The 56,068-nt window shown below is 59.7% G+C and carries 53 protein-coding genes and 1 tRNA gene (1 of these 54 cut by a window edge); 24 read left to right on the forward strand and 30 right to left on the reverse strand.

The annotated features are described in order from the left end of the window. Positions 1 to 57: 57 nt before the first annotated feature. From V0U79_RS08905 to V0U79_RS08925, 5 genes are read right to left on the reverse strand one after another with little or no spacing between them, the layout of a single operon-like run. A complete protein-coding gene (locus tag V0U79_RS08905) occupies positions 58 to 357 on the reverse strand; it encodes a gamma-butyrobetaine hydroxylase family protein (protein WP_330199148.1) in 300 nt (99 codons plus the stop codon). Further along, entirely contained in the window at positions 354 to 566 is a 213-nt protein-coding gene (locus V0U79_RS08910; protein ID WP_330199149.1) for a Trm112 family protein, read from the reverse strand. The genes V0U79_RS08905 and V0U79_RS08910 overlap by 4 nt, the downstream gene beginning before the upstream one ends. A gap of 32 nt (positions 567 to 598) precedes the next feature. Beyond that, the gene (locus V0U79_RS08915) at positions 599 to 1,228 is read right to left on the reverse strand and encodes an LON peptidase substrate-binding domain-containing protein (RefSeq protein ID WP_330199150.1); all 630 of its coding nucleotides are present in this window, start codon (positions 1,226 to 1,228) and stop codon (positions 599 to 601) included. Between the two features lie 44 nt (positions 1,229 to 1,272). Then, positions 1,273 to 2,205 (reverse strand): thioredoxin, encoded by a 933-nt coding sequence (gene trxA / locus V0U79_RS08920; protein WP_330199151.1) that lies wholly within the window; start codon positions 2,203 to 2,205, stop codon positions 1,273 to 1,275. Positions 2,206 to 2,262: 57 nt separating this feature from the next. Continuing rightward, positions 2,263 to 2,772, reverse strand: a complete 510-nt coding sequence (locus tag V0U79_RS08925) for a prolyl-tRNA synthetase associated domain-containing protein (protein WP_330199152.1) — start codon at positions 2,770 to 2,772, stop codon at positions 2,263 to 2,265. A gap of 79 nt (positions 2,773 to 2,851) precedes the next feature. Between V0U79_RS08925 and V0U79_RS08930 the strand changes: the two genes are divergently transcribed. Beyond that, positions 2,852 to 3,418, forward strand: coding sequence for a 2-hydroxychromene-2-carboxylate isomerase (locus V0U79_RS08930; protein ID WP_330199153.1), 567 nt, complete (start codon positions 2,852 to 2,854; stop codon positions 3,416 to 3,418). Between the two features lie 80 nt (positions 3,419 to 3,498). Next, positions 3,499 to 3,573 (forward strand) — tRNA-Gly (locus tag V0U79_RS08935). A gap of 395 nt (positions 3,574 to 3,968) precedes the next feature. Here the strand turns inward: V0U79_RS08935 and V0U79_RS08940 are convergent. The 7 genes from V0U79_RS08940 to V0U79_RS08970 all read right to left on the reverse strand — a co-directional run bounded on the left by V0U79_RS08940 (position 3,969) and on the right by V0U79_RS08970 (position 12,930). Beyond that, positions 3,969 to 4,880 (reverse strand): hypothetical protein, encoded by a 912-nt coding sequence (locus V0U79_RS08940; RefSeq protein ID WP_330199154.1) that lies wholly within the window; start codon positions 4,878 to 4,880, stop codon positions 3,969 to 3,971. Between the two features lie 219 nt (positions 4,881 to 5,099). Next, positions 5,100 to 5,852 (reverse strand): DUF6339 family protein, encoded by a 753-nt coding sequence (locus tag V0U79_RS08945; protein ID WP_330199155.1) that lies wholly within the window; start codon positions 5,850 to 5,852, stop codon positions 5,100 to 5,102. A gap of 11 nt (positions 5,853 to 5,863) precedes the next feature. After that, on the reverse strand, positions 5,864 to 6,751 hold the full coding sequence (locus V0U79_RS08950; RefSeq protein WP_330199156.1) for a hypothetical protein: 888 nt from the start codon (positions 6,749 to 6,751) through the stop codon (positions 5,864 to 5,866). Further along, complete coding sequence (locus V0U79_RS08955) at positions 6,748 to 8,607, reverse strand: hypothetical protein (protein ID WP_330199157.1); 1,860 nt, start codon at positions 8,605 to 8,607, stop codon at positions 6,748 to 6,750. The genes V0U79_RS08950 and V0U79_RS08955 overlap by 4 nt, the downstream gene beginning before the upstream one ends. Beyond that, positions 8,597 to 9,610, reverse strand: a complete 1,014-nt coding sequence (locus tag V0U79_RS08960) for a PD-(D/E)XK motif protein (RefSeq protein ID WP_330199158.1) — start codon at positions 9,608 to 9,610, stop codon at positions 8,597 to 8,599. Before V0U79_RS08960 ends, V0U79_RS08955 begins: the two co-directional genes overlap by 11 nt. After that, entirely contained in the window at positions 9,603 to 12,347 is a 2,745-nt protein-coding gene (locus tag V0U79_RS08965; RefSeq protein WP_330199159.1) for a Z1 domain-containing protein, read from the reverse strand. The genes V0U79_RS08960 and V0U79_RS08965 overlap by 8 nt, the downstream gene beginning before the upstream one ends. A 157-nt stretch (positions 12,348 to 12,504) precedes the next feature. Next, complete coding sequence (locus V0U79_RS08970) at positions 12,505 to 12,930, reverse strand: very short patch repair endonuclease (protein WP_330199160.1); 426 nt, start codon at positions 12,928 to 12,930, stop codon at positions 12,505 to 12,507. 72 nt (positions 12,931 to 13,002) lie between these two features. Between V0U79_RS08970 and V0U79_RS08975 the strand changes: the two genes are divergently transcribed. Beyond that, entirely contained in the window at positions 13,003 to 14,577 is a 1,575-nt protein-coding gene (locus tag V0U79_RS08975) for a DNA cytosine methyltransferase (protein WP_330199161.1), read from the forward strand. Between the two features lie 80 nt (positions 14,578 to 14,657). Here V0U79_RS08975 and V0U79_RS08980 read toward each other — a convergent pair whose 3' ends face one another. The 3 genes from V0U79_RS08980 to V0U79_RS08985 all read right to left on the reverse strand — a co-directional run bounded on the left by V0U79_RS08980 (position 14,658) and on the right by V0U79_RS08985 (position 17,227). Continuing rightward, positions 14,658 to 15,734, reverse strand: coding sequence for a DUF3631 domain-containing protein (locus V0U79_RS08980; RefSeq protein WP_330199162.1), 1,077 nt, complete (start codon positions 15,732 to 15,734; stop codon positions 14,658 to 14,660). Between the two features lie 2 nt (positions 15,735 to 15,736). Beyond that, complete coding sequence (locus V0U79_RS13690; protein ID WP_373696460.1) at positions 15,737 to 15,946, reverse strand: excisionase family DNA-binding protein; 210 nt, start codon at positions 15,944 to 15,946, stop codon at positions 15,737 to 15,739. Positions 15,947 to 16,018: 72 nt separating this feature from the next. Continuing rightward, a complete protein-coding gene (locus V0U79_RS08985; protein WP_330199163.1) occupies positions 16,019 to 17,227 on the reverse strand; it encodes a tyrosine-type recombinase/integrase in 1,209 nt (402 codons plus the stop codon). A gap of 473 nt (positions 17,228 to 17,700) precedes the next feature. Between V0U79_RS08985 and V0U79_RS08990 the strand changes: the two genes are divergently transcribed. Further along, the gene (locus tag V0U79_RS08990; RefSeq protein WP_330199164.1) at positions 17,701 to 19,521 is read left to right on the forward strand and encodes a multicopper oxidase family protein; all 1,821 of its coding nucleotides are present in this window, start codon (positions 17,701 to 17,703) and stop codon (positions 19,519 to 19,521) included. A gap of 277 nt (positions 19,522 to 19,798) precedes the next feature. Continuing rightward, positions 19,799 to 20,542 (forward strand): DUF4386 domain-containing protein, encoded by a 744-nt coding sequence (locus V0U79_RS08995; RefSeq protein ID WP_330199165.1) that lies wholly within the window; start codon positions 19,799 to 19,801, stop codon positions 20,540 to 20,542. 62 nt (positions 20,543 to 20,604) lie between these two features. Here V0U79_RS08995 and V0U79_RS09000 read toward each other — a convergent pair whose 3' ends face one another. Next, entirely contained in the window at positions 20,605 to 21,339 is a 735-nt protein-coding gene (locus V0U79_RS09000) for a hypothetical protein (protein ID WP_330199166.1), read from the reverse strand. Continuing rightward, complete coding sequence (locus tag V0U79_RS09005) at positions 21,336 to 22,355, reverse strand: LysR family transcriptional regulator (RefSeq protein ID WP_330199167.1); 1,020 nt, start codon at positions 22,353 to 22,355, stop codon at positions 21,336 to 21,338. The genes V0U79_RS09000 and V0U79_RS09005 overlap by 4 nt, the downstream gene beginning before the upstream one ends. Here V0U79_RS09005 and V0U79_RS09010 point away from each other — a divergent pair. The 4 genes from V0U79_RS09010 to V0U79_RS09025 all read left to right on the forward strand — a co-directional run bounded on the left by V0U79_RS09010 (position 22,354) and on the right by V0U79_RS09025 (position 27,716). Then, the gene (locus V0U79_RS09010; protein ID WP_330199168.1) at positions 22,354 to 22,722 is read left to right on the forward strand and encodes a group I truncated hemoglobin; all 369 of its coding nucleotides are present in this window, start codon (positions 22,354 to 22,356) and stop codon (positions 22,720 to 22,722) included. The genes V0U79_RS09005 and V0U79_RS09010 overlap by 2 nt on opposite strands. A 22-nt stretch (positions 22,723 to 22,744) precedes the next feature. Next, complete coding sequence (locus V0U79_RS09015; RefSeq protein ID WP_330199169.1) at positions 22,745 to 23,251, forward strand: GFA family protein; 507 nt, start codon at positions 22,745 to 22,747, stop codon at positions 23,249 to 23,251. A 33-nt stretch (positions 23,252 to 23,284) separates the two neighbouring features. Next, positions 23,285 to 24,283, forward strand: a complete 999-nt coding sequence (locus V0U79_RS09020) for a fibronectin type III domain-containing protein (RefSeq protein WP_330199170.1) — start codon at positions 23,285 to 23,287, stop codon at positions 24,281 to 24,283. A gap of 106 nt (positions 24,284 to 24,389) precedes the next feature. Further along, positions 24,390 to 27,716, forward strand: a complete 3,327-nt coding sequence (locus V0U79_RS09025) for a S8 family serine peptidase (RefSeq protein WP_330199171.1) — start codon at positions 24,390 to 24,392, stop codon at positions 27,714 to 27,716. Positions 27,717 to 27,749: 33 nt separating this feature from the next. Here the strand turns inward: V0U79_RS09025 and V0U79_RS09030 are convergent, their stop codons facing one another. Then, on the reverse strand, positions 27,750 to 28,838 hold the full coding sequence (locus V0U79_RS09030; protein WP_330199172.1) for a DUF5694 domain-containing protein: 1,089 nt from the start codon (positions 28,836 to 28,838) through the stop codon (positions 27,750 to 27,752). A 153-nt stretch (positions 28,839 to 28,991) separates the two neighbouring features. Here V0U79_RS09030 and V0U79_RS09035 point away from each other — a divergent pair, with 153 nt between their 5' ends. Continuing rightward, a complete protein-coding gene (locus V0U79_RS09035) occupies positions 28,992 to 31,445 on the forward strand; it encodes a CehA/McbA family metallohydrolase (protein WP_330199173.1) in 2,454 nt (817 codons plus the stop codon). Here V0U79_RS09035 and V0U79_RS09040 read toward each other — a convergent pair. Further along, entirely contained in the window at positions 31,432 to 32,295 is an 864-nt protein-coding gene (locus V0U79_RS09040) for a DUF1295 domain-containing protein (protein ID WP_330199174.1), read from the reverse strand. The two genes, V0U79_RS09035 and V0U79_RS09040, sit on opposite strands and share 14 nt — an antisense overlap. Positions 32,296 to 32,462: 167 nt before the next feature. Here V0U79_RS09040 and V0U79_RS09045 point away from each other — a divergent pair, with 167 nt between their 5' ends. After that, positions 32,463 to 32,909: a helix-turn-helix domain-containing protein gene (locus tag V0U79_RS09045; protein ID WP_330199175.1), complete on the forward strand. Its 447-nt coding sequence runs from the start codon at positions 32,463 to 32,465 to the stop codon at positions 32,907 to 32,909. 86 nt (positions 32,910 to 32,995) lie between these two features. Then, positions 32,996 to 33,616 (forward strand): hypothetical protein, encoded by a 621-nt coding sequence (locus V0U79_RS09050; RefSeq protein WP_330199176.1) that lies wholly within the window; start codon positions 32,996 to 32,998, stop codon positions 33,614 to 33,616. Positions 33,617 to 33,620: 4 nt separating this feature from the next. Here the strand turns inward: V0U79_RS09050 and V0U79_RS09055 are convergent, their stop codons facing one another. Continuing rightward, positions 33,621 to 34,097, reverse strand: a complete 477-nt coding sequence (locus tag V0U79_RS09055; protein WP_330199177.1) for a nuclear transport factor 2 family protein — start codon at positions 34,095 to 34,097, stop codon at positions 33,621 to 33,623. A gap of 148 nt (positions 34,098 to 34,245) precedes the next feature. On the opposite strand from V0U79_RS09055, the gene V0U79_RS09060 reads away from it, so the two are divergent. Both V0U79_RS09060 and V0U79_RS09065 read left to right on the forward strand, forming a co-directional pair. Then, positions 34,246 to 35,031 carry a DUF3108 domain-containing protein gene (locus V0U79_RS09060; protein ID WP_330199178.1) on the forward strand — a complete coding sequence of 262 codons (786 nt, stop codon included), beginning with the start codon at positions 34,246 to 34,248 and terminating at the stop codon, positions 35,029 to 35,031. A 55-nt stretch (positions 35,032 to 35,086) separates the two neighbouring features. Further along, a complete protein-coding gene (locus V0U79_RS09065) occupies positions 35,087 to 36,310 on the forward strand; it encodes a saccharopine dehydrogenase family protein (protein WP_330199179.1) in 1,224 nt (407 codons plus the stop codon). Here the strand turns inward: V0U79_RS09065 and V0U79_RS09070 are convergent. The 4 genes from V0U79_RS09070 to V0U79_RS09085 form a co-directional block, all read right to left on the reverse strand. After that, a complete protein-coding gene (locus V0U79_RS09070) occupies positions 36,307 to 37,365 on the reverse strand; it encodes a helix-turn-helix domain-containing protein (RefSeq protein ID WP_330199180.1) in 1,059 nt (352 codons plus the stop codon). The genes V0U79_RS09065 and V0U79_RS09070 overlap by 4 nt on opposite strands. Positions 37,366 to 37,447: 82 nt before the next feature. Then, the gene (locus tag V0U79_RS09075) at positions 37,448 to 37,774 is read right to left on the reverse strand and encodes a UrcA family protein (protein WP_330199181.1); all 327 of its coding nucleotides are present in this window, start codon (positions 37,772 to 37,774) and stop codon (positions 37,448 to 37,450) included. A gap of 144 nt (positions 37,775 to 37,918) precedes the next feature. Then, on the reverse strand, positions 37,919 to 40,585 hold the full coding sequence (locus V0U79_RS09080; protein ID WP_330199182.1) for a M14 family zinc carboxypeptidase: 2,667 nt from the start codon (positions 40,583 to 40,585) through the stop codon (positions 37,919 to 37,921). Between the two features lie 75 nt (positions 40,586 to 40,660). Next, positions 40,661 to 42,898, reverse strand: a complete 2,238-nt coding sequence (locus V0U79_RS09085) for a M3 family metallopeptidase (protein WP_330199183.1) — start codon at positions 42,896 to 42,898, stop codon at positions 40,661 to 40,663. 227 nt (positions 42,899 to 43,125) lie between these two features. Here V0U79_RS09085 and ccoN point away from each other — a divergent pair, with 227 nt between their 5' ends. From ccoN to ccoS, 8 genes are read left to right on the forward strand one after another with little or no spacing between them, the layout of a single operon-like run. Further along, complete coding sequence (ccoN, locus tag V0U79_RS09090) at positions 43,126 to 44,781, forward strand: cytochrome-c oxidase, cbb3-type subunit I (RefSeq protein WP_373696461.1); 1,656 nt, start codon at positions 43,126 to 43,128, stop codon at positions 44,779 to 44,781. An 11-nt stretch (positions 44,782 to 44,792) separates the two neighbouring features. Further along, complete coding sequence (gene ccoO / locus V0U79_RS09095) at positions 44,793 to 45,548, forward strand: cytochrome-c oxidase, cbb3-type subunit II (RefSeq protein WP_330199184.1); 756 nt, start codon at positions 44,793 to 44,795, stop codon at positions 45,546 to 45,548. Between the two features lie 11 nt (positions 45,549 to 45,559). Further along, on the forward strand, positions 45,560 to 45,736 hold the full coding sequence (locus V0U79_RS09100; protein WP_330199185.1) for a cbb3-type cytochrome c oxidase subunit 3: 177 nt from the start codon (positions 45,560 to 45,562) through the stop codon (positions 45,734 to 45,736). A 4-nt stretch (positions 45,737 to 45,740) separates the two neighbouring features. Beyond that, positions 45,741 to 46,649 (forward strand): cytochrome-c oxidase, cbb3-type subunit III, encoded by a 909-nt coding sequence (gene ccoP / locus V0U79_RS09105; protein ID WP_330199186.1) that lies wholly within the window; start codon positions 45,741 to 45,743, stop codon positions 46,647 to 46,649. A gap of 40 nt (positions 46,650 to 46,689) precedes the next feature. Next, the gene (gene ccoG, locus V0U79_RS09110; protein WP_330199187.1) at positions 46,690 to 48,174 is read left to right on the forward strand and encodes a cytochrome c oxidase accessory protein CcoG; all 1,485 of its coding nucleotides are present in this window, start codon (positions 46,690 to 46,692) and stop codon (positions 48,172 to 48,174) included. Next, positions 48,171 to 48,629, forward strand: coding sequence for a FixH family protein (locus tag V0U79_RS09115; RefSeq protein WP_330199188.1), 459 nt, complete (start codon positions 48,171 to 48,173; stop codon positions 48,627 to 48,629). Before ccoG ends, V0U79_RS09115 begins: the two co-directional genes overlap by 4 nt. Next, positions 48,617 to 50,776, forward strand: coding sequence for a heavy metal translocating P-type ATPase (locus V0U79_RS09120; protein WP_330199189.1), 2,160 nt, complete (start codon positions 48,617 to 48,619; stop codon positions 50,774 to 50,776). The genes V0U79_RS09115 and V0U79_RS09120 overlap by 13 nt, the downstream gene beginning before the upstream one ends. Further along, a complete protein-coding gene (gene ccoS / locus V0U79_RS09125) occupies positions 50,776 to 50,973 on the forward strand; it encodes a cbb3-type cytochrome oxidase assembly protein CcoS (RefSeq protein ID WP_330199190.1) in 198 nt (65 codons plus the stop codon). The genes V0U79_RS09120 and ccoS overlap by 1 nt, the downstream gene beginning before the upstream one ends. Here ccoS and V0U79_RS09130 read toward each other — a convergent pair. Next, positions 50,931 to 51,701 (reverse strand): DUF2189 domain-containing protein, encoded by a 771-nt coding sequence (locus tag V0U79_RS09130; protein WP_330199191.1) that lies wholly within the window; start codon positions 51,699 to 51,701, stop codon positions 50,931 to 50,933. The genes ccoS and V0U79_RS09130 overlap by 43 nt on opposite strands. 108 nt (positions 51,702 to 51,809) lie before the next feature. Here V0U79_RS09130 and V0U79_RS09135 point away from each other — a divergent pair, with 108 nt between their 5' ends. Beyond that, the gene (locus tag V0U79_RS09135; protein WP_330199192.1) at positions 51,810 to 52,511 is read left to right on the forward strand and encodes a sulfite exporter TauE/SafE family protein; all 702 of its coding nucleotides are present in this window, start codon (positions 51,810 to 51,812) and stop codon (positions 52,509 to 52,511) included. Here V0U79_RS09135 and V0U79_RS09140 read toward each other — a convergent pair. Beyond that, positions 52,508 to 53,032: a CC0125/CC1285 family lipoprotein gene (locus tag V0U79_RS09140; protein ID WP_330199193.1), complete on the reverse strand. Its 525-nt coding sequence runs from the start codon at positions 53,030 to 53,032 to the stop codon at positions 52,508 to 52,510. The genes V0U79_RS09135 and V0U79_RS09140 overlap by 4 nt on opposite strands. Positions 53,033 to 53,168: 136 nt before the next feature. Between V0U79_RS09140 and V0U79_RS09145 the strand changes: the two genes are divergently transcribed. Continuing rightward, positions 53,169 to 53,507 carry a hypothetical protein gene (locus tag V0U79_RS09145; protein WP_330199194.1) on the forward strand — a complete coding sequence of 113 codons (339 nt, stop codon included), beginning with the start codon at positions 53,169 to 53,171 and terminating at the stop codon, positions 53,505 to 53,507. Positions 53,508 to 53,513: 6 nt separating this feature from the next. Here the strand turns inward: V0U79_RS09145 and V0U79_RS09150 are convergent, their stop codons facing one another. The 4 genes from V0U79_RS09150 to V0U79_RS09165 form a co-directional block, all read right to left on the reverse strand. Next, positions 53,514 to 53,786 carry an usg protein gene (locus V0U79_RS09150; RefSeq protein ID WP_330199195.1) on the reverse strand — a complete coding sequence of 91 codons (273 nt, stop codon included), beginning with the start codon at positions 53,784 to 53,786 and terminating at the stop codon, positions 53,514 to 53,516. Positions 53,787 to 53,907: 121 nt separating this feature from the next. After that, positions 53,908 to 55,191, reverse strand: a complete 1,284-nt coding sequence (locus tag V0U79_RS09155; RefSeq protein WP_330199196.1) for a hypothetical protein — start codon at positions 55,189 to 55,191, stop codon at positions 53,908 to 53,910. 74 nt (positions 55,192 to 55,265) lie between these two features. Continuing rightward, complete coding sequence (locus V0U79_RS09160; protein ID WP_330199197.1) at positions 55,266 to 55,763, reverse strand: hypothetical protein; 498 nt, start codon at positions 55,761 to 55,763, stop codon at positions 55,266 to 55,268. Then, positions 55,756 to 56,068, reverse strand: the final stretch of a protein-coding gene (locus tag V0U79_RS09165) for an argininosuccinate synthase (RefSeq protein ID WP_330199198.1). 920 nt of this gene lie beyond the right edge of the window; the window shows 313 of its 1,233 coding nt (coding positions 921-1,233); its start codon lies beyond the right edge, outside the window; it ends in the stop codon at positions 55,756 to 55,758. The genes V0U79_RS09160 and V0U79_RS09165 overlap by 8 nt, the downstream gene beginning before the upstream one ends.

Below are 56,068 nucleotides of genomic sequence, written 5' to 3' on the forward strand. Positions count from 1 at the left end.
TCGCCCCCCTCGTCCCTTCGGGACACTCCCCCCGCAAGCAGGGGGAGAAAAATTTCTTCAGTTCAACCCCGCCAGGGCGCGCAGATAATCCCAGGTGAAAAGCCCTGAATCATGGCCGTCATCGAAAACGATCTGGACGGCATAGCGGCCCACCGGATTGGCCGCGACGACGCCGACATTTTCCTTGCCGGTGACAATCTGCTTCTGCTCGGGCGCATGGCCCTGCACTTCGGCACTGGGTGATTCCGTGCGCAGGAGCTCGTAGGAGACCTCGCCGGTCTGCCCGTCATCGAAGGTCATGGTCAGGACCTTGCGCGAGCGCGAGAAGTCCAGCTTGGTGGGCCAGGCGTTAGTCATCTTGCTTCTGCATCCGTCAGTTCGCGGGCCTCGTCGGGCAGCATGATCGGCACACCTTCCCGGATCGGGAAGGCGAGACGTGCCTGCTTCGAGACCAGCTCATTGGCCTTGCGGTCATAGGTCAGCGGTCCGCGCGTCACCGGGCAGACAAGGACTTCAAGCAGTTTCGGATCGACATCCTTTTGCGGGGCTGTGTGTTCTTCGCTCATCTGTCCGTCTTATCCCTGGCAGGGCCGGCTTGCTAGTTCGGTGTACCGCCCGCGCCCTCGGCCAGCTTCTTTTCCAGCAGCGCGGTCATCAGATCATAGCGCATGCGCACATCCTCGGCTTCCAGAAGCGCCTGCTTTTCCTTCGCAGCGAAGGGAGCGTTCATGGCGATCTGGTCGACCACCCGGACGATCGGCGCGGCATCGACACTGGACCAGTCGCACTGGATGCCTTCATTGGCGAACCAGCCGCGTAAAAGCGCCGAGAAACGCTCGCGGTCGGCATTGATCAGCGCTTCAGGCGCGCGCCTGTCAGCATCGAATATCGACCAGTCGACCCGGGCGGTGCGATAGGGCGTTTTCTCGTCCAGCTCCTGGCGGATTTCAAAACGCGACACGCCCTGCAGGACGATGAGATAACGCCCGTCATCGGTTTCGGAATGCTGGATGATCACGCCCGCGCCGCCGACGGCCTCGATATCCGGCTTGTCCACTGCACCGCCCGCACGGGTCTGGACGATGCCGATCATCTTGTGACCGGCCATCGCATCATCCGTCATGTTGAGGTAGCGCGGCTCGAAAACGTTCAGCGGCAAAACCTCACCGGGCAGCAAGATAGCACCGCCCAGCGGAAAGAGAGGCAGGATATCCGGTAGAGTCGCCATATGACTGAGCTAGGGTGGCAAACCGCGTCTGCCAAGGGCTGGCGTCAGGCAAACAGCATGGCGGAAAGGCGGCGGCGTCCGCTCTTGGCCACGTCCGATGCAAAGCCGGCGGCCTCGAAAATCTCGAGCAAGCGGGCCTTGGCCTTGCCCTCTTCCCAGTCCTGATCGACCTCAAGAATGGCAAACAACTGGTCCGATGCGCCTTGCAGATCGCCCTTGCCCACGAGCGCATTGGCCAGCTCGAACCGGGCGTCGAAATCGTCCGGATTGGCGGCGACTTTCGCTTCCAGCTCCCCGGCTTCGCCGGCATCGCCGGCTTCCTCGTTCAGCTTCAGAGCCGTCAGAACGGCCTGAACAGAGGCATCATCCATCTTGTCTTCGGGAATATGCTGGAGCACTTCACGTGCCTTGTCAGGCTCGCCGGAGGCGATGAAAACGCGCGCCATGCCAGCGATCGGAGCCGGGTTTTCCGGATCGGACTGGGCTGCCAGCGAGAAATCCTGCGCCGCACCGCCGAGATCACCGGAATTCAGGCTTTCCTCGGCGCGCTTCAGGATGGCGGCAATCTCCGCAGCATCCGGACCGTCACCGGTCAGGCGCTTGATGAAATCATTGATCTGGCTTTCCGGCAGGGCGCCCATGAAACCATCAACCGGCTGGCCGCCCTTGAAGGCGAAAACCGCGGGAATGGACTGCACGCGCAGCTGCTGGGCGACGCCGGGATTTTCATCGATATTGACCTTGACCAGCCGCACCTTGCCGCCAGCCTTGTTGACAGCATGCTCGATCACCGGGCCGAGCTGGCGGCACGGACCGCACCAGGGTGCCCAGAAATCAACGATGACCGGCACGTCCTTTGACGGCTCGATCACATCCGCCATGAAGCTCTGATCGGTGCCATCCTTCACAAGATCGGCGGTCGCGCCCTGCGGGGCAGAGGGCTGGGCGTTCGGGTCGGTGGTGAAAAACTCGCTCATCACATAATTCCTGTCTGTCTGCCGCTTACTTGGCGCGCGGAGGCGGTCATTACAAGGTCAGTCTTCCGCCGCCAGCGCGGCAAAATCGACAATCACCGGCTCATGGCCGGTGGCCCGGGCGAATTTCAGCAGATCATCGCGGGCAATCGCCGTTGTGGCATCATTCGAGAGCGGGTGAAAATTCACCGGATCATGCTCCAGCAGGGCCCTGTCGAGAACGAAGGCGACCTGTCCGTCCCGGTCATTCATCAGCGCAAACGCCGTCACCGAGCCCGGCCGCACACCCAGCGCTTCATACAGGATCTCCTCCCGGGCGAAGGAAAACCGCTGGGCGCCCAACAGGCGGTGCAACCGGTTGACCCGGATCACGCTGTCGCCCAGTGCCGAGACCAGCACCAGCCGTCCCTTCTTGTCCTTGAGAAACAAATTCTTGGTATGCCCGCCGGGCAGGTCAGCCTTGATGGCCTCCCCCTCCTCGACGGTAAAGACAGGCTCGTGATCGGTCGTCGCATGCGCGATGCCGAGCTCGTCGAACAGCGCAAACAGGTCTTGGCGGGTCGCAGGCATATCCGGGATAAAACCGTCTCTACCGGCTGGATCAAGTGCGAATTTCCGCTAGCCTCGGCAAAGCCAGAAGGAGCGCCCGATGAGCCAGCCGATTGTCTTCTTTGCCTTCCGCAGCCCGTATTCGCGCCTTGGCCTGCACAAGCTGAAGCGCGCCGGCATCGAGGCGATCGCCATTCCCTTTACCGGCCCGCCGGACGGCGCACCCTTCTTCAATCCCACCGATTCAAAGCCCAAGCTGGAATATTATCTGGAGGACATTCCGCGCATGACCGAACGGATGGGATTGCCGCTGGCCTTTCCGGATCCGTTCGAAATCCGGGGAGATCTTCCGCTCCGCGCCTTTCACTGGGCCGATCAGCAGGGCAGAGGCTTTGATTTCGCGCTGGCCGCGTCCGAGGCCCGCTGGGGCCTGGGCAAGGATCTGGCCAGTCCGGACGTGCTGGCCGTGGTGGCATCGGAACTGGGTCTCGACCTGCCCGGCGCCGAGGAGCTGGCCTGCGACAAGCGGCTGGACGCCGAAATGGCCACGGCCCGCCAGGCGGTCCAACAACACGGCGTGTTCGGCGTCCCCTTCCTGGTCGCGGACGGGGCGAAATACTGGGGCCAGGACAGGTTCGACATCTATCTGGAGACGGTTTCGGGCTAGCTGAATCTTGCGTCTTGCCAAGCCAGCAGGTTTGCGCGATATACCCCGCCTCCCGGCGAACAGCCGGTACCCCATGTTGAGCGGGCGTAGCTCAGGGGTAGAGCGTCACCTTGCCAAGGTGAATGTCGTGAGTTCGAATCTCATCGCCCGCTCCATTCTTTCGCAATTACCATATGTTTTTCTTATAGATAGGCATGTGAGGGCGTATTTTTACCCACAATCTTACCCATGTTCATAAATGCTTGGACGCGGTCTAACTGCGGAACATTCCCAGCAGAAATCTTAAAAAGACAGCTTTGGGAGGCAATTGTCAGAGATTAAGATGCCCGCTGGGGTCGAGCAGGGACATAGATATTGTGGACCATTGTCGCGTTAAAGAAGGGGGGCGGGGGATGCTGGTCCCGCCTTTGGAGTCCCGCGAGTTTCGCCACCTCCCCTGCTCGCGCTTCTAGCGCCGCAATTTTTTGAAAACGTTACAGGACACGAACTCGCGAACCGGATGTCACTGCTGAAAACGACCGAATCGCCCCACAATATTACGCTTGGCTTTCTACTTCTGGCGTCCTCTTGAGCTGCTCCTTCGCCGCATTGGAGCGACGCCTTCTCCTGGCGAAATGATGGTAGTCCCTCCAACTGCTGGGTGCTCATCTCGAACAATTGAAGCAAACGACCTTCCTGTTTTCTTTCGTGTTTCGATAATTTTGCGAAGAGCGTCACCCGTTAGCCTTTCGCCTGCGGGTGCAACAATCAGCGTGCTAATATCAAAAGCTGCATTTTTTGGATCATCGGAAGCCGTTGAAAGTTCGATTAGAGTTTCAGGCGAAACCCTATCGATCAAGTCTTGCATTCCGGCCCCACAAAAATGGCCGCCGCGAAGCCGTTTGAAGCGGCCCGCTTTCACCGCAAAGCAGAACTCATCATATTCGCGAAAATCGAGATGGAACGAGTTGAATCTTATAAACGGCCTACCGTCAATTTGCATTTGAAAGTGGAAATGCGGGTTCTGCCCATGTTGCGAACTTGCGTGCCCCTGCCTGTCAGACTGGGCGCAGGAAAACGCCCATTCCAAATTTCTGAATCTAATGGAGTGCTCAATGAACTTGTCTGACGATTTTTCAGCAACGAGGTCATTTATATTCTGAAACAATCGTTCCGAATTTGCAGCCCAACGCAAAAAGGTATCCATATGGTGGAAAGTGGTGGTGGCGTACAATACGGGTAGGTGCTTTGGCTTGAAGCCTTTGGGCTTTAGCAACCAATGCAGGCAAGGTTTTTTGATTGAAAAGTGTGAGATTGGGTTGCCGCAAAGGCTACACCGATCATTTTTCAGCGCAGCTTCAAATTCCGCGAAATCGGCGCGCTCTTGCTTGCGATTGCTAAGTGAAAGTTCCTCGAGCTCTTCAGCTGCCAAGCCATTTAGCCGAGCTTCAATTTCCGCGATTATCCCATCATCCAGTTTCATTCTACTCCCAAAGTTGGTGAACTCTCTGGATCTCTTGACCACGGCCAATTTGCTCGAGGTTCACAGATCCTGACTTCACCCTTTTTTGACAGGCTCATCTCGATCAGCTTCCCGCCCATTCATTAGTGCCAGAAAACTGACCTTAAAAAGCATTGGCGATTTGCTGGTTGTTGATCTCCACACATTTGGACGAGCGCTGAATCGATGGCTTACAACCGCTCAACGCTCCTTCGATTGGCTGTCGGCCAAGGCAACTCTGAAACACCTGTCTAAGAAGTCTGATAGTTCGGGCTTTCCCACCGAAGCTAGACAAATTACCTCGTTTCTTGCGACAACTGCCTTGAGCACATCGCGGGTTGCTTGCTGTAAAGCATCGCCAGATGACTTCGTCGACGCGTTCAGCCAAGCTTCACCGATCGCCAAAGCTAAGCGCTGGTCCCGGACCACCGATGGTCGCTCACAAATTGCTACCATTGCGTCTTCTAGAATCCGGCTAGCCACTCCCCAGCGACTTGGATGCTCTAGGCCCCGATCAAACACTTGGCTTCTTGTCCAAAGCCGACCAAACATATTTCGGTTTCCGCCAAGTAATCGAGACCTGTTCGGATTGGGGAATCGCCAAACTGTGAAATCGGGCGCTAGATTGATCGCAAACCACATCCACACTTCATCTTCCAGCCCTTCGCCTGGGCTTACCCATTTGGCCAAAGTCTCCGCGAAATAAGAGATGCAAGCCCTGTCGAACGATGCACGCTGCTTGGTGTCAGGAAATCCAGCAGATTCAGCTAGGCGTTCAATTCCTTTCCGAAGGTCCATCATTTCCGAAACAGTCAATCTGTTTCCGCCGGGCCCCGCGAACCATACACCTTCACTGACCAACCTGCTTTGATCAAAACTGATCTGCGTATGGTCACAAATCGCTGTCAACTCCAATGCATACTGTTCAGCTAAATGGCTTCTGAGGCGTGGCATATACCGCATTGCTAATTGGCCCACCCAGCCACCAACGCCCGAGCTCTAACAGGGTCCGTGTCAAGAAAATCGTTTATGTCGGAGCAATTCGTCACACCAAAAATTTGTTGGCACCAAGCTCCGCATACGCCCTTTAGTGAATATGGGTTATCCGATGACAAATCAGACTCGCTTCGCGCCACATGTTGAATGAGCAAGAACGCCGCATCGGCCATGATTGTGTTGAGCGTCACGTCATCCGCGTTCTCAACCCGCTCCATCAGCTCTTTGTTGTCACCATTTAAAAACAAAGTAACTGCAGATTGAAAATCGAGGTCCGGGTTGCCGGCGACGTATAGCCTCCATGGCGCGCTCCGCTCGAGAGGTTTCGGAAATTCCGAGTTAAAAGAAACTACAGCCATAGGAAACTGGCGTGCGCCACCAAGCGCCGCCGAATACCGATCGGACCATAGCCGGCTTCCTTTCTCGCTCGCCGCAAGCGCAGAACTTGGCTCTGATCTATTCAACAGTACAAGTTCGAGATCAAAATGGACTCTAGTGTTCAGATCTCTAACGTCGACCTTCAATTCTATCCTCGAATCAAAGATCTCTCGTGTTTCTAGCTGCTTCTGAACTAGACAGCGACGAATTGCACCAAATCGACCTGCACCAGTCGAGATCAAGCCGTTTAGCTGCAGTAAGCTCCCAACGCCTAGTCCGCACTCGCCAGCGACGGCCTTACCGTCGAACGAAATGCGACACTGTGCTTCCAGTTTACAATTCGGCGTGAGGTCGGAAAGTTCTGCGGGCTCAGTGGCGATCGTTTCTGAACCATCGGCTGCCACTATTCGAATGACCCATGCAGACCTGGTGATAGTGTCTGGCTGTAAAACGGATAAAAAGGGGAGCTGAATGTTCATCTGCGCCACTCTAGATCAACCGCTATCGCGACAGGCTCGGGAAGCGTTACGTTGAACGTGTAGGTCCCGCTTTTCGACAATTTGGCGATCGCGCCCTTAGAAACGACGTTTCCTGCTGCGTCCATCCAGGCAATGACATCTACCTTCCCACCGTTGGGAAGTGTTTTTCCCGATGCACTTCGATCAGGACGCCCCTCTCTAACCACAAGCGGAACTGCCTTTACCGTCACTGGTTCTTGTGGGCTCACGCTACTTACTTCGACGCTAAATTCAGCGCTTATCGCGCCCGATCGCGCATCCTCGCGAAGACCTATTGGAATTGCTGATTTCTGCCGTTCCTCAACGCCAGCTTTACTTGTCCGTTGTACTGAGGCGCGCCTGTGGTCGGGCCCAGATTCGGTTGGCAAGAATCTGCCCAACCGCTTCGCAGCGCCATCGACAACATCACCTTCACCAGCGGACGGTCTGAGACTAGGCGCACCCCACGCCATCCCTTCTTCCCGTACGGCCGCCAGTGCTCGTTGGACATACTTCTTCGGTAAGGACCTTTTGGGCAGGGAGTCCACCACCCAATCGTCATGTGCAGGTGGTTCAGCCCTCGCGAACGCAGATTCTATCGCATCGTCGGTATCCGATACGAAAACTCCTGCGCTATCTACACCATCCGCCCGTCCCGAATCGAAGACAAAATACCTAACCACCAACTCTACCGGACGCATGACCGCGATATGAACCAATTGGTTTGGCACAATTGAGTTTTCGACACCACACAGCAAAGGGCTTCGGGGTTCCGCTAGCTTTCGGTGAGTCGCTATATAGCCAACACGAACAGGCGCGCGCCCCGTCGTCATTACAGGTTTGCCGTTTCCAGAACGGATTGAGGTTAAGGCGGTGACGAATGTGTCGAATGGTGGGCACTCCGAGGGGTCTGGGATTTCTATTTTCTCTCCGTCAACCTCGCAATGAAAAGTAATTGCCCGAGTATCGTCTTGTTTTGGAATAAGTTTAGGCCAAAAGTTCCAAAGCAGCACCTCACGAATGGTCCTACCTAAATCTAACGTTCCATCATCCGGATTGCCGGGAAGATCAGGGTCGAGGATGAGTATTGAGGTTCCAAATTCCTCACCTGGTCGTGGCAGGCACTCTAGCAAATCAGCGATAGCGGTCGCTTCTTGCCCCTCGGCGGGCTCGATGACGTTCTCTGCCATCCTTCCCCACCAATGCCTTCCGGTGAATCGACCTGGGCTATCGCCTTCCAGTACAGAGTAAGATCCACCGATATGACACCCCATCAGCCGGCGCACTTTCTGATCGTTGTGGGTGGTTAGGGAATCTACGAAGATCGTTCGACATCGGCTTGCATGATACAAAGATGATTTTCCGTACCCATAGGTTCCTCCACCTTGCGCCTTGTCCTGTGGTGCTCCTATGTCACGAAAGAAGTCGACAAAGTCGCTTTTTTGGCCTTGCCGGCGTGGCTGATCAGAACGGGTCGGGCCCGCAAGCCCGTCTGTTCCGAAGTCTGATATCTCTAGTATTCGTAGAGAATCGGCTTCTGTTGCTGCTGTTAAGTTTGAAAAAGAAGCGCCACTTTCGGGGGGTGGGAGCTCAGAGAGAACTACGTTCAGAACTCTACGAAGCGCGTTGCCATCTAACGTTCTGAGCCGCACATGGATATCAATACCTAAGCCCGATGCCTTGACGTCGTCCCGGCGTGCATCCCAACAGTTTTGTACGGCTTCACGTAGGACGGTTTGAAATGGATCATTTCGGGGTGTGCCCAACAGCTTCGTTGCGCCGTCTCCTGAAAATGCGCCGGTTGGCGGAAATGCTTCGCTTTGGATATCAAGCTTCACTGGTTGCCCCAGCCAATCGTGTCAAGAAATCCTGTTCCTTAGGCGGATCAAGCCGCCATTCGGAAGCATGATCCAGATCGAGATCGTACTTAACATTCGAGACGCCAGGGCGAAGTTGCCCATCAATCATCAAGTCCCTGCCCAATCGTGGGAAATCAGCCGGTACCGAATACATTCTCCGCTCCACAACGCGAAAGGCTCGCGCGTCCCAAGCTGCTCGAGCATCATTATCGAACCCGGCTGCCTCCAACCGTTTGTTTAGGTGATCCAAGTCAACAGCGTTTTCTCGCGCCGCTTCGACAAGCGCCGAAACGCGAAGTCCATTTCCGCCTACTTCTTCAAATCTGTAGTAAACGAGAAACAGCTCTTCGTCGGTTCCAGGTTCTAGCTGATCAATAGACGAAATTGTCACGATCGGCTGACCTCGACGCACACTTGCTTTTACCTCCGCAGCGATCGCCGTCCCTACGAAATCGCGCCTGTGAGGCCCGGACCCAAGCCAAGTTGCTGCTGCACGTTCGTTTTGCTCCAGCAAGTCATTCAAAAGACTGAGCTCACCTAACAAGCCAAGAACTTTCGAAAGCTCCACAGATTTTTGATTTTCACGCTGAAATAGCTGGCGGAATTCCTCGATAGTTTTTAGTACCGCAGGTTTTCCGGTTAAGCCTGAATCCAGATGACGGCAAACTTGCTCACAAAAATCCGAGAAAATGGGCTCGAGGTCTGCGGCGTTACAGCAAAGGTCAATGAATTGTCGAGGTTGGCCGTCCAAACTAAGCATGCTCAATCGGGCGTATAAATTGGGACCCGTTTCACATTCAAACCTGTTCTCTTCGAGCTTGACCGGAACCAGTAATCTTGCGGCACCGGCATCGCCGAGCGCTATTCGCACCGGCCCAACTCGAGTGTTGCAACCTAAAGGTTCCGTATCAATTCCAGATGATTCGCTCGCGCCATTTGATTGCACCCGCTCCCTAATTACTCCCCAGAAGATCTCAGGCATTTGCTTGACCTTCGGCAGGTTGCGCAGCCAAGGCTATCTGATTGGCTTCTTCAGCCTCTTGTACAGCTTCAATGAATTCTTCGTCTTCCTCGGCGGAATCTGATAAAAGCGCGTGCTCCACTGACCAATATCCCTCTGGATGATCGCGATCTGGAAATACCATTCCCACCGCGAGCACATCTGCAACTGCATCCAATGCCACCCGGTGTTCGGATGACGTTGGTGACATTCGGTCAATTGCGTACAGCATCAGAAGCGGCATTTCGGCTCCTGAATCAATTTGGATTCTCCGCCGAGCTTCTTTTATTTCATCCCATCCACTGGCTTGGTTGTCGCGGGCATCTTTTACATCAACCCAAATATCCCTAGCGCTCATAAGGCCTTTAATGTAGGCCGGCGGCGGAGCGGGCTTTATGAGGCGGGATCGATTATGGCACTTAACGGTGCCAGCCTTCCCAAGGGTAGGCATTGAGCCATTTCGAACTTGCTGGGGTTCAACGATAGCGACATTCCAATTCTCAAGGAGAGGATTGCCATCTTTGTCAGTGTCCACCTCACGAATAAATTCCAAGATATCTGAGGCTGACATTCCGATTTGGCGATCGTGAATCTGGTATCCGTCGTCGGCCTCAAGGAATCTCTCAATGACCACGCGCGGGACCGCTCGAATTACCCTATCACTCGGCATTTCAGACAACCCGGTTTGCGAAAGCGATTCCTCAATCAATCGTTCACCAGCGGTCCAGTTTCTGGCCAACCAATCCTTATCTTCATGTTCAAAGTAAAGGGTTCCGCGATGCTTGCCTGCGAAGCTAGTGCTAACTGGAGCCGCTCCCGTTAACTTCGAAGCCGCAGTAGCTCGCATACCAGGAATCATCCTAACGCGAACAGCCAGCTCGGAAGGCGTGAGACCTTTTTCAATAGCAGTTTTAATATCGTGTCGAATTTCAGCTTCCACCGTGGCCAAGTCATGGAAAGCTTGCTCGAGCTCTTTGGTCATCCAAATTCTTGGAAGATCTTCAAACCCTTCTCTGTATCCGAACCAACGTCCCATTTGCAGAAGGGTGTCGAACTGCGTCGAGGGCCGAGTGAAATAGCTGACGGTCAAGCCTTCAATAGTCAAGCCGCGAGCCAGCACCGAGCCTCCAACCACAACGTATGTCTTGGGCTTCGGATCACTTTCGTAGTCTAATCGGGTGTCACTATCCATGTTTTCGACTGCAACCTGAATGCTCTCAGCCACAAGTTTTAGTTCAGGGGTCAGCTCATCGAAATCATGTTCTGGAAGTCCGAATTGTTTTGGGTCCACCCGGTTGAATTCGCTAATGAATCTACGACGCAACCGATCCAAGGTCCCTTGGTCGTTGATGGTAAGATTTGCTATGGTTGGTTCGAGCCAATCCTCAGAAATTTTGTCTGCAATTGCTTGATGAGGGCGCGTATACAATGTGCTGTGAACCAACATTGAGGCATGTTCGCCTCTCTGCCCTCGGATCCTTCTGGCTGCGACGGCGAGAAGATAATAATCGAGTGAGTCTAATAGAGATCGCGGCAATTCAGGTTCGAACGTCTCCTTGTCTTTTCGAGCGGGACGAAGCGCTGACACTTCGTCATCCGGAACGCGCCGGATTACATCGAGCCCTGATGAATCCGGAGCCTCCGCATCGCTATCCAACTGACTACGTCCATAAAGACGCTCAGGTCCGAAATACTTGTCGCTTGTCTTTAGCGGGTAAACGAAATCCCGAGGGTAAAGGTCTTCGTGCCGCCCGGGGTCAATTCGCGGGTCGATAAGAACATTTGCAAATGGTGTCGCAGTGTAACCGACGTAAGAGCTTCGAGGTAACTTATCCAATATTTCACGGATAAACCCGTTTATTGCTGTTGTTTCCCATTCACTTCCGGCCGTGTTAATGCTGGCCTGATCGCACTCGTCATCGATTATTAGGGCGGGAAGGTCATTTAGATTGCCGCCGGAAGTCTCTTTCAAATGACCCAATACTAGCTTCAGTGGGCTGACGTTCTTTTTAATTACTAAGATTTGTGTTTGCTGTTGCATGGACTGGAAATTTCCGGCCCCAAGCCCTTTGAAATCTTGGTCTGGCTGATCGGGGGACGAAGACTTCGTGTGCTGGTACCAAAGGTTTTCGGTACCAAAAATCAAATCCTTGTCGATTCGCAATTGGGTTTGGCTTCGAAGCGCTTTTGTCAATCCAGCCAAAACTATTACTAACTTAAACCCGGCATCCGCCGCCTTGGAAATCACAGCCATCATGTTGGCTGTTTTCCCTGATTGGACATGACCCAAAACCAAGCCTCGACCACTATCAGTAGGTCCCGAAGGCGGGATCAATCGAGAAACAATCGCTGTTGAGTCTTTGTCGATGACCTTGATGACTTCGTCGTCGAAAGCAGGTTTTGCTGCCAATTTCCTACAATATTCAAACCAACGCGGGCTCTCTTCGCTTGTTCCAGGGCCAGGGTACCAAGTGTGCCCGGGATCGCCCCTTAGAATTGCGTTTGCCCTAAGGAACTCTCTCCTTTCTTCGCTTTGCCTTATCAGATTTGCTTGAGCCAGCTCCAACTTTGTTTCAAGATTTTCTAAGAAGCTCCTCTCAGCGACGGCGTCACCTTGAAGGTCAATTATAGTTTGCCGGGTATCATTTCGGACGCGCTCGACAGCCGCTTCTAGGGCGATTCCATATTCGCGCATGGCTTTTCTGATTCTGTCTTCCATAACTCACCGCAAGTAATGCAAACCCAGCTACAAGAATGTCACACACCCAAGCAATCCGCTGAAAATCAGCCTAACGAAGACACTACAGCAATCAACCTATGCGATATGTTTTGGCTAGGCCTAAAATCGCGGAAGCTGCGTTAGCCAGATCTCTTGATCACGTCCCCTCTTTGCTGATCCAATTAGAGACGGCCTTAAGCGTTTCTTCCAGTGCAAGAGCCTTCAACTCGCATTCCCACACCACATGGACGCGCCAACCAAGCTCGGCGAGCGCTTCAGAATTTCGTAGGTCCCGAGCTACATTTTCATCGAACTTTTTAGCCCAAAATTCTGCTCTTGTTCTTGGCGTGGTTGCGAACTTGCAACCCGGGTGGCGGTGCCAAAAACATCCATGAACGAAGATTGCAGACTTATATTTAGGGAGGACAATGTCTGGCTTACCTGGAAGACACTTGTCATGCAGGCGAAATCGATAGCCTTTGGCATGCAACCCGCGCCGCAACACTAGTTCTGGCTTGGTGTCTTTGTGGCCAATCCCAGCCATCATTTTCGAACGTGTTTCTTTATTTACTATATCGGCCACTGATCTATGCCCCTGGCATTCCGCCACGGTCCTGGTAGACAGTGCTAAGGTCAAGTCTGAAGGCGAATTGACATGGAAGGTGAGATTAGGGTTGTAGACCTTTTCGCTGGTCCGGGCGGCTTGGCAGAGGGCTTTTCGTCGGTTCTGAACGAAAATGGTGACAGGGTTTTCAAGGTTGTAACCTCCGTTGAGAAGGAGGCCTCTGCGCATAAAACTCTGACTCTTAGAGCTTTCACCCGACAGTTTAAATATCGACAACTTCCAGACACATACTACGAGTTTGCGAATGCACTGAGCCGCGAAGAATCTGATCGAGCTTTTTTAAAACTAAAACAAACTAATCCGGTAGAATGGGAAGCGGCTGTCTGGGAAACGCTTTATTCGCCGAAAGAACTAGGTAACCCAGCCGATGACGAAGCTGTAGGTGAGCGCCTCGAGAGTCTTTTGACGGACAAAGCTAACGGCGGCGCCGACATCGTGGTAATCGGTGGGCCGCCTTGCCAAGCGTATTCTCTTGTGGGGCGATCACGGAATCTCGGCAAAACCAGCTATGTTGCCGAAGAGGATTCAAGGCACTTTCTCTATCAAGAATATGTTCGGATTCTCGACCGCCTGTCTCCGGCCGCTTTCGTCATGGAAAATGTAAAGGGCATGCTGTCGTCCTCGATCGCCGGCAGACGAATCTTTGCTCAAGTGCGGGAAGATCTCGAGAACGCGGGCACGGTTGGCGGCGGCTACCAGCTTGTTGCTATGTCTCCCAATCGGAATGAAGGGCTACTTTTTAATGATCAGCTAGAGGATCGAGATTTCTTGATCCGATCAGAACGGCACGGGGTGCCGCAAGCGCGACACCGGATAATAATAGTTGGCATTCGTAAGGACCTTTTTCGCAAGGCAAAAATCGACCCCATGAAGACCTTCATGCCGGAAAGGTCGAAGCCATGTGCCAATGTCGGAGATGTCTTGTCGGGGCTACCCCCTCTAAGGTCAGGATTAAGCAGAGACGATTCACCAGAAAATTGGAGGAATACTGTCTTAGAAGGTATGGATCTTGTTATTCAGTCGGCATCTGGCAGTCTTATAGAAGCGGCACGAAGTGCGAAGCGTAACTTCCAAAGTTCGAATTCCATCTTGCCGCGCTCGAGCACCGAGTATCCAATTGGCTCCATCCAAAACCCGGAGCTTCGGGAATTTATCGAAGATGAAAACCTATCTATTCTCAAGGGGCACGAAACAAGGGGGCATATGGCCTCAGATATTGCTCGTTACTTTTTCTGTTCAGTATTTATGGGCTTAAATGGCCGGCCAGCAAAAGCTGACGATTTTCCTCAGAAGCTCGCGCCAAATCACAAAAATTGGTCTAGCGGTAAGTTCGCTGATCGCTTTCGTGTCCAAGGCTGGCTCAACCCGTCAACCACGATTGTGAGTCATATTGCCAAAGACGGCCACTATTTCATCCACCCCGACCCCGCACAATGTCGTAGCTTGACTGTGAGAGAAGCCGCCCGACTGCAAACATTTCCGGACAATTATCTTTTTTTGGGCAATAGGACCGAGCAATTTGTTCAAGTTGGAAACGCGGTCCCGCCTCTTCTGGCCAAGCAAATTGGAGAGGCAGTAATGGGCATTTTGCTGCCAAATCACTAGCTTTCTGCGACCGCCGCAAGCAATGGCGGTGGAGCAACAGGTTCACGCCCGCAGATGCTTGTTGCATTTGTTGCGCATCGTTAACGAGAGGGCGGCAAGTACCGGTTCCAAGCATCACAAAAATCGCTGCGCTCGTAGCCGCGCGGCGTAAGGCCTTCAACCCTTATGCCTTTGGGTGATATATCATATTGCTTCAACAATTGAGCTAGGCGCCGTTGATTGAGGGGCTTGTTATCAAGCTCGGCCCATGGTGCTTCTGGCATCGAGTTGAGGCGAGCGACCAGGGTCCGGCTTGGCAGCCTTATATCCCCTCTGAAAGACATTTTGATATCGGCCAAGAGCGAAACACCTAGGCTTGGGCTTTCCTCCTTGATGTGCGCAACATGTGCAACAGCTGCATCACGGGCTAGTTCGGGCCAGCGCCCTCCTGCGGCATCAGCAACAGCTATCAGAGGCTCCCAGACATCTGCGTTCCGATCAGTGATTTGTATCGGCATTTTGGGCGGTGGATTCATGATAGTGCCGCCGATGCTTTCGCACCACAATTCAAGGCGGTCCCGCAGGGTGTGGCCGTCGGGAGAATGAATTCGTCGACGAAAGGGCTCCACAGTTTCATGAAGGGCGCGTCGTTTCATTTTCACGACAATTGATCGCGATAAAATCGTATCCGGCAACTTTCCGAGCCCCGCCATTGCGACGGCGCAATAAGCGGGCAGCTCCTCGGTCTCAATTTCTTTGCCTTTGACAACGCATCGGCCCGCTGTTGCGCCTCGACGGTGGCCAGCGTTGAGTAACCCCCGCAACTCTTCATTGTCGCGAGCCTTAGGCCCGAAAACTGTGTCTATCTCATCGAAGAGAATCGTCGGCGTGCCATCGGGGTCGCCAACTTTACGAAAAAGGTACGCTGGACTGACGTTGATTGATTCAATTGGCCTTGGCACCAAGAGTTCTGTCACTTCCAGTGCTCGGGTTTTGCCGCTTCCTGGTTCGGGCGAGAGAAACGCCAGGCGCGGCGTGCTATCCCATGCTTCCATTATGTGCGTGTGAGCAATCCATAAAGCATGTGCAAAGGCATCGGCGTCATTAGGGTAAGAAACGAACCGTTTGAGAAAATGAACAATCTCATCAAGCAGCTGGGCTGGAGACGTTGCCGCCATTGCTAAGCCTCCGGCAAGCTCGCGAACCAAGTCTCAGCGGACTCAGCGGGGATAAGAGTTCGACGGCCGACCTTAACGCCGCGCAATTCTCCCGCCTTCAAGAGCTGATAGGTCTTCGCCCGTGAAACGCCGTAGGCACTTACAAAACGGTCAATTGTCATTGCTCGCGGAGCAATAGGTGGGGGTGACGAAATTGGTATCGAATCAGACATGTAGGCGTCTCCTGAGAATCATCTGTCATCAGTAGACACCAATTCCGGTGGAGTTGTCGTCCTACGCCCCGGTCATTGTTTTCGCTTGGCTTTTTGAGCTTCGTCTAGAAGTTCACCGAGATAAGAACTCCATTCGCACATCATTCTACGGCGACCGTCTAGGTATTCCGCGGCGTTGTAGGCGCCACGCACCTTATTGCGTTCTACGTGAGCAAGCTGGCGCTCGATCCAGTCGCGATTATATCCCTGCTCATTGAGAAGAGTTGACGCGGTTCTGCGAAAACCATGCGCCACATGATGGCGGCGATCAAAGCCAAGTGAGCGTAGGGCTTTGTTGAATGTCATGTCGCTGATGGGTTGATCGGGCTTTACTGAGGATGCGGCAATGAACGCCTGATTGCCAGTGTGTCGGCGCAATTCTTTCAAGAGCCGAATGACTTGGGGCGATAACGGCACGATGTGCTCGCGACGGAGCTTGGTTCTGATAGCCGGTATCCGCCATAGACCTTTTTCAAGATCAAACTCGTCCCATCGAGCTTCGCGCAATTCGCTGGGTCTTACGAACACATGCGCCAAGATTTCCAGACAAAGGCTGGTTACGGTCTCGCCCTCATAGGCGCGTATACAAGCCAATAAACGACCAAGCTCCTTAGGACACGTTATTGCTGCATGGCCCCCAGGTAGCGGCGCTATCAACGCGCCGCGGAGATCGTCAGCCACATTCCGAGAGGCCCGTCCCTGAGCAATCGCTAGCTGTAGAACTCGACTCGCGAACGCTCGCGCCTCATTAGCTAAAGTCCGCTTGCCGCGCGTCTCATGTTTTTGGAGAGCAGCCAACAACTGCTCCGAGGTCAGAGCGCTGATAGGTATGGCTCCGATATCGGCTCGAAGCGCGCCAAGAAAAGTCTTCTGCTTTTTCAAAGTCCGGGGCGCTGCGCCCTCAGCCTGGCGTTTAGCAATGTATGCGGAAGCCATTTGCTCAAATGTATCGGAACTGGCGAAGGCGGCGCGCAACCTCTCCTTCTTTCGTTCAACACTCGGGTCGAGCCCTAAGGCCAATACTCGCCGCATCTCGTCACGTTTCTGGCGTGCTAGCGACAGCGACACATCGGGGAAGCTGCCCAAACTGAGCATTTTCTCTCTTCCGTGAAAGCGGTAGCGAAAGCGCCAATGCTTGCCTCCGTCCGCGTTCACGAGAAGCGTTAGCCCTTTGCCATCTGCTTTCTTATAGGCGTGATCCTTTGGCCTTAGCGCTTTGATCGTTCGATCAGTTAGCTTCATATTGCCCCCAAACTATACCCGCAATTTTACCCACAAAGGGCGGAGATTGTGGTGTTACGTGGTGGACGTTGGTAGACGTTTCAAGCAGGCAATTTACAGAAATTACTATATATTTTCTGTCTTTGTAGAGTCACGTGGATGTTGACAGACTGAAGTCTGGAGCTCATCGCCCGCTCCATTCTCTGCAGGCTTTTCGGACACCCTCAGGCCTCCCGGATTGCACCAGGGGAGCGGACGGGAGAGCGCATAGGGCAGCGCCGTCAGTGGTCGAGCATGAATTAATTCATGTGGTCAGGTGAATTTCACAATGATTGGGGCTGATGCGCCTAACAAGCGAAGTCAGGCAACCACCGCATTTACCCAGCCCCCAACCAAGACCTCGCCTTCACCGCCACGCGCGATGGAACGAATCGTAGAGACTTCATTTTTGTTTTTTGCTAACGTTGGCATTTGATGCTCATGGGGGAGAGCGAATGACCAACAAGTGGGTAGCTGTGGCCGTATGCGGATTTCTTTCTGCATGCGGTGACAATCAAGTGGAGTCATCCGGCGCGCCGTCATACGAGCTGAGCGTGGAAAGGGTGAGGGGCGAAATATTCAATCCCTGGACGCTTGAAACGGACCAGCTCGAATTGAGAGCCTATCGCGGCGAAGGCCAGGAAACATTCGGCGCTCCGACCATGCGTGTGCGGCCAGGCGAGGTGCTCCGGCTGGGCGTCCAGAACAATCTGCCTGAGTGTACCGAAGAGCAAACCGCGCGGCATGAATGTTTCAATGTCACGAATATTCACACGCACGGGCTCTGGGTTTCACCGGGCGGAAATAGCGACAATGTCAACATTTCTATCAACCCCGGCTCCCGTTTCGATTTCGAATTCGCGATACCTCCCGAACACCCGGCCGGCACATTCTGGTATCATCCCCACACTCATGGCTCGACAACAATCCAGCTGGGCAGCGGGATGGCGGGAGCGCTCATCATCGAGGGCGACCGTGTTCCCACAGCGGAAACCCCCGGTGATATCGACATCCTTTTATTTGATGAGGATGCCCGACCGCTGCCTGAGCACATCCTGATGATTGGCCAGATCCAGTATGCCTGTTTCAATGAGGAAGGCCGGCCGCGGGGGTGGGAGACGCTCACACGGGAAACACCACTCTCGGAAATACCGCCGTGGACCTGCGGCGAGGATGAAGTCGGAACCGTCGAGCGTCTTTCACAAATCGGGCCGTTCCGAGAGCTGATGTCCGGGCGGGTCCTTACACTGAACGGCCTGGTCCAACCGACGCTTGAAGGTTTCGAGGCCGGCCGGTTCGAGCGGCTTCGCATGGTGCACGCGGGATTGCGGCGCAGTGCACGAATGACCGTTCGCCGCCTGGCCGACGATGCTCCGGCTCTGGCAGAAACTCCAAGGGCGGAACATGCTTCTTGGATTGGACAATATTGTACCGGTGAGGCTCAGGAACTGTTCCAGTTTGCCGATGACGGGCTGACCCGCGCCGGGATGCGGCAGGTCCATCGGGCCGACATGTATCCTGGCGCACGCATGGATGTTCTGGTTCGATTTGACGAGCCGGGCGATTATTGCCTGATCAACGATCAGACCGGTCCTCGGCAGCCCGAGGATTATCGCATTCTCGGACTGCTCGAGGTCGGCGGAGAGACGGTCGCGGAGAACGATGCGCGCACCGCCCTGACAGAACTGCTCGTGAATGGTGCGATCCGGGCGATCGACGATCCGGATGTGCGCGCCAGCGTCATCAGCGATCTTCAGGACGATCTCAGGCTGAGTCATTTCGAGTGGCACGAACCTGTCACCGACGAGGAGCTGACCGGCTATCAGACGGCCATCATGAGCATTGTCGAACATGAAGGCGGCGCGACACTCAGCATCGATGGTCAGCCCTTTGACCATCGCCGGATCGACAGGGTTCTGACGCTGGGCGCTGTGGAGGAATGGGAGGTCACCGCCAATCTCGGCCGGCATCCATTCCATATCCACGTCAATCCCTTCCAGGTGGTCAGTGTCGTCAATGAAAACGGAGAGGACGTAACCGATCCCACGACCGATGCCTATGATGCGGAATATGCCGGAATGATTGGTGGCTGGCGCGACACGATCATCGTCAAGCGCAACTATACGGTTCGCCTCCGGACACGCTATCGGAGATTTATCGGAGACTTCTTCGTGCATTGCCATTTTGCCAGCCATGGCGATGAAGGCATGATGCAGTATGTGCGCGTTGCCCTGCCGGGCACCGAGCATCGAGAGGTCCCTATGGGCCAACACTGACAGCGTGTTGTTGGGGGGCGTAGCGACTCGCGCTTGATTTGATGCCGCTAAATCCTCATTGCCAAGGTGAATGTCGTGAGTTCGGCTCTCATCGCCCGATCCATTTTCCTGCAGCGAATATATGGCGAAGGCCGCGATGACGTGCACCCTGCTGGCGCCGTGAGCTCCGCAAGCCGCTTTTTCTCATAGCGAAAAAAGATGCGCCGATTTCCAAATCGGCAAGACCACAGGGGGAAAGCAGACACAATTGTGCGACCGAATAGGGAATGGAGCTCGCATGACCCCTGCACTCGTATCACGCCATCCTGTATCGCTGGCACGGCTATCCGGCCTTGCTTACGTCATCATCATCCTGAGTGGAATTTTTGCCCAGATCGTGGTTCGTGGCGGCCTGATCGACTGGCAGGACGCGAGCGCCACGGCGCTGGCCATCCAGACGGATGATGCCCTGTTCCGGCTTGGCATACTGGCCGACTTCCTTGTTTTTGCGCTCGATATTTTTCTGGCGGTGACCTTCTACCGCCTGTTCGTGGCCGTCGACCGGGGCGTTGCCCTGTTTGCGTTATCGGCGAGGCTGGTGATGAGCGCCGTCATGGTGACGGCCCTTCTGGCCGAAACCGCCCCGCTTCTGCTTCTTGGCGATACGCCGATTGCCGGTCAGCTGGATCCGGAAGCGGCAGGCGTATGGAGTCTGGTTTTCCTCGGGCTGCACAATGAAGGCTATATTCTTGGCCTGATGCTGTTCGGACTGCATTGCGGCGCCCTGGGTATCCTGCTGACCCGCTCGCGCTATTTTCCGACCTTCCTCGGCTTGCTCATGGGCCTGTCCGGGCTCAGCTATGTCGCGCTGGGTGTGGTCCATTTCGGACTTCCCGCGCTGAGCGGCGTGGGTGGCATGCTTCTGCTTCCCGCCGCATTGCCGGAATTTGTGTTCGCCGGCTGGCTGCTTGTCCGGGGCCTTAATCGCCGCCAGTGGCAGGCGCAGATTGAAGCGGACGGCTCACATTCCGAAAGGACATGACCCGGCACGGGAACGCTGACAGGCAATGCGTGAGACAACCCGGTACGCGCAGACGCGACCGGTCAGTGCCCCACGTCCGCCTGCGCGGCTTCGAGGCTGGCGCGCACCTCTGACAGGGCTTCGGTCCAGGGGCGCAGGCCGGCGGCGACGAAATAATCATAGAGATCCATGTTTTCCGTCAGCGCATTGATGAAGGCCGGATCATCGCGCATGCCGTCAATATCGCACGCGCCGGCATAACCGACCCGCGGCTCCTCTCCGTACAAAATCGGCGTAATCCGGATCAGGCCGGGAAAGTCGCGGGTCATATTGCTGGCAATCACCGGATAGCGCTGCAGCATTTCGCGCAGACTGTCCGTTGCCTGCTCATAGCGCGACAGGGCCTGCCGGAGCCGGGCATCGCGCAATATGCCGAGACGGCCGGAGGCGACGATCTCCTCCAGCGTGGTCAGGCTGGCAATCGTGACGCCGAAATGATGAGAGGCCGCCAGGGCGAGGCATTCCGTTTCCCCCAGCGCCGCAATGTCCGGATCGTCAATCTGCTGCCAGGCGGAAACAAGATGCCCGACGCGGTCCAGCCGAGCGTTCAGCGTTGCGGAGGCGAGCTGTTCAGCCAGCCCGACATCGGCGGCCAGCCCGTCCATCATGTCCACGGCGTCGCGGCGTTCCTGCTGCGCGGCATTCCAGGCCGAAATCTGGAAGCCGATCACGACGCCGAGTATGACGATCAGGAATTCGAGAAACACCGCATAGTAATTCTGTTCGCGGATCGACCGAACCAGATTGTTCAGGATCATGTCTGGGCCTCACTGGGTGGTTCGGGACCCTCCGGCTGACCGGCGAAGAGTGGTGCCAGCGCCGGGATTTCCCGCTGCATGTGTTCGCGGAAAAGGGTTACGCGCCTGGTGTTCTTCAGATCCCGGTGATAGAGCAGCCACAAGCCGATTTCGTGCCGCGGATCGGGCTCCTGGAACCGGGAGAGCCCGGCTTCACTATCGCCGAGGAAACATGGCAGATAGCCGACGCCCAGCCCTTCCCTGATGGCCGCGAGGGTCAGCGAGGTCTCGTCCACCCAGAAGCTGTGAGCGCCCTCCGGGCAAGCCTCTCGCGTCCAGGTCCGGTGAAAATCGCAGCAATCAACCCCGATCCATTTTTCCTCGGCCGCCCCCGCCCGGACCGCATTGCAATAATCGGTGGCGCCATAGACGGTCGAGGCGATGGTTGTCAGCCTTGTCCCGATCAGGGTCTCGCCGGGACTATTGGTCTGGCGCAGCGCGATATCGGCATCGCGTTCGGCCAGCCGTACCGAGTCATTGGTTACGTCCACGCGCAGATTGATCCCCGGATGGGCCTCTGTGAAGCGGGCGAAAACCGGCATCAGAACGGTTGATGCCATGTTGGCGATGGCGGTGATGCGCAGCTCTCCCGAGGCATCCTGGCTCTGACCGCCACTGGCCGCTTCGAATGACAGCAATTCCTGTTCAATCCGGTAGGCAGAGATCCGCAGATCCTCTCCCGCCGCGGTCAGCGTGTAGCCGGTGGCGCTGCGCTCCACCAGCGGGGTGCCGACCTGTTCCTCCAGCGCATGGATGCGCCGCGAGACCGTCGAATGTTGTACGCCCAGCCGCTTGGCGGCCGCGCTGAACGAGCCCTCACGGGCGAAGGCCAGAAATATGCGGGCATCATCCCATTGCATGCGGCCAGCGGCCCCCTTGTGCATTCCTGCAAACCCGGTGTCGATTTTTCCCGGATTTTCAAAATCCTGCGCGAAGGCATGCTGATTGACAACTGCAAACCGGAGGAATGCCGCCATGTCAGCCAGCCTTTATGCCCGTCTCGGGGGTTATGATGCGATCGCGGTTTTTGCCACCCGGCTGGTGGCCAAAGCCCAAGCCGATGCCCTGCTGGGCCGCTTCTGGGCCCATCGCGGCGAAGACCGGAAGGCCCGCGAGCTGCAGATCCTGATCAACTATCTCGTTCGCGAGACCGGCGGCCAGATGCACTATACCGGCCGCGACATGGCGCTGGCCCACAAGGGTATGGGCATCAGCGAGGCGGACTGGTCGCGCTTCATCGAAATTGTCTCGGGCACAGCCAGCGAGCTGGGCGTCGGTGCGACGGAAGGCGGTGAAGTGATGGCGTTCCTTGATTCCCTGAAATCCGACATTGTTGGCGTCTGATCCCGAATCCAGGAGCGAAACGATGACTGACAAGACCGAAACCTGCACCGGCGGCTGCACCTGCGGCGAGGTCCGCTACGAGGTGCACGCCTCTCCGATGATCGTGCATGCCTGCCATTGCCGCTGGTGCCAGCGCCAGACCGGGGGGCCGCACGTCATCAATGCGCTGATCGAGGCCGAGCATGTGGTGACGACCAAGGGCGAGGTCGAGACCATCGACACCGCCTCACCCAGCGGCAAGGGGCAGATCATTGCCCGCTGTCCGAATTGCAGGGTCGCGGTCTGGAGCCATTACGATTTCCGGGGCTTGCGTGAGCGCGTGCACTTTCTGCGGGTCGGCACGCTGGACAATCCCGACCTGATGCCGCCGGACGTCCACATCTACACATCCACGAAAATGCCCTGGTACGTCATTCCTCCGGACCATTATGCGGTCGAGGAATTCTATGATCTGGCCACGACCTGGTCGCCGGAAAGCCAGCAGCGTTTCCAGGCCCTTGTCGCGGCCATGAAAGCCGGTCCCGGCTAGGACCGGCCGCATACCCTTAAAAAGGAGAGCCTCATGAAATTGCTGACATCCATTTTGTCGATCATCATCCTGCCCGCTGGCGCCGCTTTTGGCTGGCAGGCGCTCTCCACACCCACCAGCCCGGGCGCCTCAACGCCCGGATATGAATGTGCTGACGAGGAAGACGGCCGTTTTTGCGTCTGCGTCGGACTGATCGACTGCATGCGCATGCGAGACAGCGAGGTCTGCGTCCATCGCAGCGGACCGCTGGAAGGCACGGATGATTTCGAGTGTGACGATATCTTCGATGCCTGTTCCTGCACCTGGCCGCGGGAGAATCAGAGCCGGCTGCGGCACCCGGAGCGCTTTGGCGAGGCCGACACGCTGGACGCCGGGCGGCGCAATGAAGTGGTGAATGCGAGGCGTGGCCGTGATCCGCGCACGCGCAGCGGGAATGCAGAAACCGCAGCGCTGGATGGCGCCGGAAATGGCGACGATGTGCCATCGACCGCGAGATTCGATCCGGTCAGCCCGATCACCGATCCGATCGAGGACGCGCTGGCGCCGGTCGGCAGCGAGATCGGTGATGCCATCGGGAGCGTCGAAGACGGATTGGCCGACCTTCTGGGAGGATCCTCCAGCGACGAGGAAGAGCGGGATTCCATCGTCGATCACCGCACAGGCCGGACACCGCCCCGGCGCAATGAAACCGTGCCGGCCCGGCGTGGCCGTTTGCCTGCCCCGTCGGATGTATCCATTGGTGCCGATACACCGACCAGTTTCGAAATCAGCTGGCAGGACAATGCCCGGTCTGAACACGGGGTACAGGTCGAGCGCGGCATTCCGGTCCGCGAGCGCGGCGGCGTGAATTATAACTGGCGGCGCATCTTCAACAGTGAAGAGCGCGTCGACAGCCGTGTCCGGGGTACGGGTCCACGCTCGGATATTGATGACGGGCTCGTCCAGGGCACACTTTATTGCTACCGGCTAAGGGCGTATCGCTCTGATCAGACCTCCGATTATTCGGATATTGCCTGCTCGACGCTTCGATAGAAATCGGACAGGCCGGGCCTTTTCCTGCTGGACCCGGGCCGGACCTCGCGTAACATGCCGGGTTGAGAGGCGGGCCATTTGCCCGCTCGGGTTCGGGGGTGTTTTCATGGTCCGTTTTCTGGTTGCCGCATTGTCGCTTGTTCTGGGCACGGCCAGCGCTTTCGCTGCCCCTGTCGAGCTGGATGAGTACACGCAGTCGAGGCTGGAAAACGGTCAACGCGCGCAAGTCATTGTCTGGCTGGCCGCTTCTTCTCCCGAGCTCGCGGCTGACGGGCGAAGCTTCGAGGACGAGCTGCGGGACACTACAGATGACGTCATGATGCGGGTCTTCGGCCTGCCTGCCGCGCGCATGGCCGAAGCCGCTCCCGGCGACACAACCCCCCGAATTGTCAGACAGTTCAGCTTTACGCCCGTCGTTGCGATGGAGTTGTCGGCGGCAGAAATCAGCCTGCTGGCGCAGGACCCGGAAGTCCGGCGCATCGAAACCGACACGCTGGACCGGCCAATGCTGGACGAAAGTGTGCCGCTGATCGGCGCCACAACCCTGCACAGTGGCGGCAATACCGGCGCGGGCGTCGCGGTCGCCATCCTCGATACCGGGGTCGACCATGAGCATCCCATGTTTGCCGGCCGGATCACCGGATCGGCCTGTTTTTCGACAACCAGCGGCGATTCCACCAGTGTTTGCCCGGGCGGTGCGGCATCCGATACGACCACGCCGGGCGCCGGAGACAATTGCGAAGGCGAAACGAATGGTGCTGACGGTTGTACTCACGGCACCCATGTGGCCGGCATCGCCGTTGGCGGATCCTTCGTTGATCCCGACAATGGCGCGCGCACCCTGCTCGGTGTTGCGCCGGGTGCCGACATCGTTGCGGTCCAGGTCTTCTCCCGCTTTGTCAGCACGGATGCCTGCGGCAGCAGCGATCCCTGCATGCTGGGCTATACGAGCGACCAGCTGGCGGCCCTCGAATGGCTATATGCCAACCGCGCCACTCTCAATCTTGCCTCGATCAATATGAGTCTGGGGGGCGGCCGGGAAACGGCGGCCTGTCCATCCAATTCCCGGGCCTCCATCATCGCCCAGCTGCGCGCTGCCGGCATCGCCACGGTCATCGCGTCGGGAAATGAAGGTTTTTCCGACAGCGTCAGCGCACCGGGTTGCATTCCGGACGCCATTACGGTCGGCTCGACCACCAAGACCGATGCCCTGTCCAGCTTTTCGAATTCCAGCTCGCTCGTAGATGTTCTGGCACCCGGCTCGTCCATTCGCTCGGCCTTGCCGTCCATCGATGACAACGGAACAGGCCGGGCCTCGACCGCCTCCGGCACCTCCATGGCGACACCGCATGTCGCCGGGGCCGTGGCTCTTTTGCGCGCGAGCCATCCGGCGATGAGCATTGATGCCATCGAGAATGCGCTGGAAGCAACCGGCGTGCCGGTTACCAATAGCAATAACAATGTCACCACGCCGCGGATCCGCGTGGACCGGGCCGACACCCAGCTGGCCGCAGGCGGCAATGGTACGGTCGCCAGTGTGATGACCGTTAGCCCTGTGCGCGCCTTCAATGCAGCCGGAAACGGCAGTGACCCGGCCGATTACGGCACACAGGACTATACCCTGACCAATACCAGTGGCGGCTCGATCAATTGGCAGGCGGCCGGCAGCACTGACTGGCTGGTGTTGACGATTGTGCCCAATGACGGACCGCCGCCCCCCTTCGACACACCGTCCGCCGACACCGAAAGCGGGTCACTGTCGGCGGGTGCCAGCGTGACCGTCCGCGCCAGTGTCAATCCGGACGGGCTGTCCCCCGGCACCTATCAAGGCACGATTACCTTCACGGCCAATGGTCAGTCTCCGGGTTTGCAGGTAGCAGCCGCGCTGTCCGTCGGATCGACACCGCCCGTCAATGATGATTTCGTCAACGCTCTGGTTCTCAACCAGGCCACCCAGACGACGTCCTTCAACAGTGTCGGGGCGTCCAAGGAAAGCGGCGAGCCGAACCATACCAGTGGTGGCGGCGCCTCTCTCTGGTGGCTGTGGACCGCGCCTGCCACCGGTCAGGTGCGCATCGAGACCCAGTCTGCCTCCTTTGACACCATGCTGGGCGTCTATACCGGCAGTGCCGTGAACGCCCTGTCTTCGGTCGCCCAGAATGACGACATCAGCTATCCGTCCAACACGCAGAGCCGGGTCGAGTTCGAGGCTACGGTCGGAACCGTCTATGCCATCGCCGTGGACGGGTATGGCGGTGCGTCCGGCAATGCCGATCTTGCTGTCATCCTGCAAGCGGCCCCGTCGAATAATGATCTGGCCAGCCCGATGGCACTGACCGGCGCAAACGGGTCCCGGATCGTCTCCAACTTCAATGCGACACTGGAGAGCGGCGAGTCCCAGCATGGCGGTGTTGCGGGCGGCGCGTCGGTCTGGTTCTCCTGGCAGGCTCCGGCCAGCGGTCCGGTGTCCTTTACCGCGACAGGCGGTGCCAATGCCCTGCTTGCCGCCTATGACCAGAATACGCATGGCGCAACGGCACTGTCGCAATCCGCCACCGGTTCGATCAATTTCACAGCCAGTTCGGGCACGGATTACTATATCGCGCTGGACGGGGAGGCGGGTGCGCAGGGCCTGTTCACCCTGAGCTGGGCGCAGGGTCCTGATCCGGCCCACAGGCTGTTTGCCGCAGTGCTGCCGAATGCTCGTTCGGTGCAGCTGGGAACAACAGCCACCGCCTTTGCCACGGTGATCAATCCCGACAGTTTCGGCACCAGCGGCGCCAATTGCCGTATCCAGCCTCCCTCGGATTTCAACGGCGCCTTCAGCTTCCGGCGCACGGATCCGGCGACCAACCAGCCGGTGGGCAATGACGGAGACACGGTCAGTCTCGCCTCTGGCGCCAGCCAGACCTATGTGCTGTCGATGACACCGGGTGCCGTCATGAACGGCCAGGTCATCGCCCCGGTCTTCTTGTGTGATGACATCCGCCCGACCGATCCGATTCCGGGAGTGACGACCATGTCACTGACCGCGTCAGCAACCCCGGGGGCAGATATTATCTCGATTGCCGTGACGCCGTCCGCCAATGGCATACTGGCGGTGCCCGAAGGCGGCGCAGCGGCCTTCTCGGTGGCGGCGGTCAATATCGGAGCCAGCCAATCGGTGACCATCACGCCGGGCACCGGCGGCGAAACGCTGCCGCTGACCATTTCGGTCTGTGAGACCAATCCGGGAACCGGGGCGTGCATCAGCGCACAGCAATCGTCGGTGACGATGACGTTTGCGGCGAATGAGACCCGTACATTCACGGTATTCGTCAGTTCAACCGGCGCCGTCTCCTTCCTGCCCGCCACCAACCGGGTCTTCGTGACCTTTACCAATGGTTCGGACGTGACGGTTGGCGCGACCAGCGTGGCCGTGCAATCGCCGTAGGAGCCGCGCAATCCGAAAAGACCGGATCGGCATTCAATTGCCGAGAAGGCTTTCCGATGGCACGATTTCTACGTCAGTCATGCGCGACAGGTAGTCCTCCAGCCATGGCCGGTGAGCAGCGCCAACAATGATCAGTATCCTGGCGCCGGGGCGCCCTATAGCGGCCCGGCGGGCATTTGACGCCATTCCCAGATTCCGGATTTCCCACATGGCCACGCGATCCCTGCCCAACCCGTTTGATGGCAGTGCCAGAAAACTCAGCCATTGGCCGCGGACATCGAGTTCGCGATAGGCGGGCGAATTCATCCACCGGTATATTTCCATGACCGATCCGGGGCCATCAAAACTGAAGTCCTGGGTTTCAAGAAAGGCCTGCAGCGCCTCTGATTGCATCAGTGCCGGGACATGATTGCTGAGCTCTTCCTGAAAAACGCTGTCGAGGAAAAGGTCCTTGTCCTGATGATCGTCCAGCGAGTGCAGACGCGCGAGATTCAGACGGCGGGCGAGGGCAATTCCAATCGTTGTCCGCTCATTCATGCTCGACAGGCGCATGTCGAGCTGATCCGCGAGCCCGGCCGACACGCCATTGCCAGGCTGGCGTTCGGCCGGGTCCAGATAGCTCCATTGCAAGGCAGCGGAATCCGGTTCAAGTGCCGCCGCAAACAGTGCAATGGCGCGGCGCCTGTCAGACGGGTCAGGGTCGGATTCGGCAATTTGCATGGCCTCGGCGAGCGCTTCCCGACGCAGCGGGCGTGGCTCAAGGGAAACGGCTTCGGCCATGGCCAGAGCGGTTCGACCAAACGTCGCGGCGACATCCGGGTATTCCGCACTGCGGGCCTGCAGCGTCTCGATCTGCCAACCTGGCAGGCTTTCGACCACGATGACATCCGGCGCCCAGCTTTCCAGCCGATCCAGCAGCGGCGTCAGCCAGGCCGGATCGAATCCCTCCGCAGCGCTAAGATGCGACGTTCCCAGAACAACATATTGTGTCGGCTGTCCATCGATTTCCCCGACAAGGCCGGCGGGCGATATCTGCCCGGCCTGCAGAGCCAGGGCGGATGGGTTCATGGCTGCATGGCAAGCCGCTAACAGGGCGCCCACTGCTATCCGGAAGAATGTCATTGCTTTCCCCTTTGCGCGATCCTTGCTCCAATGATGCGAGGAGAGACCCGCTTGGATGTTCAAGCCGCGACTTTTCCATCTGCAACCTGCCCGGTCTTGCCGACCGGCACCGCTCTGCTAGCGTCTTTCTGCAATCAGGCAGGGGGAGCCAGTATGATGCGTCTTTCGGGGATCACCCTTCTTTCAGGAGCCATCACCGGGCTGCTGGCCGCGGCCAGCGCCGGAGCGCAATTCGACGGTCGCTATCCGCGGGTCGATGATTTCGGTCATCAGATCTATCTGGAACAGCATGAATTGCCGATCCTGGCGCATGGCGCACGCGAGCCGGCACCAGCGCCGGACGGACAACATCTGGCCTTTGCCGCCCGCGGCTGGATCTGGCTACTGGATATGGACACGGGCGTCGCCACCCAGCTGACCAGCAGTCCTGATATCGATGCGCGGCCCCGCTGGTCCCCGGACGGAACACGCCTCGCCTTTGTCCGCGATAATGGCAACGACACCATGGTCGTCGTTCGGGACATGAGAAGCGGCCGTGAAACTGTGATCGACACGTCGACCATGGATCTCGACCCGGAATTTTCCGGTGATGGCGATTATCTCTTTTACACGTCCGGTGTTGGTGGCTCGCTGGGCCTCTGGCGCTATCATCTGGCCTCCGGCGCAGAAACCATGCTGACGGACCTGCCGCAGGTGGAACGCAATGCCCGCCGCATCAACACGCGCGATGCCCTGCTCTATCTGCACGGCACCGGAGCCTACCGGTCACTGCGCCTGCGGGATTTCATCAGCGGCGAGGATGAAGCGGTCGTCGAGAACACGCTGACCTATCACCTGACCGCAGACGTCCATCCCGAACACGACGTCATCGTCTTCGCCAGCCCCACGGGGAATGACTATCACCTCTACACAATGGATTTGTCCGATCCGCGCGTGCATTCGCAGATCACTTTCGGGACAGGCTTCGCCCAGAACCCGGCCTATAGCGCGGATGGCACCATGGTCTATTTCGACGAGCCGGATGCCGACCAGCAATTCCACCTGTACGCCGTGCCGGCGTATGGTGGTGCGGTGCAGCGGGTCGCCATCACACGCTGGGATCCTGCTGCGCCTCAAGGTCAGCTGGTGATCGAAACGCGCGATGAGGCCGGCGAGCCGGTTGCGGCGCGCCTGTCGGTCGAGAGCGCAGACGGGCGCTCCATCCCGTCACCCGTCGGTCCGACCTATTACGACTCGCAGACCGGGCGGCATTATTTCTATTCGCAGGGACGGCTGCAGCTGGACGTGCCCGCCGGCCGCTATCGTGTCATCGCGGCTCGCGGGCCGATGCACATGCTGGCGCGTGGCGAAGTTCGTGTGCAGCGCGGGGGCAGCGCCGAACTCACCCTGTCACCGGAAGAAATCTGGGATGCTGCAGATGCCGGTTATGTCTCGGCGGATTATCACATCCACCTCAATGGCGATGGACAGCATCGCGCCAGTCATGCCGACACGATGGCCTCCATTCTTGGCGAGGATCTCGATCATATCGCCCCGATGTCCTGGAATCGCTGGGAGCGGCTGATCGATCGTGAAATCGTCGGAATGGAAACCGCTGAGGACGGCCACATCGTCCATCAGGCGCAGGAAGTGCGATCGCATTTCCATGGCCATATTGGCCTGATCGGTGCCAGCGAACCCTTCTTTCCGTGGTTTTTCGGACCGGCTAATCCGGCGCTCGGCGATCCGGACCTGACCAATGGCGCGGTGTTCGAACATGCCGATGCGACCGGCGGCTTTGCCACCTATGTCCACCCGATCGGTGACGATGACGGACCGTTCGCCGGGGACGCGCCATCCGGCATCCCGCTGGAAATGGTCGCCGACAGCCTGCTGGCGGACCGTGTGGGCATCGAGATGGTCTGTGCCTGGACCAGCCCGCTGGGCAATGCCGAGCTCTGGTACCGTTTTTTGAATGTCGGCCGGCCGGTCGTGGCCATGTCGGGCACGGATACCTGGACGGATTTCCACCGCACCCCGCCGCCCGGCACAGGCCGGGCCTATGTCCGCGCGATTGACCGGATTGATGATTTCGGTGCCGTGCTGGATGCGGCAATTGCCGGCGAGAGTTTTGTCACCACCGGCCCTGCCCTGGTGTTCGAGCTGGGCGATGGCAGCCGGCCCGGCGGCGTGACGTCCGCCGGCGAAACAAGCTGGCAGGTGCAGCTGGCCAGTGCCGTGGCGCTCGACCGGGTGGAGATCATCGTCAACGGTCAGGTTGTGCAATCCCTCGGCGGAATCGAGGCCGGAACCAGCACGGTGCTGAGCGGTAATATCGTTCTGCCCGAGGCGGGCTGGGTAGCGGCGCGGGCCTATACATCCGAGCGTCAGGCTGATGCCTGGCCGACCTTCCACATGCGGCCCTTTGCGCATTCCTCACCGATCTGGATCGCGGAGGTCGGCAGCACGGATCCGGCGGCAGCAGCAGCCGCCGCTGCCGATCTGATGGCCGCGCTGGATGTGTCGGAAGCCCGGGCGCTGGACGCCTATGGCGATGTCGCGATAACCCGTTTGCAGGCCCGCTTCGAAGAGGCGCGCGCCTATCTGCGCGGTTTCATGACCGAGTAGGCGGCTTCGGGAAGAGAACGGGGGTGCGGTCCCGATAGGCCTGGAAGTCCGGGTCGGACCCCCATTTTTGCTCGGCGGCCTTCTCCAGCAGCGGTACGCCGCTGACCCGCGTCAGCAGCAACATCACGAAAACCGGCGAGATCAGGACCACATATTGCGGCCCGCTCAGGATGGGCAGGGCGATAATGGCAATTCCCGTCCACAAAACGATCTCGCCGAAATAATTGGGATGGCGGGACCAGGCCCACAGGCCGGAGGTAATGAATTTCCCGGCATTCTCCGGGTCACGCCGGAAGGCGCGCTTCTGATTGTCGGCAACCACCTCGATGGCAAAACCGGTGAGCCAGAGCGCCAGTCCGGCCACCAGAAATGCATCCGCCGGCTGCGGGACGGGCGTCGAGACCACCATCAGCGCACAGGCCGCCGTCAGCGACACCCACAATCCCTGCAGCGTCCAGGTGATGAAGAAACGCGCCGGGTTCTGCTTGATCTCGTTGAAACGCTTGTCCTTGCCGTCGGCGCTGATGCGGGCAAACAGGAATGTGCCGAGCCGCAGCGCCCAGATGGCCACGCAGGCTGCCACCAGCCCGCCGCGCAAATCCACCGTACCGGCGGAATAAAGCGCAAAGCCGATCACCGCCAGATAGGTCACGGATCCTGTGAGATCGTAGAATTTCTCGGTTTTCAGGATCGCCGACGGCACAAAGACCAGCCAGTTGATGGCAAAGGCCAGTACACCGGCGCCGAGCATTACGGAATGGCCGTAGACGCGCGTATCGCCCCAACCGGCCAGCGCCATGATGCCCAGGCCGATAGCGGCCACGATGATCGCGATAATGATGGCTTTCATGGTTCTCTCCCCTGGAAGCGGAATCTGGTGCGGTCAGGCATTGAAATCAACTCGGCGAGACGCTGGCGGGCGGATGGCGGGCCACTGGCGCAGGCCTGACGTGGCTTTCCGGACGCCAATGTGACTTCTGGCATTGATCTGATATCAAGCCGGAACAGGAGACTTGCATGGCCTTCAAGGCGGATGCCGTAAAAATCAGACGCTGGCGCGAGGAGCGTCAGTGGTCGCAGGAGCACCTGGCCGATCTGGCCGGTCTCGGCCTGCGCACAGTGCAGCGGATCGAGAATGGTGAACCCGCCTCGAAAGATACGCTGATGGCGCTGGCCGCGGCCTTCAATGTTGATGCCAGTACGCTGGCGGTCGATCCGGAAACCGAGGCCCGGGACATACTTCGCGAAAAGAATGCCGCCATACGGTCTGGCATCCGGCTGTCGCTCTGGATCCATCTGGCGGGTTATGCCGTCGGCATTGCCGTCTTCACGGGCATCAGCCTTGGCATCAGCAGCGAGTATTTCGCCATGAAGTGGCCGCTGATCTGGTGGACGACGGCCGTGGTGGCGCATGCCGCCACTGCTGTGATCATTCACGTTGCGACCGGTCATGCGGACCGGTGATGACATACCCATGAATAGAGCAACGCTCCGGGCGGAGCGGGCGGACAAGCCGGCGCGCGCGTGTTAGCCTCCTGAAAAAAGGGGGAATGATGATGCGCCTGACCTATCTGATCGCCGCAGCGCTGGCGGCCTCTGGCCTGCCTGCACTCTCCGAGGCCCAACAACGGACCATGACGCGCCCGGGTTCAACCCAGACATTGCCGCTCTGCCGGGATGCCGGGCCGGGCGAACAATGCCGGACCCGCAATGGCGAGATCCGCACGCGCCCGGGAGCGCAGACCAACAATCTCGGCGGTGGCAATCCCGGCTGGGAGGTGCGCCGCGAGAATGACACCAATAATATTGGCAGCACCGACCCCGGATGGGAGGTGCGCCGCGCCGACCCGCAGGCCGAGGGTTTTACCGGAGAGGAAACCGTCTTCCCGGCGGCACCCGGCAATGACCGGTTCGGTGGTGAGGATGCAGGATGGGTGCGCGCGCCGGACGGAGGCCGGGTCAGGCCCTCTGCCGGCGGAGGCTCGTCACCGCGCCCGGAAGCCATGGAGTGCGATCTCTGCGATGATGACGAAGACCTCCCGCAAGGTCCGATCGACAACACGCCGCGCCCGCAGCCGCCCGCTCCCGAGGAGCCGAAAGACGACGAGGAAGAGGATTGCATCTGGCGCAATCCGCCCGAGGGGCCGGACCAGGAATTCTGCGACGAGTAGGGCGCTAGTCCCGTGACGGGCAGAGATCGCCCTCACAGCTTTCGGTCATGAAGGTCTCGGCATCCAGCCGCCATTCACCGTCGGTGAGTGCCCATTTGGCAGCATAGCTGCCGGCGACAAAGCCTGATTCCGGATCGGTTTCGCGGCGGCCGATCCATGTCCCGTACTCCATCGCCAGTGGCATCAGCGGCGACACCTGCACGCAATCGGGTATCCTGACATAGACGAGCCGGTCCTCTGTAATGAAATCATCCTGCCAGACCTGCAGCTGGGTCATCTCGTCGAGAAAGAGATCGCTATAGGTGCCGGCGATCAGCACCACATCCTCATTGAGGACATCGGCAATCGTGTCGAGATCACGCTCGGCAATGGCGGTGTTGAAGGCTGCACGCTGCGCCCGGATTTCGGCGGCCGCATCGCCTGCATCGCAACGATCCGCCACTGACTGCAGGGCGAAACTGCTCAAGAGTACCAGTATCATTTTTGTCCCCCTGTCCTTCCGGCCAGTCTGGTCCGAAGACAGGGAAGGGTAAAGCGCGGGTTTTGGTATCCCTCGACAGATGGGGGGCTGGCGCTAATATCCTGCTGCGGGGACAATTCCTCGAGGGGATGGAAGGAGACCGGGCCTGATGTTTCCCTGGCGTATTGTGGCCATTCTGGCCTGTGGCCTGCTGTTCGTACCGGTGGCAGAGGCCAACCGTCGCGAAGCCTTGTCCATTGAAGCTGACTATTCCGCCTCCGTCCTGATCTTCCGGGTCGGAAGGGTCTCTCTCGATGCTGATCTGGGTACTGAAAGCTACGCCGCGCGGGCGCATGTCGAGGCGGCGGGTCTGGCGGCCCTGTTTACCGATTTTTCCATCGATTCCGATGTCGAGGGCGTGTTCACCGATGCCGGCCCGCGCCCGGTGAATTACGGGCATATCGAGCGCACTGGTGACAAGACGCGGATCGTCGGTGTCGACTTCAATGAAGGCGTGGCCCGGTCCACCGCAACCCCGGCCTTTTCCTCCTGGGGCGACCCGCCGGCCAGCGAAGCTGACCGGACCGGCGTGGTCGATCCGATGACCGCGACCCTCCTCCTGTCCGAACTGGTGTCCGTTTCGACCGAACAGCCCTGCGAGGGCTCGATACCGGTGTTTGATGGCAAGCAACGCTATGATCTCAACCTGGTCTCGCGCGGCACGGATACCATCCGCACGCGCGGCTATCGCGGCGAGGTTCTGGTTTGCGATGCCTTCTACGCGCCGATCTCGGGTTATGACACGGAAGACTGGCCGGAACCGGGCGAAACCCGCCACCCCCTGCGCATGTGGATTGCACCGATTGCCGATGGCGCCTTCCTGCCCGTCCGCCTCCACACCCGCGCCGGATTTGGCGGCGTGACCGTGGAATTGCGCAGCCTGGCACTTCAATGACGCCTTGACCCAGCGTCCCTGCGCGCGATCTTGTCGGGCAAAGGGAGGGCTTCTCATGGCGGAACGCAAATACGGTGTCGTGGTCTATGGCGCGACCGGGTTTACCGGACGACTGGTGGCGGAATATCTCGACAAGACCTATCGCGGCGACCCGAAGGTCTGCTGGGCGATGGCCGGACGCTCCCTGTCGAAACTGGAAGCCGTGCGCGCCGAAATGGGTATTCCCGACAGTGTCGACCTGATCACTGCCGATGCGTCCGATCCGGAATCGCTGAAGGCGATGGCCGACAGCGCTCACGTCGTGATCACCACGGTTGGTCCATATCAGCTTTATGGCGAACCCCTGCTGGCCGCCTGTGCGGAGGCCGGCACAGATTATGTCGATCTGTGCGGAGAGCCCGCCTGGATGGCGCAGATGATCGGCAAGTATCAGGAACAGGCCGGGAAAAGCGGTGCGCGTCTGGTGTTTTCCTGCGGCTTTGACAGCGTGCCCTTCGACATGGGCGTCTGGTTCCTCCAGGCCCATGCGCAGAAAACCCTGGGCGCCATGCTGCCGCGCGTGAAAGGCCGGGTCCGAAAGATGAAAGGCACTTTCTCGGGTGGGACAGCGGCCAGCCTGACCGCCACGATTGCCGCGGTCTCTAAAGACCGCTCGCTTCTGAAACTGCTGACCAATCCGTTCTCGCTCTGCCCCGGCTATTCCGGACCGAAACAGCCTCATTCAGCCGAAGCCGAGTATGATGAGACCGCGCAATCCTGGACGGCGCCCTTCATCATGGCGCCAATCAACACCAAGAATGTGCACCGGTCGAACTTCCTCGCTGGCCACCCCTATGGCGCCGATTTCATCTATGACGAACGGATGCTGACCGGGGACGGGCCGAAAGGCGAGAAACGCGCCAAGGCCGCCGCCCGGCAGGAAAAGATCCAGAATATCATGCTGGCCATGGCGCCAACCCGCTGGCTGCTCAAGACCTTCATGCTGCCCAAGCCGGGCGAAGGCCCGGACAAGGAAGCCCGGGAAACCGGCTTTTATGATGTGCTGTTTATCGGTGAAGCGGCGGATGGACAGGTGCTGAAGGCCTCGGTGAAGGGCGACCGGGATCCGGGCTATGGCTCGACCTCGAAGATGATCTCCGAATGCGCGCTCTGCCTTCTGCAAGATATCGACCGCCAGCAAACGCCGGGCGGTGTCTGGGCACCCGCCGCGGCCATGGGCCAGGCGGTGATTGACCGGCTGCAGGCGAAGGCGGGTCTGACCTTTGCGATAGAGGGCTAGTCAGCCGTCAGCGCCTTGCGGCGGAAACTGGTCGGGGCCTCGCCCGTGGCTTCGCGGAAGGCACGGTTGAAGCTGGCAATGGAGCCATAGCCGAGATCCAGCGCGACCTGCAGGATCTGGCGACGCGCCTGTTCCGGATCGGCCAGGATTTCCTTGGCGTCCTTGACCCGGTGCGAATTGATATAGCTGGAGAAATTGCGGTATCTGAGCCCGCCATTGATAAGCTTGCGCAGACGGTGTTCGGGCGTGCCGAGCTGATCGGCGAGACTGCCGACCGTCAGACCCGGTTCAAGATAGGCGCCGGCCTGCATGGCGGCTTCGAGCCGCGCCAGCAAAGGCTTGTCCGCCGGATCGATGCGGGCGGAAACCTCGGCCGGGTCAGGCCGGTAAACGTCCGCTTGCGGCTCGACAAACATGTCATCGCGCGCCTGAAGCGCCCAGACGGCAAAGCCAAAGGACAGCACGACCAACCAGATCGATGCGCCGGTCTGGTAGGCCTGCTGCGCAGCGCCCTCCAGGGGCAACATGTCCAGTCCCATCAAGAAGATGGAGGACAGGCCGATCGAAACGGTCATCACCACCAGGAAGCGGCGGCGGCTGTCGACTAGATCATCCTTCCAGCGCGAGAAGGCGAAGACGACGGCATGGAGGATGAGCGCAATATTGATCACCTGCTTCAGCAAGGTCGCCACGCCGATCCAGGACGGTGGCTCGCTCATGAAATGCGGTGGCATGAGCAGCAGGAGCGGGATCAGCGGCACGAGATGGGAACGGCCAAAGCGGAACTGGTCGCAGAACAGGGCGAGGCAGAACCACCAGAAGAACACCCCGTCCATCCAGGACAGAGGGACCAGCGGATAATGCCAGATGCCGAACAGGTCAGCGAGCGCCGGTGACGTACAGATGATGTAGGCAAAAGCGCCGAACCCGAAGAGTGCCCCTAGCCGTCCGGCCAGCGAATGCCGGGCGCCCAGCGCCAGCACAGCACAGGTCAACAAGCACAAAGTGCCCGCTGCGGAGCGGGCAATGGCTTCGATCAGGACCAGATCACTCATGTCCGGCATCATGCGCCCTTTTGAAAAATCCTGCCAGCCTTCCCGGGATCAATTCGCGGGGAGGCTGGCAGGCCAGGGGAAGCTAGTCGCGGGCTGCGGCCAGCACCGTGCGCGTCCGTCCATCGGGGGCGATGCTCCGGGCGGCATGGATTTCATCGAGTTGCGGAGCGGCGATCTGGTCCAGCGTGCGGCTGACCGTATCGGTCACGCACAGGCGGGTGGCCGTCGCCGACATGACGCTGTGGCGGTTTTCCTGTGCACAGACCTGTTCGGCGGTATCGACGACACGCTGGTAAACGGCCGCGGCACCCGTGGGCGTTGTCAGTTCAGCCGGGGCAAAGGACAGTTCGGCGCTGGCCGGGCCATTGGCGGATACCAGCAGCAGGGCGGGGAGGAGTGCATTCAACATAATCGACCTCGTTTTTATTCGCCGCGGGGAGGCGGCTGACGAGAACAACTATGGGCAGGCACTCCACCCGATGCTTTGCGATTTCGAAAAACGCGCGATCATTTTCAGAAACAAGCAGCGTTTTTCAGAAACGCGCAGTTTTCCCTATCTCAGGCGCTGTGACCGGGCCGGAGCCAGGATCACGGCATTCAGAAGCGCCAGGTCCAGACCCAGCTGATAGGCGCGTGCGGTCGGATCCTGTGTAAAGGCGATGACGAATCCCGACCCCGTCCGGCGCGAGACCAGGAAGGGCTTGAACGCCATCTGCTCGACATTCTCGGCCCACAGATGCCCGGACGCCACAAGATCATCGGCCCCGGCAAAGCGGAACACCGTGTCGGCCTCATCCAGCGGGATCGCCGTGTAGATGTCCGAACCGGTGACCATGGCCGCCACCCCGTCCGGATAGCCGGCCGACAGGAAGCTGTCGGAATTGCCGACAATGTTCAGCAAGGCGCCGGGTGAGGAATCCGGGCGGGCATTGCGCGGTTCCAGCGCAGCCCGGAGATCGGACTCATCAGCGATCACCGAGCCCGCCACCGTGCTGCCGTCGCCATTGCCACCACCGGATGGCGTATCAGCCGCCAATTCACGGCGGATTGGCAGAAGATTGATATCGGGATCAGCAATGAAACGCGTGGCATCCCCCAGCGCAATCAGCGTGCCGCCGCTGCGCGAGAAGCGCGACAGGTTTTCGGCTCCGCTTTCACCAATCGTGCGGGAATAACCGCTGCCGCTCTGTTCAGGCAGGATCAGCACGTCGAAGCCGGAGAGGTCGGCAAAGCCGAGGCGGGATGCGCGGATTACTGTCACCGGCAGGCCATAGCGGCGCTCCAGCACATAGCGCAAACCGCCGACGGAATTGGCATCCGTGCCTTCGCCCCAGGCCATGGCAATGCGCGGCGCGACAATACCGGCAAACTGGGATGAGCCGAAATTCGGCCCCTCCTCTGTCCAGCTGGTCTCGAGACCGGCATAGACGGCCCCGATGGTGCGGGCATGCAGGCGCATCAGGCTGTCGATATTGGCCGGAGCTTCGGAGCGCGCGATGACCACCGAACCGGCGGGCCAGGTCTGCCCGTCAATCGTGAAGGCCGCGCTGGAGGTGCGCATGGCAACGCCCTCGGCCGCCAGCCGGGCAACCAGCTGGGCCTGACCGGCATCGGTCCACGGAATGACATAGCCAAACGCGCCCGAACCGGTGGCCGCCTCGATCGGATCGTCCGCCGAGACCGCGTCACCCGTCAGACCCGGACGTGAATTGCACTCGGTGGCCTCGACATTGAACATGACCGGCAATGACCAGGCCGTGACGTCATACATTTCATGGTCGAGCCCACGCACGCGGCGATCTTCCTGACCTTCGAGGAAATCTGCCGGGATCGGCGTGTCGCGTTCCAGCAGGGTCCGCGCCAACTGGCCGGCGGGCTGGTTCAGCTGGATCAGGAAACCGCCTTCTGTCAGCGCGGTACCGCACAGCGTGGTGCCGGCTTGCAGGCGGGAAATCTCGATCCCGTTGCGGGCGATCAGCCGGGCGAGTGTTTCCGCGCCCCAGCGATTGGACGCGCGCGACAGGACAATGGCGGCCGGGCCGTCATTGGTGTTTGCGGCGGCTTCGGCACGGGCCTCGTAATAGCCGCGGACAAAGCGTTCGCGATTGGCGGCTGCGACCTCGGCAGTCGACAGGCTGGCGATGAAATGATGCTCGACCCCGTCCGCATAGCTGAGATCGGTTCCGTCGCGGCGGGTCCAGACCAGGCCGCGGGCCGAGCCCTGCTCATAGGTGAAGGCCACGCCGCCCTGCAGCATCGGCCACATGTCGCCATAACCCGGATAGAAGGCGTCAAAGATCTCGCGGGTGAAATAGTCATAGCCCAGACGGTCGAACCAGCGGGCGTGGTTCTGGCCGACAATGTCCTGGGCCTCGACCTGGCCTTCGCCCAGCGCCGGGTTCACGGGCGGGGCAACCGGCGGGAAGAAGTAGGAGAGATCGCCGCCCATTTCGTGGGCATCGACAATGACCATCGGGCTCCAGGACAACATGGAAGCTGTGCGGCCACGGGTTTCCGGCTGGGACTGGATGAACCAGTCGCGGTTCATGTCGAAAAGATAGTGATTGTGGCGTCCGCCGGGCCAGGGCTGATCATGCTCGGCCGAGAAACGGTAACCGTCGGGCTGAAGCCCGCGGGCCTGGGTGAAGGAATTGACGAAACGGTTGCGGCCATCCGGGTTCTGGACCGGATCGATGATCACCAGCGCGTCTTCCAGAATAGTGTCGGTGACCGGATCATTCTGGGCCGCCAGCAGATGGTAAGCCGTGCGCAGGGCCGCATCGGTCGAGGAAATCTCGTCGCCATGTACGCCATAGGCCAGCCAGACCACGACCGGCAGATCAGCGATCAGGGCTTCACGCTGCGCGGCATTGAGACCACGCGGATCAGCGAGGCGCTGAAGATCGGTCTGAACATCGCCGATCCTGGCCATCAGCTCCGGATTGCCGATCACGGCATAGACCAGCGGGCGCCCTTCCCAGCTGGTGGCGTAATCGACGACGCGCATGCGGTCCGGGGCGGCTTCGGCCAGCTGACGCAGATAGGCAACAGCTTCCTCGGGCGGGGTGATTTCCTCTCCGAAATCATGACCATAAACCGTTTCCAGATCAGGTATGGCCGGATCATAACGCGCCTCGAGTGGCGTTGGCGCGGATTGCGCAAAAGCGGTGGCGGTGATCAGGCAGCTGGCCAGAGCGGCCGGCAGGAAACGGTTCAGCATGAAATCCCCCGGAAAATGACGTTCAGATACAAAACGGCCCGGCGGATACTGCGCCGGGCCGTCTGATTTGGCTAGTTACTCGGTGCCGTCCGGAACCGGGAAACCACGGTCGCGCATCAGCGGACCGATATTCGCATCGCGTCCGCGGAAAGCGCGATAGGCCTCGGCCGGATCAACCGAATTGCGCGGGGCGAACAGATTTTCGACCAGGCTCTGCGCCAGGTTCTGGTCATAGAAGCCGCCCGGAGCTTCAGCGAAGGCTTCTGCCGCGTCCGAGGTCAGAACGTCCGCCCACATATAACCGTAATAGCCGGCCGAATATCCCTCACCCGAGAAGATGTGGCCGAACTGGGTTGAGCGGTGACGCATCGGCAATTGCGGCGGCATTTCGAGGTCTGCAAGCGTCTGGCGCTCGAATTCCTGCGGATCAATGCCTTCCGGATCCACCGTGTGATAGGCCATGTCGACGAGGGCCGAGGCCAGATATTCGGTCGTGGCGAAGCCCTGGTTGAAGGTCGCGGCGGCCTGGATGCGTTCGACCAGCTCGTCCGGCATGGGCTCGCCGGTCTCGACATGGACGAAATAGTTCTCGATCACCGGCTCGGTGAACAGCCAGCGCTCCAGCAGCTGGGACTGGAACTCGGTATAGTCACGCACACCGCCATTCAGCGTCGGATATTCGACATTCGAGGACAGGGTGTGCAGGGCGTGGCCGAACTCGTGGAAGAAGGTGTTGGCATCATCCCAGGAGATCAGCACGGGCTCGCCCGGCGCCGGCTCGACGAAGTTGGAATTATTCGTCGACAGCGGGGTTTCCAGGCCGTCAAACGTGGTGTGTCCGCGGAAGGATGAGGCCCAGGCGCCCGAGCGCTTGCCGGTGCGGGCGAAGGGGTCGAGATACCAGACGCCGACATGCTCGCCGCTGTCGCGATCGGTCACTTCATAGACGGTGACGTCTTCATGCCAGACCGGAACGGACCCGTCCGGCACCGGCGTGAACTCGAAATTGAAGAGCTCGCCGGCCACGTAGAACATGGCCTGCAGGAGGTTATCCAGCTGCAGGTACTGGCGCACCTCGTTGGAATCGAGATCGTAGCGGTCCTGGCGGATCAGCTCCATGTAGTAGCGATAATCCCAGGGTTCGATGGTGATGCCATCGCCGCGCTCATCGGCCAGCGCCTGCATGTCTTCGACTTCTTCGGCGACACGGCCGATGGCGGCCGGCCAGACGGCTTCCATCAGCTCCATGGCGCGTTCCGGTGTTCCCGCCATGCGGTTTTCCAGGCGCCATTGCGCGTAATTGTCATAGCCCAGAAGGCCGACACGCTCGTCACGCAGCTGCAGGATTTCCGCGATGATGGCGTTGTTATCGTACTCGTCGCCATTATTGCCGCGGCTGTAATAGGTCCGCCAGACGGTCTCGCGCAGATCGCGCTCGGTGGAGAAAGTCAGGAAGGGATCCATTGAGGAACGCGTATTGGTCACGGCATATTCACCGTCCCGGCCGCGCTCGGCTGCAGCCGATGCATAGGCGTCGATGAGAGATTGCGAGAGACCTCCGAGCTGATCTTCCGTCAGATAGGTGACGTAGGATTCCTCGTCATGCAGGACATTGTTGGCGAACTGGGTATGCAGTTCCGACAGGCGCTGATTGATCTCGGCATAGCGCTCGGCGGCCTCGCCTTCCAGCGTCGCACCATTCCGGGCGAAACCGTCATAAGTGATCTGCACCAGACGCTGCTGGTCCGGACGCAGACTGTCCATTTCGGTCTCGTAGACCGTGCGGATGCGGTCAAACAGGGCCTGGTTCTGGGTGATCTGCGAATTGTAGGCCGACAGTTCCGGCGACAGGGAACGCTGCAGCTCGCGGAATTCCGGGCTCGACATGTTGGACGACCAGATGCCCCAGAAATTGAAGACGCGGCCCAGCGGTGCGCCGGCCCGCTCCATGGCGACAATCGTGTTCTCGAATGTCGGCGGTTCCGGATTATTGGCGATCTCGTCAATCTCGGCGAGGTGCGCGGCCATGCCGGCCCGCACGGCCGGGGTCAACATGTCGAGGCTGGCCTCGTCGAACTGCGGCACGCCGCCATAGGGACCGGACAGCTCGGCCAGAAGCGGGTTGGTCTCCAGCTCGGCCTGCCAGTCGAATGCCGCCTCGGCGGTTTCGTCCATGGCTGCGTCATCCGTTGTGGTTCCGGTTTCCATCGCAGTTTCGTCCATCGCGGTATCCGCATCCTCTGCGGCGGGTTCGGCACAGGCCGCCAGCGCCAGAACAGACAGGCTGGCAGACGTGATCAGAAGGCGTTTCATGACAAGGCTCCCCTTACGTCAAAACAAATCCGGCGGGACCCTAGCGCCAAGGTCCGCCAGCGCAAACGCCGCAATGCGGCTCATTGCGGAGAGTTAATGTTCAATTGGCCTGCGACTCTTTGGCGTGAGACAGAACGCCACATTTTTTCTGGGGGTTTTCCCTAGGTAGTCTGCGCGCATCTGTGGTTTTATCCACGCACAGGGAATCAAATTCTGGGGGACATTCCATGTCGCAGTCCAATGCGATGCCGGTGCGGTCTTCAGGCCTCGACGGAATGCTGATCGGTTTGATCTGCATTCTCGGCGCGTTCTGGAGTCTGATGGCTGCCGCCCGCGGCGTCGATCCGCAAATGGTGGCTCATGGCTGGCTGATGCTGGCCGGGTTCATCGCCGGCCTCTACATGCTGGTCAACGCCTATTCGGGCCATGGCCGCTATGAAGAAAGCGGCCTCTACCACGACAACGTCATCAAGGCGGGCGCCATCGCCACCATCTTCTGGGCGATCGCCGGCCTGCTGGTCGGTGTGGTCATCGCGCTGCAGCTGGCCTTCCCGGACATTTTCTATTTCGAGCAGTTCGGCTTCCTGAATTTCGGCCGCCTGCGTCCGCTGCACACCTCAGCGGTGATCTTCGCCTTCGGCGGCAATGCGCTGATCGCGACCTCCTTCTATGTCGTGCAACGCACTTCGCGGGCGCGGCTGGCGGGCGGTCTGTGGCCGTGGTTCGTCTTCTGGGGCTATCAGTTCTTCATCCTGATTGCCGCGACCGGCTATCTGATGGGCGTCACACAGGGCCAGGAATATGCCGAGCCGGAATGGTATGCCGATATCTGGCTGACCATTGTCTGGGTGGCCTATCTGGGCGTTTTCATGGGCACGCTGTGGAAGCGGAAAGAGCCGCACATCTATGTGGCCAACTGGTTCTTCCTGGCCTTCATCGTGACGGTGGCCGTCCTCCACCTGGTCAACAATCTCTCCATCCCGATCAACCCGTTCGGCTCTTTCAGCTATTCGGTGTTCTCCGGCGTGCAGAACGCGCTGACGCAATGGTGGTACGGCCATAATGCGGTAGGCTTCTTCCTCACCGCCGGCTTCCTCGGGATCATGTATTATTTCATTCCCAAGCGGGTCGAGCGGCCGGTCTATTCCTACCGCCTGTCCATCGTGCACTTCTGGACGCTGATCTTCATCTACATCTGGGCCGGTCCTCACCACCTTCACTACACGGCGCTGCCGGAATGGGCGCAGACGCTGGGCATGACCTTCTCGGTGATGCTGTGGATGCCGTCCTGGGGCGGGATGATCAACGGTCTGATGACGCTGTCAGGGGCCTGGGACAAGCTGCGCACCGATCCGGTGGTCCGGATGATGGTGGTCTCGGTCGCCTTCTACGGCATGTCGACCTTTGAAGGCCCGCTGATGAGTATCCGCGCGGTCAATGCGCTCTCCCACTACACGGACTGGACCATCGGCCATGTGCACTCCGGTGCGCTGGGCTGGGTGGGTATGATCTCCTTCGGGGCGATCTACTGCCTGGTGCCCTGGCTGTGGAAGAAGAAGGGCATGTGGAGCCGGTCCCTGATCGAGTGGCATTTCTGGCTCTCGACGCTGGGCATCCTGCTCTACATCGCGGCAATGTGGCCGTCGGGCATTACCCAGGGCCTGATGTGGCGCGCCTATAATGATCTCGGCTTCCTGGAGTATTCCTTCATCGAGACCGTCGAGGCCATGCATCCCTACTATGTCATCCGGGCCGTGGGCGGGGCGATGTACCTCGTGGGCGCCCTGTTGATGGCCTACAACATGTTCAAGACGATCACCGGCGATGTGAGCGAGACCGAAGATGTGGTCACGCCGCAGCCGCGCGCGATCCCGGCGGAATAGGAGCAGGGATAATGGCTGACACCAATACCAAACCGACCCTGCACCAGAAGCTGTTCGAGAAGAATTCGCTGATCCTGACGCTGGGCATCATCCTCACCGTCTCGGTGGGCGGGGTCATCGAGATTGCACCGCTTTTCTACCTCAACTCGACGATCGAGGAGGTGGACGGTGTGCGTCCCTACACCCCGCTGGAGCTGATGGGCCGCCAGATCTATCTGCGAGAGGGCTGCTATAACTGCCACTCCCAGATGATCCGTCCGCTGCGCGACGAGGTGGAGCGCTATGGTCATTACTCGCTGGCGGCGGAAAGCATGTATGACCGCCCCTTCCAGTGGGGATCGAAACGGACCGGGCCGGACCTGGCCCGCGTCGGCGGCCGCTATTCGGATGAATGGCACCGGGACCACCTGATCAATCCGCAGTCCGTTGTGCCGGAATCCATCATGCCGCCTTACGCATTCCTGGCGGATGCGGCGCTGGATTATTCCAACATCCAGGCGCATTTGCGGGTCAACCAGTTCCTTGGCGTTCCCTATTCGGACGAGGCCGTTGAAAGCGCCCGAACCGATCTGGAGGCGCAGCTGGATGAATTCTCCTCCGGATATGACGATCTGGTCGCCCGCTATCCGGGAGTCCAGGTCCGTGATTTCGACGGTAATGCCGGCGAGATCACCGAGATGGATGCGCTGATCGCCTATCTGCAGGTGCTGGGCACGATGGTGGATTTCTCCACTTATGAGCCCGAGGCCGCGGAAAACCAACGCTAGGAGACGCACGCATGTATGAGGCACTCGCCAGCTTTGCGCAGACCTGGGGGCTGTTATTCTTTTTCGCCGTTTTCATCGGCGTTCTGGTCTACGCCCTCTGGCCCAAGAATGGCGCCAAGTTCGAAGCTGCCGCCCGCATGCCGCTGAACGATGATGCTCCGGCCCCTCGGGACGGGGAAAAGGAATAGACCCATGTCTGAGAAAGATATCGATCAAGAGACCGGAACCGAAACCACCGGTCATGAATGGGATGGCATCAAGGAGCTGGACAATCCGCTTCCGCGCTGGTGGCTGTGGATCTTCTATGCCTGTATCGCCTGGTCTGTTGTCTACTGGGTGCTGATGCCGGCCTGGCCGGCCCCGCCCGGGATGCAGGGCAATACGACCGGGATTACCGGCAATTCCGAGCGTGTGAATGTCGCTGCCGACATGGATGCACTGCAGGCCTCGCGCTCGGAGCTCTATGGCCAGTTGCAGGCCGCCAATGGCTATTCGGCGATCGAGGCGGACCCGGTGCTGTTCCGCTTTGCGCTGGCCGCCGGGGATTCCGCCTTCGGCAATTTCTGCGCAACCTGCCACGGTGCCGGCGCGCAGGGTTTTACCGGCTATCCCAATCTCAATGATGATGAATGGCTGTGGGGCGGCTCGTTCGACGATATCCGCCACACACTGCTGGTCGGTATCCGTTCGGATCACCCGGATACGCGCTTCTCGCAAATGCCGGCCTATGGCGAGGACGGGCTTCTGACCCGCGAACAGATCAATCATGTCCGTGATTACGTGCTGAACCTGTCCGGCGAGACCGGTTTCGATGCGGCGGCTCTGGAAGAGGGCGGCGAGATCTTCGCCTCGCAATGTTCCACCTGCCATGGCGTTTCCGGCACGGGAGACCGCAGTCAGGGCGCACCGGATCTGACCGATCATATCTGGCTGTATGGCGGATCGCCCGAGCAGGTCGCGGCGACCATCTATCGCGGCCCCTACGGCGTCATGCCGGCCTGGGAAGGCCGTCTGGATGATCCGACGATCACGGCGCTGGCCACTTATGTGTATTCTCTGGGTGGCGGTGAAAGCGCTGAAGGTGGCGCGGCGGGCGAATAGCCGCATCCCCGGATCTGCCCTTTAGAGGCATTATAAGACAATGAGTTCGGCCCCCTCCTCCCCGCAGGCCGCAGACGGCGTTCGCCAACACAACGTCGATGCGGTCAATGACCCGCAAAAGCGCAAGCTCTATAAAAAGCGCGAGCCGATCTATCCCAAGCTGGTGCACGGCAAATTCCGCTTCGCCAAATGGGTATTCATGATCCTGGCGCTGGGCGCGTATTATTTCATTCCCTTCCTGCGCTGGGATCGCGGGGCCTCGGCGCCTGACCAGGCCGTGCTGATCGATTTCGAGGGCCGGCGCTTCTATTTCTTCTTCATCGAGATCTGGCCGCAGGAAATCTATTACGTCTCCGGCCTTCTGATCATCGCAGCGCTGTCACTATTCCTGGTCTCGGCCCTGTTTGGCCGGGTCTGGTGCGGCTATGCCTGCCCGCAGACGGTCTGGACCGATCTGTTCATCGCTGTCGAGCGCCTGTTCGAGGGCGACCGCAACAAGCGGATCAAGCTGGACCGGGCAAAATGGTCATTCGACAAGGCCTGGCGGAAAACCGGCAAGCACGCGGTCTGGCTGCTGATCGCGGCGGCCACGGGCGGGGCGTGGATCCTCTATTTCCACGATGCGTTCGACACGATCGGGAATTTCTTCACCGGTCAGGCCGCGATGTCGTCCTATCTCTTCTTCGGGATCCTGACCTTCACCACCTATTCGCTGGCCGGCACGATGCGCGAGCAGGTCTGCACCTATATGTGCCCCTGGCCGCGTATCCAGGCCGCGATGACCGACCGGGACGCGCTGAATGTCGCCTACCGTGTCGACCGGGGCGAGCCGCGCGGCCCCCACAAGAAGAATGAGAGCTGGGAGGGGCGGGGCGATTGTATCGATTGCAAGGCCTGTGTGGCCGCCTGCCCGATGGGGATCGATATCCGCGAAGGCTCGCAACTGGAATGCATCCAGTGTGCGCTGTGCATCGATGCCTGTGATGACATCATGAAGAAGGTGGACCGCCCGACCGGGCTGATCGCCTATGATACGGACGTCAATATCGATCGCCGCCAGCAGGGCGAGAAGCCGGTCTACCGCTTCCTGCGCCCGCGCGTGCTGGTTTACAGCTTCGCGCTGGTGATTGCCGCCTCGATCATGCTGTTCGGCCTGACAACGCGGGCGACACTGGATGTGAATGTCACCCGCGATCGCAATCCGAATTTCGTACAATTATCGGACGGGTCCGTGCGCAATGGCTATACGCTGAAAGTCATCAACCGCACGCATGCGGACGAGACCTATGCGGTCTCGATTGACGGGCCGGACGGGCTGGAATGGCGTATTCTCGGGCAGGATGCGGCCCGGGGCCTGAACGTCGATGTGCCGGCCGAGGCAACGCAGGATTTCCGTATCTTCCTGACCCTGCCGGAAGACGCCATTACCGCCGCCAATCTGCCGATTGTCTTTACCGTGACGCCGGAAGGCAGCACGGAAAGCCGGACGGCCGACACCGTATTGCTGACAGGAGCGGGACGATGATCCGCGAAATCAAGGGACGGCACGTCCTGATCGCATTACTGGTCTTTTTCGGCGTGATCATTGCCGTCGATGCCTTCTTCGTGACCACCGCCTTGCGGACCTTCCGCGGCGAGGACGAGCCGCGCTCCTATGTGCAGGGCATCCGCTATAATGATGTGCTGGAACGGCGCGAGGAGCAGGCCGGTCTGGGCTGGAGCGCGACGAGTGTGGTAACCTCCACGCGCGTCGAGATCGGCGTTGTGGATGCGCAGGATGCCCCGGTGACCGGACTTGTACTGGATGCGCGGCTGCGCCATCCCGCCGATTCCGGGCGTGATATCGAACTGGCACTGACCGAGATCAGCGCCGGGGTGTATGAAGCCGATACAGAGGTGCCGGACGGGCGCTGGACTCTGGTGGTCTCGACGCCGGAAGGCCCACCCTTCGAGCTGGAACAGGACATATGGCTGCAATAGACGCCGGTTTTGTCGATCCCGAGGCCTTTGTTCGGGAACGTGATGGCCACCAGGAGATGGACCTTCTGGTGTCCGGCGTGCATTGCGCCGGCTGTATCTCGCGCGTCGAAACCGCCATGCAGGCCTTCAAGGGCGTGCGCAAGGCGCGGTTGAATTTGTCGACCGGACGGCTGGCGCTGGAATGGGACGGACCCGCCAGCCAGGCCCATGCCATGGTCAGGAAGCTCAGCGAGATCGGCTATCCGGCTACGCCCTTCGAGCCGGAGACCGGTGCCGATCCCACCAGTCTGGAAGAAAAGCGCCTGGTCCGGGCAATGGCCGTAGCCGGATTTGCCACGGCCAACACCATGCTGTTCTCGGTCTCGGTCTGGTCCGGGGCCGATATGGGCGACATTACGCGCGATCTGTTTCACTGGCTTTCCGCGCTGATCGTCCTGCCAACCGTGGCCTATTCCGGCCGCCCCTTCTTCACCTCGGCCTGGAAGGCGCTGTCGCACCGCCAGGTGAATATGGATGTGCCGATCTCGCTGGCCGTACTGCTGGCGTGCGGCCTTTCACTCTACGAGATGTTTGCCGGAAACGGGCATACCTATTTCGATGCCGCCGCCATGCTGCTCTTCTTCCTGCTGATCGGCCGCTGGCTGGACAGCCGGCTCCGCGCCAAGGCCGGTGCCGCTGCCCGGCGGCTGGCGGCGATGCAGGCTGCGACCGCCAACCGGGTGGATGAGCAAGGTCATGTGAAGGCCGTGCCGGCGCGCGAGATCCGGCCGGGCGATACGCTGCTGATTGCCGCCGGTGAGAAAGTCGCCGTCGATGCCGAAGTGGTTTCGGGCTCCAGCCAGCTGGATGCGGCCCTCGTCACCGGCGAGACCCGCCCGCTGGAAGCGCAAAAGGGCACGGAGATCTTCTCCGGCATGGTCAATCTGGGTGCGCCGCTGACGGTGAAAGCGACGGCGCGCAAGGATGACAGCCTGCTGGCCGAGATCACACGCCTTGTTGAGGCCGGAGAGCAAAGCCGCTCGCGCTATGTGAAGCTGGCCGATATCGCCGCGCGGCTTTACGTGCCGATCGTGCACTCGCTGGCGGCGCTGACCGTCATTGGCTGGCTGATGCTGGGCGCCGAGATTGATCAGGCCATCATCAATGCCATTGCGGTGCTGATCATTACCTGCCCGTGCGCGCTGGCGTTGGCCGTTCCCGCGGTCCAGGTGGTGGCCTCCGGGCGGCTATACCGCTCGGGCATTCTGGTGAAGTCCGGCGATGCGCTGGAGCGTCTGGCCGAAGCCGATGCCGCGGCGTTCGACAAGACCGGCACGCTGACCATGGGCAAGCCGCAACTGGTCAATCGCAGCGAAATCTCCGAAGCAGACGTCCAGCTGGCCGCCATGCTGGCGCGTACCAGCCGCCATCCCCTGTCACGGGCGATTGCCGATCCGGCCGGCATGGGCAGGGCGGCAGAGAATGTCACTGAAGTGGCCGGTGGCGGTCTGGAAGCGGTCATTGATGGCGAGACCGTGCGGCTGGGATCAGCCGGCTGGCTGGGCATCGACGCGGCGGGCGATGCCGCCTCCGAGGTGTGGCTGAAAAAAGGTGATGCCGTGCCGGTGCGGTTTGCCTTTACCGATGTCGCCCGCGAGGGTGCCGGCGACGCCGTGCGCGAGGTGGAGGCGCTGGGCCTGCCCGCGCAGATCCTGTCGGGTGATCATCAAGGCGCAGTGGCCGGCATGGCCGCGCAGCTGGGGATGGATCATTTCCGCGCCGGTCTGAAGCCGGCCGAGAAGATTGCCGCTCTGACCGCAGCAAAAGAAGATGGCCGCCGCGTGCTGATGGTGGGTGACGGTATCAATGATGCCCCGGCCCTGGCTTCGGCGCATGTCTCCATGTCGCTGGCCAGCGCGTCGGATATCAGCCAGGCCGCAGCGGATTTCGTGATCCAGCGCGACCGGCTGTCAGCCATTCCCGAAGCCATCATCATTGCCCGCAAGGCCAAGCGCCGCGTGCTGGAGAATTTCGGCCTCGCCGTGATCTACAACATGATCGCCGTACCGCTGGCCGTGTTCGGTTTCGTCACACCGCTGGTCGCGGCGATCGCCATGTCGGCGTCCTCGCTGCTGGTGACGCTCAACGCGCTGAGGCTGTCTCGCTGATGGACGTGTTGATCTTTCTCATACCGATTGCCCTGGGCATGGGGCTGGTGGGCCTCGGCGCCTTCCTCTGGTCGCTGAAATCCGGACAGTATGAGGACATGGAAGGCGCCGCCCAGCGTATCCTCATTGAGGATGATGACAGGCCGCTGCCGGATCAGCCGGCAGAGGACGGGCCGCAATCAGTGCAGAAATCCTGATAGGCGCGCCAGCTGGCATGGCCCAGCCATGGAAAGACAATCGCCAGTCCGACCCCGAAGAAGGCCGTCCCGATCACCGTCCAGAAGGCGATCAGCCAGGCCCAGGTGAGCATCGGGAAGAGATTGCGGCGCACCGCGGTCACCGAAGCGATCAGCGCCGTGGCGGCATCGATCTGCTTGTCGATCAGCATGGGGAAGGAAATCGCCGAGATGGCAAAGGCGGCCAGTGCCAGCATGCCGCCTATGACCGTACCGATTACCGCCATGGCGAGGCCTGCCGGATTGCCCAGAAGCCATGAGGTGAACTCGGACAGGGTGGTATAATCCTGCGAGGCAAAATAGGCGTAGAGGAATTGCGCGATCCGCGCCCAGCCCAGCAGAAGAATGATCAGCAAGAGGCCGAGGAAGGCCACCTGGCTGATCTTCTCGCCGGACACCAGCCAGACATCGCTGAAGGTTACCGCCTTGCCTTCATCGATATGCTTGGAGATCTGGTAGATGCCGACGGCAAACAGCGGGGCGATCAGGGCAAAGCTGGACAGCGCCACCGGAATCCAGGCCGCCGCGCCGACAAACCACAAACCCAGCGACAGCGCCGCGCCGATGGCCACGAAGATCAGCCCGTATCCGATGGAGACCATGGGCGCGCGCGCCATATCGCCAGCGCCCGCCTTCAGCCAGCGCATGGGTGCGCCCGGACGGATATCATTGATTTGAACAGCAGCCATGGTCATCTCCCCTAATTCCCACAAGCATAATAGGGCGATTTTTGACTTCCGCCCAGCGGCGTAAAGCCGCGCTTTATCTCACTAAAAACTACCGCCAGTGTGCACGCCATGGAAGCCCTTGCGGAAATCAGTTTTCTCGGTGGCCTGATCGCCGGACTGGCCAGCAGCCTGCATTGTGCCGGCATGTGCGGCGGTATTGCGTCGGGCCTGATGCTGGGACTATCGCCGGATGAGAAGACCGCCACGCGGATGGGTGTCCTGATGACCGCCCAGACCGGCAAGATGATCGCCTATGTGCTGGCCGGCGCGGCGGTCGGGCTCGCCGGAACACAACTCTATGCACAGATGGATTTTTCCGCCGCCCAGGCCGTCTTCCGCTGGGGTGCGGCGATCATGCTGGTCTGGATCGGCCTGTCGCTGACGGGCTTTCTCCCCGGCATTGCCGCGCTCGACCGCTTGCTGGCGCCGATAACGAGGATCGCCCTGCGTCCGGTGCAGGCGATGGGCCCGGCTTCGCCCCTGATCGCCGGCTTGGCCTGGGGCGCTTTGCCCTGTGCCATGGTCTATGCCGCCCTGCTCTATGCGATGATTTCCGGCAGCCCGCTTCAGGGCGCGCTGGTCATGCTGGGCTTTGGCATCGGCACATTGCCATCCGTCACCGCCACGGCGCTGGGCATTGGCTGGCTGGAACGCTCCGGCCACAAGGCGCAATTCCGGCTGGCCGCGGGTCTGATCATCGCCGCGCTGGGCATGGGCATGCTGCTGGTGCCGCCGGAGGTAATCGCGGCGATGTGCGGGATTGAGGTTTAGCCCGTCTCCGGCCGGACGATGTCCGGTCCGAGATTGTGCAACACCTCGCCGGCATTGAAATCATTGGCCTCATCGCCGGACGGGTTGCGACCCATCACGATCTCGGCGGTCGCTTCATAGCGGGTGATCTCGCGATAGCGGGTGTCATCCCAGAACGGGTCGCGCCAGCCATGCCAGCCCCAGCGCGGATGGTAGTAGCGATAATCGACATAGAAGCGGGAATAGAACGGGTCGGTGTTGAAGACGGTGGTGTTTTCATCCGTGGCCCGCTGGACCACGGTGAAATGGTCATAACCCTGCGAGCGGGTCAGCTCCGCAGCGCGATAGAGCAGATAGGTCTCGACCGTCTGGCGGTCGGTCAGCGAATTGCCCGCGAAACTGATGCGGAAGCGGTCGCGCTCGATCTGTTGTTCGCTAAAGCCGTAGCGCGTCCCGTCCGCCCCGGAGGGTTGATAGGGGGTGGGCGTGGCACAGGCCGCCAGCAACAGGCCGGCCGACAATAACAGGGCAGCGATCCGCATAATGCGTCTCCTCGTCATCAATGTCCTCGCGAAAAAGAGTATGCGCCTGTCTCTGCGGTTTTTCCAGTAATGGTCATTTGGAGTTCATGGCAATCGTGCCAGTGTCCGGCCGATAGAGATCCACAAGGGGAAATCCATGTTGCGTATTCTTGCCGGCGGCATAGCCGTTATCGCGCTTTCCGCCACGGCATCCGCCCAGACGGCCGAAGAGATCATGACCGAGCGTTGCGTTGCCGAAGGCAATGCGCCCGAGCAATGCAGCTGTGCGGCGGAAGTGATCACTGACACGCTGGAAGACAATGAGGTCCGCTTCATGCTGACCATGATGCAGGATCCGCCGGAAAGCATGGAAGCCCTGCTGAGTGTCGCGGCGGAGCACTCGCTGGACCTGGAGGGCATTGCCGGTATTCGCGAGAAAATGACCGACGCCGAACCCGGCATGCGCGAGCAATGCGGTATCGAGGACGCGAACTAGCGGCGTCTATTGCAGGCGCAGATCGAGATCGACGCCGCGCCAGTCCGACGGGGTGATCAGCCCTGCATGGGCAACGCGGACGGAATGGATGACCGCCTCGATCTCGCGTTTCCAGAAATCCAGGAATTTGATCAGGCGCGGATAATCCGGTGCCCTGTCCAGAGTCTGCCAGAGGAAGCTCTGAAGCAGGCCGGGATGATCAGGCATGTGATAATAGATTTCCGCCGTTGTCAGGCGCGCGCCGGAAAGCTGCTGGATAAAGCCGATATCTGTCTTCATGACTGACCTCCCTTCCGCCGGGACGCCGTCGCCCGGCACTGGATGATCAGATCATTCCAGATAATTTCTGAATGATTTCTGAAAGATACTCTGTCAGCACTCGGCGATGAAGGCTGCCAGATCAGTCCAGATCATATTCCAACACGACGAGGGGGGGCACGGTTTGCGTCGGGCCGGACCCGTCTTCCGGCCATAGCGCCCAGGGCGCATTGGCGATGAAGAAGATGCGATCGTCCTGAACATCCAGCAGGGTGGGTTCGCCGAAATCGGCATGACCGCGCACCAGGATTTCCGTTGCGGCAACGGCCAGACCGTCTGAACCGAGGTCGATCGCCATCACCGCATTCGGATTGACGCCATTGCGGACCGCAATCAGCCGGCCATCGCGTGTGGCAGCCAGACCATCAATGCCCAGAAGGCTTTCATTGGCCGGCTGCACCAGTTGCGCCGTGCCATCGGCCAGATCGACCCGCCACAGGCCCAGCGCATAATCGGCGACATAGAGCGCGCCATCGGCCAGCGCGGCGCCCTGCAGGCTGGCAAAGCGCGGATCCTCGGAAAGAACACGCAGCGATCCCGACAGAGACGACAGGGTGTAGATGCGGTTGGCGCCGCTATCGACCAGCCAGACCATGCCGTCGCGGGTGACGAGATCGGCAAAGCGTTCGGCACCGTCGGCTTCGTAGCGGCGATAGAGATCGCCGGTCACCAGATCGAGAGCCAGCAGCGCCGTGCCGGCCTCTTCGCCCTCTTCGAGCGGGGTTTGCGGCAAAACGCCGGAGGCCACCCAGATCACCCGGTTCACATCATCGGACACAATGCCGAAGGGCGAATAGAGCCCGTCTTCGGCATCAGCGAAGACATGGGCGGAGGCCCGGTCGAAGGGCTCGACCACCAGGACGCGCCGGCCCACCACGTCGGACAGGAAGAAACGGTCGGTCTCGATCTCGACGGCCACGCCCTCGATCAGGCTGCCGGGAACATCGACCCGCAAGGCGCGCTCGGCCCGGCCAACAGGTGTGCCATTGGCGGCGATGGCCGTTTCGATCGCGCCATAGCGATCAGGATAATCCGCCCGCAGCCGTTCCGCGGTCTCGCCGAGGCGGGAGAGGTCGGCATGGATGCCCGCCGCGGCCACATCTTCGAGCGCGGTCAGCACCAGCTCGTCATTACCGCTGGCAATGCCCAGCTGAGCCATGCCGAACAGGACGGCGGGGCTGCCCGGTTGCAGGCCGAGCGCGGCCTGCATGGCCCGGCGCGCGGCTTCGAAATCACCGGCTTCGGCGGCGCGCTCGGCCTCATGGCGCAGCGAGTAGGACGTGTCGTACGGAGCCAGCGGTTCGGGCGCATCCTGCGCGAAAGCAGCGGAAGACAACAGGCACAGGGCGACGATTGAACGGATCATGCAGACACTCGGTTTTTCGCGATGGCGTATTGGACGATAATTGCGCGCGCAGCGCAGCTGACAATTTGGTGAGGCTAGTAGAGCCTGACCCGATGACCAAGCGGCGGTGGCAGGCTGCGCAGGACGTAATAGCCGGCCATTACGGCCAACACCCATCCGATAATGTAGAGACCGATTCCGGCACCCGGTACCCAGGCTTCCTGACCGTATGTTCGCATGAAGTCGTATGCGGCCTGTGTCATCAGCAGCATTCCCGGCAGCCAGATGATCATCAGAAACCACAGGAAGAGGAATGCTCCGGCTACAAGGACTTTCTGCTGGAGAGATGAGAAACCCTCCGGTTGGGCGAAATAGACAATGATCAGCAGGCACCAGACAGGCGGAAAAAGAACTGCACACAGCACCGCCCAATTGGATTGATCAGGGCTCAGCGACCACCACCCGTAAATATCCAGCAACCGGAAAACCGACGTCGCCAGGACCGGCGACAGGAGCAGAAAGGAAACAACAAGCCTTGTGATCGATCCCTTGCGGATCAACGGCTTTTGCGGAACCTCTGCGGCCTCAGTCATTCTCCCCCAATCGCTTCTTCCGCGCGGCCATGAGCTGCAGGCGCAGCGCATTCAGGCGGATGAAGCCCTGTGCGTCCTTCTGGTCGTACACATCATCTTCTTCAAATGTGACGTGTTCGAGGCTGTAAAGTGACGCCGGGGAGTGACGGCCGACCACATTCACCGAGCCCTTGAACAGGCGCAGGCGGACGTCGCCGGTGACGTATTTCTGGGAAAGATCGATCGCCGCCTGCAGCATTTCGCGTTCGGGCGAGAACCAGAAGCCTTCATACAGCATCTTGGCGTATTTCGGCATCAGCTCGTCC

The sequence above is a fragment of the Hyphobacterium lacteum genome, from assembly GCF_036330345.1.
Classification (GTDB): Bacteria; Pseudomonadota; Alphaproteobacteria; order Caulobacterales; family Maricaulaceae; genus Hyphobacterium; species Hyphobacterium lacteum.

Excerpts from the sequence above, each read along its gene's own strand:
- V0U79_RS09025 (WP_330199171.1), top strand. The coding sequence starts at position 24,390 with ATGGTCCGTTTTCTGGTTGCCGCATTGTCGCTTGTTCTGGGCACGGCC.
- V0U79_RS09040 (WP_330199174.1), bottom strand. The coding sequence starts at position 32,295 with ATGAAAGCCATCATTATCGCGATCATCGTGGCCGCTATCGGCCTGGGC.
- V0U79_RS08930 (WP_330199153.1), top strand. The coding sequence starts at position 2,852 with ATGAGCCAGCCGATTGTCTTCTTTGCCTTCCGCAGCCCGTATTCGCGC.
- ccoO (WP_330199184.1), top strand. The coding sequence starts at position 44,793 with ATGGCTGACACCAATACCAAACCGACCCTGCACCAGAAGCTGTTCGAG.
- V0U79_RS09070 (WP_330199180.1), bottom strand. The coding sequence starts at position 37,365 with ATGAGTGATCTGGTCCTGATCGAAGCCATTGCCCGCTCCGCAGCGGGC.
- V0U79_RS09130 (WP_330199191.1), bottom strand. The coding sequence starts at position 51,701 with ATGGCTGCTGTTCAAATCAATGATATCCGTCCGGGCGCACCCATGCGC.
- V0U79_RS09100 (WP_330199185.1), top strand. The coding sequence starts at position 45,560 with ATGTATGAGGCACTCGCCAGCTTTGCGCAGACCTGGGGGCTGTTATTC.
- V0U79_RS08975 (WP_330199161.1), top strand. The coding sequence starts at position 13,003 with ATGGAAGGTGAGATTAGGGTTGTAGACCTTTTCGCTGGTCCGGGCGGC.
- V0U79_RS09075 (WP_330199181.1), bottom strand. The coding sequence starts at position 37,774 with ATGTTGAATGCACTCCTCCCCGCCCTGCTGCTGGTATCCGCCAATGGC.
- V0U79_RS09000 (WP_330199166.1), bottom strand. The coding sequence starts at position 21,339 with ATGATCCTGAACAATCTGGTTCGGTCGATCCGCGAACAGAATTACTAT.
- V0U79_RS08925 (WP_330199152.1), bottom strand. The coding sequence starts at position 2,772 with ATGCCTGCGACCCGCCAAGACCTGTTTGCGCTGTTCGACGAGCTCGGC.
- ccoG (WP_330199187.1), top strand. The coding sequence starts at position 46,690 with ATGAGTTCGGCCCCCTCCTCCCCGCAGGCCGCAGACGGCGTTCGCCAA.
- V0U79_RS08950 (WP_330199156.1), bottom strand. The coding sequence starts at position 6,751 with ATGAACATTCAGCTCCCCTTTTTATCCGTTTTACAGCCAGACACTATC.
- V0U79_RS08965 (WP_330199159.1), bottom strand. The coding sequence starts at position 12,347 with ATGGAAGACAGAATCAGAAAAGCCATGCGCGAATATGGAATCGCCCTA.
- ccoP (WP_330199186.1), top strand. The coding sequence starts at position 45,741 with ATGTCTGAGAAAGATATCGATCAAGAGACCGGAACCGAAACCACCGGT.
- V0U79_RS09020 (WP_330199170.1), top strand. The coding sequence starts at position 23,285 with ATGAAATTGCTGACATCCATTTTGTCGATCATCATCCTGCCCGCTGGC.
- V0U79_RS09120 (WP_330199189.1), top strand. The coding sequence starts at position 48,617 with ATGGCTGCAATAGACGCCGGTTTTGTCGATCCCGAGGCCTTTGTTCGG.
- V0U79_RS09050 (WP_330199176.1), top strand. The coding sequence starts at position 32,996 with ATGATGATGCGCCTGACCTATCTGATCGCCGCAGCGCTGGCGGCCTCT.
- V0U79_RS08945 (WP_330199155.1), bottom strand. The coding sequence starts at position 5,852 with ATGCCACGCCTCAGAAGCCATTTAGCTGAACAGTATGCATTGGAGTTG.
- V0U79_RS09080 (WP_330199182.1), bottom strand. The coding sequence starts at position 40,585 with ATGCTGAACCGTTTCCTGCCGGCCGCTCTGGCCAGCTGCCTGATCACC.
- trxA (WP_330199151.1), bottom strand. The coding sequence starts at position 2,205 with ATGAGCGAGTTTTTCACCACCGACCCGAACGCCCAGCCCTCTGCCCCG.
- V0U79_RS09045 (WP_330199175.1), top strand. The coding sequence starts at position 32,463 with ATGGCCTTCAAGGCGGATGCCGTAAAAATCAGACGCTGGCGCGAGGAG.
- V0U79_RS09015 (WP_330199169.1), top strand. The coding sequence starts at position 22,745 with ATGACTGACAAGACCGAAACCTGCACCGGCGGCTGCACCTGCGGCGAG.
- V0U79_RS08990 (WP_330199164.1), top strand. The coding sequence starts at position 17,701 with ATGACCAACAAGTGGGTAGCTGTGGCCGTATGCGGATTTCTTTCTGCA.
- V0U79_RS09035 (WP_330199173.1), top strand. The coding sequence starts at position 28,992 with ATGATGCGTCTTTCGGGGATCACCCTTCTTTCAGGAGCCATCACCGGG.
- V0U79_RS09060 (WP_330199178.1), top strand. The coding sequence starts at position 34,246 with ATGTTTCCCTGGCGTATTGTGGCCATTCTGGCCTGTGGCCTGCTGTTC.
- V0U79_RS09115 (WP_330199188.1), top strand. The coding sequence starts at position 48,171 with ATGATCCGCGAAATCAAGGGACGGCACGTCCTGATCGCATTACTGGTC.
- V0U79_RS08940 (WP_330199154.1), bottom strand. The coding sequence starts at position 4,880 with ATGAAACTGGATGATGGGATAATCGCGGAAATTGAAGCTCGGCTAAAT.
- V0U79_RS09140 (WP_330199193.1), bottom strand. The coding sequence starts at position 53,032 with ATGCGGATCGCTGCCCTGTTATTGTCGGCCGGCCTGTTGCTGGCGGCC.
- V0U79_RS13690 (WP_373696460.1), bottom strand. The coding sequence starts at position 15,946 with ATGTCTGATTCGATACCAATTTCGTCACCCCCACCTATTGCTCCGCGA.
- V0U79_RS09055 (WP_330199177.1), bottom strand. The coding sequence starts at position 34,097 with ATGATACTGGTACTCTTGAGCAGTTTCGCCCTGCAGTCAGTGGCGGAT.
- V0U79_RS09145 (WP_330199194.1), top strand. The coding sequence starts at position 53,169 with ATGTTGCGTATTCTTGCCGGCGGCATAGCCGTTATCGCGCTTTCCGCC.
- ccoN (WP_373696461.1), top strand. The coding sequence starts at position 43,126 with ATGTCGCAGTCCAATGCGATGCCGGTGCGGTCTTCAGGCCTCGACGGA.
- V0U79_RS09085 (WP_330199183.1), bottom strand. The coding sequence starts at position 42,898 with ATGAAACGCCTTCTGATCACGTCTGCCAGCCTGTCTGTTCTGGCGCTG.
- V0U79_RS09005 (WP_330199167.1), bottom strand. The coding sequence starts at position 22,355 with ATGGCGGCATTCCTCCGGTTTGCAGTTGTCAATCAGCATGCCTTCGCG.
- V0U79_RS08980 (WP_330199162.1), bottom strand. The coding sequence starts at position 15,734 with ATGGCGGCAACGTCTCCAGCCCAGCTGCTTGATGAGATTGTTCATTTT.
- V0U79_RS09135 (WP_330199192.1), top strand. The coding sequence starts at position 51,810 with ATGGAAGCCCTTGCGGAAATCAGTTTTCTCGGTGGCCTGATCGCCGGA.
- V0U79_RS09155 (WP_330199196.1), bottom strand. The coding sequence starts at position 55,191 with ATGATCCGTTCAATCGTCGCCCTGTGCCTGTTGTCTTCCGCTGCTTTC.
- V0U79_RS09065 (WP_330199179.1), top strand. The coding sequence starts at position 35,087 with ATGGCGGAACGCAAATACGGTGTCGTGGTCTATGGCGCGACCGGGTTT.
- V0U79_RS09160 (WP_330199197.1), bottom strand. The coding sequence starts at position 55,763 with ATGACTGAGGCCGCAGAGGTTCCGCAAAAGCCGTTGATCCGCAAGGGA.
- V0U79_RS08960 (WP_330199158.1), bottom strand. The coding sequence starts at position 9,610 with ATGCCTGAGATCTTCTGGGGAGTAATTAGGGAGCGGGTGCAATCAAAT.
- V0U79_RS08905 (WP_330199148.1), bottom strand. The coding sequence starts at position 357 with ATGACTAACGCCTGGCCCACCAAGCTGGACTTCTCGCGCTCGCGCAAG.
- V0U79_RS08985 (WP_330199163.1), bottom strand. The coding sequence starts at position 17,227 with ATGAAGCTAACTGATCGAACGATCAAAGCGCTAAGGCCAAAGGATCAC.
- V0U79_RS08915 (WP_330199150.1), bottom strand. The coding sequence starts at position 1,228 with ATGGCGACTCTACCGGATATCCTGCCTCTCTTTCCGCTGGGCGGTGCT.
- V0U79_RS08910 (WP_330199149.1), bottom strand. The coding sequence starts at position 566 with ATGAGCGAAGAACACACAGCCCCGCAAAAGGATGTCGATCCGAAACTG.
- V0U79_RS09010 (WP_330199168.1), top strand. The coding sequence starts at position 22,354 with ATGTCAGCCAGCCTTTATGCCCGTCTCGGGGGTTATGATGCGATCGCG.
- V0U79_RS08995 (WP_330199165.1), top strand. The coding sequence starts at position 19,799 with ATGACCCCTGCACTCGTATCACGCCATCCTGTATCGCTGGCACGGCTA.
- V0U79_RS09030 (WP_330199172.1), bottom strand. The coding sequence starts at position 28,838 with ATGACATTCTTCCGGATAGCAGTGGGCGCCCTGTTAGCGGCTTGCCAT.
- V0U79_RS09150 (WP_330199195.1), bottom strand. The coding sequence starts at position 53,786 with ATGAAGACAGATATCGGCTTTATCCAGCAGCTTTCCGGCGCGCGCCTG.
- ccoS (WP_330199190.1), top strand. The coding sequence starts at position 50,776 with ATGGACGTGTTGATCTTTCTCATACCGATTGCCCTGGGCATGGGGCTG.